Source organism: Paenibacillus sp. 23TSA30-6, assembly GCF_014858585.1.
In the GTDB taxonomy this organism is placed as follows: Bacteria; Bacillota; Bacilli; order Paenibacillales; family Paenibacillaceae; genus Paenibacillus.
The window spans coordinates 1-57,671 of the sequence record NZ_SLTL01000030.1 but is presented as its reverse complement, the minus strand read 5'-3'; the positions used below and the strand labels follow the sequence as shown (position 1 = coordinate 57,671).

The 57,671-nt window shown below is 47.4% G+C and carries 54 protein-coding genes, 1 other RNA gene, 1 pseudogene and 1 riboswitch (1 of these 57 running past the window's edge); of the genes and pseudogenes, 38 read left to right on the top strand and 18 right to left on the bottom strand.

All coding sequences use genetic code 11. The annotated features are described in order from the left end of the window. Positions 1-153, bottom strand: partial view of a tRNA adenosine(34) deaminase TadA gene (tadA, locus tag E0698_RS21855; protein WP_134911698.1) — the 5' end (the start) only. Its footprint begins 348 nt before the window's first position; the window shows 153 of its 501 coding nt (coding positions 1-153); it begins with the start codon at positions 151-153; the stop codon falls past the left edge of the window. Between the two features lie 328 nt (positions 154-481). On the opposite strand from tadA, the gene E0698_RS21850 reads away from it, so the two are divergent. Next, the gene (locus tag E0698_RS21850; protein ID WP_192512900.1) at positions 482-2,785 is read left to right on the top strand and encodes a PAS domain S-box protein; all 2,304 of its coding nucleotides are present in this window, start codon (positions 482-484) and stop codon (positions 2,783-2,785) included. A gap of 24 nt (positions 2,786-2,809) precedes the next feature. Continuing rightward, positions 2,810-3,511, top strand: coding sequence for a 23S rRNA pseudouridine(2604) synthase RluF (gene rluF, locus E0698_RS21845; RefSeq protein ID WP_014279090.1), 702 nt, complete (start codon positions 2,810-2,812; stop codon positions 3,509-3,511). A 134-nt stretch (positions 3,512-3,645) separates the two neighbouring features. Here the strand turns inward: rluF and E0698_RS21840 are convergent, their stop codons facing one another. Both E0698_RS21840 and motA read right to left on the bottom strand, forming a co-directional pair. Beyond that, complete coding sequence (locus tag E0698_RS21840) at positions 3,646-4,473, bottom strand: flagellar motor protein MotB (RefSeq protein ID WP_192512899.1); 828 nt, start codon at positions 4,471-4,473, stop codon at positions 3,646-3,648. Continuing rightward, positions 4,466-5,260, bottom strand: a complete 795-nt coding sequence (motA, locus tag E0698_RS21835) for a flagellar motor stator protein MotA (RefSeq protein ID WP_134911695.1) — start codon at positions 5,258-5,260, stop codon at positions 4,466-4,468. The genes E0698_RS21840 and motA overlap by 8 nt, the downstream gene beginning before the upstream one ends. 187 nt (positions 5,261-5,447) lie before the next feature. Between motA and E0698_RS21830 the strand changes: the two genes are divergently transcribed. Both E0698_RS21830 and E0698_RS21825 read left to right on the top strand, forming a co-directional pair. Continuing rightward, positions 5,448-5,741: a hypothetical protein gene (locus E0698_RS21830; protein WP_025683485.1), complete on the top strand. Its 294-nt coding sequence runs from the start codon at positions 5,448-5,450 to the stop codon at positions 5,739-5,741. Positions 5,742-5,860: 119 nt separating this feature from the next. Continuing rightward, positions 5,861-6,160 (top strand): 4a-hydroxytetrahydrobiopterin dehydratase, encoded by a 300-nt coding sequence (locus E0698_RS21825; RefSeq protein ID WP_007428083.1) that lies wholly within the window; start codon positions 5,861-5,863, stop codon positions 6,158-6,160. A 75-nt stretch (positions 6,161-6,235) separates the two neighbouring features. On the opposite strand, the gene E0698_RS21820 is transcribed toward E0698_RS21825, so the two are convergent. The 4 genes from E0698_RS21820 to E0698_RS21805 form a co-directional block, all read right to left on the bottom strand. After that, complete coding sequence (locus tag E0698_RS21820) at positions 6,236-6,742, bottom strand: GNAT family N-acetyltransferase (RefSeq protein ID WP_192512898.1); 507 nt, start codon at positions 6,740-6,742, stop codon at positions 6,236-6,238. Between the two features lie 305 nt (positions 6,743-7,047). Next, the gene (locus E0698_RS21815) at positions 7,048-7,548 is read right to left on the bottom strand and encodes a C40 family peptidase (protein WP_134911693.1); all 501 of its coding nucleotides are present in this window, start codon (positions 7,546-7,548) and stop codon (positions 7,048-7,050) included. A 5-nt stretch (positions 7,549-7,553) separates the two neighbouring features. Then, positions 7,554-7,691: riboswitch (cyclic di-AMP (ydaO/yuaA leader) on the bottom strand. A 285-nt stretch (positions 7,692-7,976) separates the two neighbouring features. Then, positions 7,977-8,804 (bottom strand): hypothetical protein, encoded by an 828-nt coding sequence (locus E0698_RS21810; RefSeq protein ID WP_192512897.1) that lies wholly within the window; start codon positions 8,802-8,804, stop codon positions 7,977-7,979. An 11-nt stretch (positions 8,805-8,815) separates the two neighbouring features. Beyond that, positions 8,816-10,828, bottom strand: a complete 2,013-nt coding sequence (locus E0698_RS21805) for a M1 family metallopeptidase (RefSeq protein WP_192512896.1) — start codon at positions 10,826-10,828, stop codon at positions 8,816-8,818. 124 nt (positions 10,829-10,952) lie between these two features. Between E0698_RS21805 and E0698_RS21800 the strand changes: the two genes are divergently transcribed. From E0698_RS21800 to E0698_RS21780, 5 genes and pseudogenes are all read left to right on the top strand, one after another. Next, on the top strand, positions 10,953-11,459 hold the full coding sequence (locus E0698_RS21800; RefSeq protein ID WP_192512895.1) for a YwhD family protein: 507 nt from the start codon (positions 10,953-10,955) through the stop codon (positions 11,457-11,459). A 454-nt stretch (positions 11,460-11,913) separates the two neighbouring features. Next, positions 11,914-12,420 carry a PTS sugar transporter subunit IIA gene (locus tag E0698_RS21795; protein ID WP_134911689.1) on the top strand — a complete coding sequence of 169 codons (507 nt, stop codon included), beginning with the start codon at positions 11,914-11,916 and terminating at the stop codon, positions 12,418-12,420. Between the two features lie 174 nt (positions 12,421-12,594). Continuing rightward, positions 12,595-13,140: a histidine phosphatase family protein gene (locus tag E0698_RS21790; protein ID WP_134911688.1), complete on the top strand. Its 546-nt coding sequence runs from the start codon at positions 12,595-12,597 to the stop codon at positions 13,138-13,140. 57 nt (positions 13,141-13,197) lie between these two features. Next, positions 13,198-13,473, top strand: a pseudogene (locus E0698_RS21785) (YunG family protein). An 83-nt stretch (positions 13,474-13,556) separates the two neighbouring features. After that, positions 13,557-14,135, top strand: coding sequence for a hypothetical protein (locus tag E0698_RS21780; RefSeq protein ID WP_337916438.1), 579 nt, complete (start codon positions 13,557-13,559; stop codon positions 14,133-14,135). Between the two features lie 161 nt (positions 14,136-14,296). Here E0698_RS21780 and E0698_RS27725 read toward each other — a convergent pair whose 3' ends face one another. Further along, on the bottom strand, positions 14,297-14,371 hold the full coding sequence (locus E0698_RS27725; RefSeq protein WP_443146918.1) for a putative holin-like toxin: 75 nt from the start codon (positions 14,369-14,371) through the stop codon (positions 14,297-14,299). Between the two features lie 81 nt (positions 14,372-14,452). Further along, the gene (locus E0698_RS21775) at positions 14,453-14,860 is read right to left on the bottom strand and encodes a VOC family protein (RefSeq protein ID WP_134911687.1); all 408 of its coding nucleotides are present in this window, start codon (positions 14,858-14,860) and stop codon (positions 14,453-14,455) included. 123 nt (positions 14,861-14,983) lie between these two features. Here E0698_RS21775 and E0698_RS21770 point away from each other — a divergent pair, with 123 nt between their 5' ends. Together E0698_RS21770 and E0698_RS21765 are read left to right on the top strand one after the other, a co-directional pair. Beyond that, complete coding sequence (locus tag E0698_RS21770) at positions 14,984-16,033, top strand: hypothetical protein (RefSeq protein ID WP_192512894.1); 1,050 nt, start codon at positions 14,984-14,986, stop codon at positions 16,031-16,033. A gap of 134 nt (positions 16,034-16,167) precedes the next feature. Next, complete coding sequence (locus tag E0698_RS21765) at positions 16,168-16,614, top strand: transporter (protein WP_134911686.1); 447 nt, start codon at positions 16,168-16,170, stop codon at positions 16,612-16,614. Between the two features lie 80 nt (positions 16,615-16,694). On the opposite strand, the gene E0698_RS21760 is transcribed toward E0698_RS21765, so the two are convergent. After that, complete coding sequence (locus E0698_RS21760; protein WP_192512893.1) at positions 16,695-18,752, bottom strand: transglycosylase domain-containing protein; 2,058 nt, start codon at positions 18,750-18,752, stop codon at positions 16,695-16,697. Positions 18,753-19,015: 263 nt separating this feature from the next. On the opposite strand from E0698_RS21760, the gene speE reads away from it, so the two are divergent. Both speE and E0698_RS21750 read left to right on the top strand, forming a co-directional pair. After that, positions 19,016-19,843: a polyamine aminopropyltransferase gene (gene speE / locus E0698_RS21755; RefSeq protein ID WP_134914520.1), complete on the top strand. Its 828-nt coding sequence runs from the start codon at positions 19,016-19,018 to the stop codon at positions 19,841-19,843. 272 nt (positions 19,844-20,115) lie between these two features. Further along, a complete protein-coding gene (locus E0698_RS21750; protein WP_192512892.1) occupies positions 20,116-21,408 on the top strand; it encodes an MFS transporter in 1,293 nt (430 codons plus the stop codon). Positions 21,409-21,553: 145 nt separating this feature from the next. Here E0698_RS21750 and E0698_RS21745 read toward each other — a convergent pair whose 3' ends face one another. Next, positions 21,554-22,000, bottom strand: coding sequence for an AbrB/MazE/SpoVT family DNA-binding domain-containing protein (locus tag E0698_RS21745; protein ID WP_192512891.1), 447 nt, complete (start codon positions 21,998-22,000; stop codon positions 21,554-21,556). Continuing rightward, entirely contained in the window at positions 21,997-22,473 is a 477-nt protein-coding gene (locus E0698_RS21740) for an AbrB/MazE/SpoVT family DNA-binding domain-containing protein (RefSeq protein ID WP_192512890.1), read from the bottom strand. The genes E0698_RS21745 and E0698_RS21740 overlap by 4 nt, the downstream gene beginning before the upstream one ends. A gap of 177 nt (positions 22,474-22,650) precedes the next feature. Between E0698_RS21740 and E0698_RS21735 the strand changes: the two genes are divergently transcribed. The 4 genes from E0698_RS21735 to E0698_RS21720 all read left to right on the top strand — a co-directional run bounded on the left by E0698_RS21735 (position 22,651) and on the right by E0698_RS21720 (position 27,136). Then, positions 22,651-24,084, top strand: a complete 1,434-nt coding sequence (locus E0698_RS21735; RefSeq protein ID WP_192512889.1) for a helix-turn-helix domain-containing protein — start codon at positions 22,651-22,653, stop codon at positions 24,082-24,084. Positions 24,085-24,277: 193 nt separating this feature from the next. After that, the gene (locus tag E0698_RS21730; RefSeq protein WP_192512888.1) at positions 24,278-24,466 is read left to right on the top strand and encodes an aspartyl-phosphate phosphatase Spo0E family protein; all 189 of its coding nucleotides are present in this window, start codon (positions 24,278-24,280) and stop codon (positions 24,464-24,466) included. Between the two features lie 1,311 nt (positions 24,467-25,777). After that, the gene (locus E0698_RS21725) at positions 25,778-26,230 is read left to right on the top strand and encodes a hypothetical protein (protein WP_134911679.1); all 453 of its coding nucleotides are present in this window, start codon (positions 25,778-25,780) and stop codon (positions 26,228-26,230) included. A gap of 708 nt (positions 26,231-26,938) precedes the next feature. Then, positions 26,939-27,136, top strand: a complete 198-nt coding sequence (locus E0698_RS21720; RefSeq protein ID WP_134911678.1) for a hypothetical protein — start codon at positions 26,939-26,941, stop codon at positions 27,134-27,136. 171 nt (positions 27,137-27,307) lie between these two features. Here E0698_RS21720 and E0698_RS21715 read toward each other — a convergent pair whose 3' ends face one another. The 3 genes from E0698_RS21715 to E0698_RS21705 all read right to left on the bottom strand — a co-directional run bounded on the left by E0698_RS21715 (position 27,308) and on the right by E0698_RS21705 (position 31,920). Further along, positions 27,308-28,309 carry a type II toxin-antitoxin system PemK/MazF family toxin gene (locus E0698_RS21715; protein ID WP_192512887.1) on the bottom strand — a complete coding sequence of 334 codons (1,002 nt, stop codon included), beginning with the start codon at positions 28,307-28,309 and terminating at the stop codon, positions 27,308-27,310. A 129-nt stretch (positions 28,310-28,438) separates the two neighbouring features. Then, on the bottom strand, positions 28,439-30,178 hold the full coding sequence (locus tag E0698_RS21710; RefSeq protein ID WP_192512886.1) for an ABC transporter ATP-binding protein: 1,740 nt from the start codon (positions 30,176-30,178) through the stop codon (positions 28,439-28,441). Continuing rightward, on the bottom strand, positions 30,178-31,920 hold the full coding sequence (locus tag E0698_RS21705; RefSeq protein ID WP_192512885.1) for an ABC transporter ATP-binding protein: 1,743 nt from the start codon (positions 31,918-31,920) through the stop codon (positions 30,178-30,180). The genes E0698_RS21710 and E0698_RS21705 overlap by 1 nt, the downstream gene beginning before the upstream one ends. Before the next feature lie 150 nt (positions 31,921-32,070). Between E0698_RS21705 and E0698_RS21700 the strand changes: the two genes are divergently transcribed. The 3 genes from E0698_RS21700 (at position 32,071) to argS (ending at position 35,172) form a co-directional block, all read left to right on the top strand. Beyond that, a complete protein-coding gene (locus tag E0698_RS21700; protein ID WP_192512884.1) occupies positions 32,071-32,961 on the top strand; it encodes a LysR family transcriptional regulator in 891 nt (296 codons plus the stop codon). A 94-nt stretch (positions 32,962-33,055) separates the two neighbouring features. Further along, complete coding sequence (locus tag E0698_RS21695) at positions 33,056-33,496, top strand: DUF1934 domain-containing protein (protein ID WP_134911674.1); 441 nt, start codon at positions 33,056-33,058, stop codon at positions 33,494-33,496. Continuing rightward, a complete protein-coding gene (gene argS / locus E0698_RS21690; protein ID WP_192512883.1) occupies positions 33,493-35,172 on the top strand; it encodes an arginine--tRNA ligase in 1,680 nt (559 codons plus the stop codon). Before E0698_RS21695 ends, argS begins: the two co-directional genes overlap by 4 nt. Before the next feature lie 84 nt (positions 35,173-35,256). On the opposite strand, the gene E0698_RS21685 is transcribed toward argS, so the two are convergent. Both E0698_RS21685 and E0698_RS21680 read right to left on the bottom strand, forming a co-directional pair. Continuing rightward, positions 35,257-36,117, bottom strand: a complete 861-nt coding sequence (locus E0698_RS21685; protein ID WP_192512882.1) for a hypothetical protein — start codon at positions 36,115-36,117, stop codon at positions 35,257-35,259. 127 nt (positions 36,118-36,244) lie between these two features. Continuing rightward, positions 36,245-37,138: a LysR substrate-binding domain-containing protein gene (locus tag E0698_RS21680; protein ID WP_192512881.1), complete on the bottom strand. Its 894-nt coding sequence runs from the start codon at positions 37,136-37,138 to the stop codon at positions 36,245-36,247. A 201-nt stretch (positions 37,139-37,339) separates the two neighbouring features. Here E0698_RS21680 and E0698_RS21675 point away from each other — a divergent pair, with 201 nt between their 5' ends. From E0698_RS21675 to E0698_RS21660, 4 genes are read left to right on the top strand one after another with little or no spacing between them, the layout of a single operon-like run. Beyond that, entirely contained in the window at positions 37,340-38,344 is a 1,005-nt protein-coding gene (locus E0698_RS21675) for an ABC transporter ATP-binding protein (protein WP_192512880.1), read from the top strand. Between the two features lie 21 nt (positions 38,345-38,365). Next, positions 38,366-39,436, top strand: a complete 1,071-nt coding sequence (locus E0698_RS21670; RefSeq protein WP_044646869.1) for an ABC transporter substrate-binding protein — start codon at positions 38,366-38,368, stop codon at positions 39,434-39,436. Positions 39,437-39,440: 4 nt separating this feature from the next. Further along, positions 39,441-41,111: an ABC transporter permease gene (locus E0698_RS21665; protein WP_192512879.1), complete on the top strand. Its 1,671-nt coding sequence runs from the start codon at positions 39,441-39,443 to the stop codon at positions 41,109-41,111. Continuing rightward, positions 41,108-42,448, top strand: a complete 1,341-nt coding sequence (locus E0698_RS21660) for an MBL fold metallo-hydrolase (protein WP_192512905.1) — start codon at positions 41,108-41,110, stop codon at positions 42,446-42,448. Before E0698_RS21665 ends, E0698_RS21660 begins: the two co-directional genes overlap by 4 nt. Positions 42,449-42,469: 21 nt before the next feature. Here E0698_RS21660 and E0698_RS21655 read toward each other — a convergent pair whose 3' ends face one another. After that, a complete protein-coding gene (locus tag E0698_RS21655) occupies positions 42,470-43,630 on the bottom strand; it encodes a S8 family peptidase (protein WP_192512878.1) in 1,161 nt (386 codons plus the stop codon). A gap of 405 nt (positions 43,631-44,035) precedes the next feature. Here E0698_RS21655 and rpoE point away from each other — a divergent pair, with 405 nt between their 5' ends. The 14 genes from rpoE to E0698_RS21585 all read left to right on the top strand — a co-directional run bounded on the left by rpoE (position 44,036) and on the right by E0698_RS21585 (position 57,176). Continuing rightward, entirely contained in the window at positions 44,036-44,584 is a 549-nt protein-coding gene (gene rpoE / locus E0698_RS21650) for a DNA-directed RNA polymerase subunit delta (protein ID WP_192512877.1), read from the top strand. 402 nt (positions 44,585-44,986) lie between these two features. Further along, positions 44,987-46,588, top strand: coding sequence for a CTP synthase (locus E0698_RS21645; protein WP_134911664.1), 1,602 nt, complete (start codon positions 44,987-44,989; stop codon positions 46,586-46,588). Between the two features lie 213 nt (positions 46,589-46,801). Then, positions 46,802-47,188: a response regulator gene (locus E0698_RS21640; RefSeq protein WP_192512876.1), complete on the top strand. Its 387-nt coding sequence runs from the start codon at positions 46,802-46,804 to the stop codon at positions 47,186-47,188. 229 nt (positions 47,189-47,417) lie between these two features. Beyond that, a complete protein-coding gene (gene fba, locus E0698_RS21635; protein WP_044646876.1) occupies positions 47,418-48,272 on the top strand; it encodes a class II fructose-1,6-bisphosphate aldolase in 855 nt (284 codons plus the stop codon). Between the two features lie 208 nt (positions 48,273-48,480). After that, on the top strand, positions 48,481-49,734 hold the full coding sequence (locus tag E0698_RS21630; RefSeq protein WP_044646877.1) for a UDP-N-acetylglucosamine 1-carboxyvinyltransferase: 1,254 nt from the start codon (positions 48,481-48,483) through the stop codon (positions 49,732-49,734). Between the two features lie 257 nt (positions 49,735-49,991). Then, positions 49,992-51,326, top strand: coding sequence for a transcription termination factor Rho (rho, locus tag E0698_RS21625; protein WP_134911662.1), 1,335 nt, complete (start codon positions 49,992-49,994; stop codon positions 51,324-51,326). Positions 51,327-51,481: 155 nt separating this feature from the next. Then, positions 51,482-52,753 (top strand): radical SAM protein, encoded by a 1,272-nt coding sequence (locus tag E0698_RS21620; protein WP_192512875.1) that lies wholly within the window; start codon positions 51,482-51,484, stop codon positions 52,751-52,753. 157 nt (positions 52,754-52,910) lie between these two features. Beyond that, entirely contained in the window at positions 52,911-53,108 is a 198-nt protein-coding gene (gene rpmE, locus E0698_RS21615; protein ID WP_134911660.1) for a 50S ribosomal protein L31, read from the top strand. 107 nt (positions 53,109-53,215) lie between these two features. After that, positions 53,216-53,482: signal recognition particle sRNA large type (ffs, locus tag E0698_RS21610), an RNA gene on the top strand. A gap of 159 nt (positions 53,483-53,641) precedes the next feature. Then, the gene (gene dnaX / locus E0698_RS21605; protein WP_149096334.1) at positions 53,642-55,396 is read left to right on the top strand and encodes a DNA polymerase III subunit gamma/tau; all 1,755 of its coding nucleotides are present in this window, start codon (positions 53,642-53,644) and stop codon (positions 55,394-55,396) included. A gap of 45 nt (positions 55,397-55,441) precedes the next feature. Beyond that, positions 55,442-55,753, top strand: coding sequence for a YbaB/EbfC family nucleoid-associated protein (locus E0698_RS21600; protein WP_013308226.1), 312 nt, complete (start codon positions 55,442-55,444; stop codon positions 55,751-55,753). Between the two features lie 26 nt (positions 55,754-55,779). Then, complete coding sequence (gene recR, locus E0698_RS21595) at positions 55,780-56,379, top strand: recombination mediator RecR (RefSeq protein WP_025683200.1); 600 nt, start codon at positions 55,780-55,782, stop codon at positions 56,377-56,379. A 213-nt stretch (positions 56,380-56,592) separates the two neighbouring features. Further along, entirely contained in the window at positions 56,593-56,904 is a 312-nt protein-coding gene (locus E0698_RS21590) for a DUF2508 family protein (protein ID WP_025683201.1), read from the top strand. After that, positions 56,901-57,176, top strand: a complete 276-nt coding sequence (locus tag E0698_RS21585) for a pro-sigmaK processing inhibitor BofA family protein (RefSeq protein WP_192512874.1) — start codon at positions 56,901-56,903, stop codon at positions 57,174-57,176. The genes E0698_RS21590 and E0698_RS21585 overlap by 4 nt, the downstream gene beginning before the upstream one ends. Positions 57,177-57,671: the final 495 nt, after the last annotated feature.

The window sequence follows — 57,671 nt, the reverse complement described above, 5'->3', positions numbered from 1 at the left end:
GTCAGCGTCCGTCTCGCGCAAGTTGTAGCCGCGTCCTATGATTTCATTATCTTTTACGATGACAGCTCCGATGGGCACTTCACCCAACGCTTCTGCCTTATACGCTTCTTGAATAGCTTCTTTCATCCAATAAGCGTGATCTATTGTGGTCACTGGTAAAAATGCCCCTTTCAAATGCGAATTATCCAACGAACAAATATTCCGTTGTTAACATGATGTGAATAATTTTGTGGATAACACGACACTTATCCACAGGTTTATCCACAGTTTATAATAAAAGCTGTGTATTTGTGGACGACTTGTGGATGATTATCTTATTATATTGTAGGCAAACGTTCGCATATTGACAACTGTATACAAGCTGTGTGTATTTATGTTTATCCGGGAAATGTAAATGCTGGTATCACAGGCGCTATTACGGTATCATTGAATTAGCAATTGCCAGTAATCGCCAGCATACGGCAAGAGGTGAGAAATCAGTGTGTCGATAAAAATCAAAATTACGATCATTTTGTCGGGGTCCGTTCTGTTTATCCTTTTGTTAAATATTGCACTCAACTATTACATGACCCACGAAAATTTAAGAAGTGACAGCGAAACGAAAATGGTTCTGACGGCCAAGATTATTGGAGGAGCCATTGAACAAACTCAACAAAGCTGGGTGGCCGTCGACAAGCAGCTTGGATATAAGTTGTGGCTATCTGCCACGCTGGCTGCCAGCCAGCTTGATCCTGATATCGATCATGTTACGCAGGAACAACTCGAACAGATGACCAAGCGCAGCGGGGATATTGATATTTCCCTGATGGTGCGTGATGGGAAGGGGTACAAAGTTGCCAAATCGTCCAATCCGAAAGAGATCTTGTCTGGCGATCCATTGACAGGCTATTGGAAAAATGCAGTTAATCAATTATATGAGCATGGACAGGCTGGAATGGTGCATGGTCAAAATCTGGATCATTTTTGGACTGGAGCATTTGACTATACAGGCTCAGATGCCACCCATATTAACAAATGGGGATTTTATTATGACCAAAAGCGTAACTATATGATCCGAATCTCCTTTCAGGACAGTGAAGTGCAAAATTTTATACCGATCCTCAACCCCGATGAAATCGTAAAGCAAACCCAACAAGTGGATTACCGCATCATGGAGATAACGGGAATTAACCCTACAACCTTCGGTGGCTCTACGATGGACAACCATGGAAACGACCGAAAATATTATTACATGTACAACAAACCTATCCGATTCGGCACTTATCAACTAGCGAGGATACAGGAGGATCGTTTGGCTGTTTCCAAGGCCATGTTCTCCGGGGAGAGTATTGTACAAGACTGCTATATTAAAGGCGAACGGGTCCTCGTCAGTTACATACCATTTTATCCGGCTAACCGTGACGCCTATGTCATTCGTATTGTTATGAATTATGATACGATCTCTTCCGTTATTTATAAGCAATTAATCAGTCTGATTGCCATCTCTATTGTCTTACTGGAGGTTGTGATCATTGGCAGCTATGTGCTGGCAAGTTTGTTTGTCCGCCCAATTCAGTCGATATTGGGAAAAGTGAACGAGATGGCTGACGGCCATTTTGACACACGACTACAGATTAAGGGTGGTCATGAGCTTGCTCAGCTTGGTGAACGCATCAATGCGATGGCTTACAATCTCGGGATGTATACACGGAGACTCGAACAGATGTATGAGGAGAACCGTTCTGTAAAAGAACATCTGGAGTCTGTCATTAATCAGACCGCTGATGCGATTCATGTGACCGATCAGGATGAGCGTATCATCCGGGTCAATCATGCTTTTGAAGCCCTGTACGGCTGGACCAAAAAAGAATTGGTCGGACGTAAACTCCAGTTCGTACCGCCACAGCAAGAGGAAGAGTACGAATTTCAGAAGGAAAGATTGCTTCAAGGAGAGAGTATGGTATCTATTGAGTCCATTCGAATGCGCAAGGATGGAAGTACGGTAGAGATTAGTATGAGCATGTCGCCCATTCTGGATGAAGAAGGCGAGATACTGGGATTCATCAGCGTCTCCCGTGACATTACAGGCCGCAACCGGATGGAGGAATTGCTGCGCAGATCGGAGAAACTGACGACGGTAGGACAACTGGCGGCAGGAGTTGCGCACGAAATTCGCAATCCGCTGACCACGCTACGCGGATTCCTCCAGTTACAGCAGCAAAATAAAGTGCTGAATCTGAAGCATAATGATATTATGTTGTCCGAGCTGGATCGTATTAATCTGATCGTCAGCGAATTTTTAATATTGGCAAAGCCGCAGGCGGTACATTTTCAGAAAAAAGATGTGCGTTATATTGTAAGTGACGTCATTTCCTTGCTTGATAGTCAGGCGCATCTGCTAGGCATTGTGTTCAATCTACAGGTAACGGAGGAGCCTGCCCTCGTATACGCCGAAGAAAACCAGTTAAAACAGGTATTCATTAATTTGCTTAAAAATAGTATGGAGGCCATGAGCAAGGGTGGTACGATAACGATTCATTTGTTCTTGGAGGGAGAAAGCGTTAAAATCTTCATACGGGACCAAGGGACGGGTATTCCGGCAGAAATGCTGTCCAAGCTGGGGGAACCTTTTTTCACAAACAAGGAAACAGGTACAGGACTCGGACTTATGGTCAGCCAGCGTATTATACAGAGTCATAAAGGCACACTGGATATTGATAGCATAGAGGGAGAGGGAACGACAGCCCTTGTGCAGCTTCCAACTGCCGAGCCTGAGCCATTGGATGGGCAGCAGAAGGAAGCGTGACAGTAGAAATGGAGGGTACACAGGTTGCGCATTAACAAGTTTATCAGCGAAACCGGTTTTTGCTCGCGCCGGGAGGCGGACAAGCTGGTAGAGAGCGGCCGCGTGACGATTAACGGCGAGGTGGCGGTGCTGGGCAGTCAGGCGGAGGAGGGCGACGACGTCCGTGTGAACGGCAAGCCACTCCGTGAAAAGTCCGGTCACGTATATATTGCATTGAACAAGCCGGTGGGGATTACAAGCACGACAGAAAGCCACATTCGAGGGAATGTCGTCGACTTTGTGGGGCATCCGCAACGGATTTTTCCCATCGGACGTCTGGATAAAGATTCGGAAGGTCTCATTTTACTTACGAATGACGGAGACATTGTGAATAAGATTTTACGGGCGGAAGGCAAGCATGAGAAGGAGTATATCGTAACGGTGGATCGACCCGTCACACCATCTTTCGTGCAGGGGATGTCCACAGGTGTAAAAATACTCGGTCAGCGGACGCTCCCCTGCGAAGTGACGCGTGTATCTGAGTACGTATTCCGCATCATCTTGACGGAAGGGAAAAACCGTCAGATCCGGCGCATGTGTGCTGCCTTTGGCTATGAAGTGAAGAAGCTGCAACGTCTACGGATTATGAATATTCGTTTGGGGTCGCTTCAGAGAGGCGCCTGGCGTGACCTGACAGAGACGGAGAAGCAGGAACTAGGTGAGATGCTGAATTATACACTCAGCTAAGCCTGAGGGCTTCTCATGGCTGATAGATGGTACGGCAATGGATAGGACAAGAGGCAGAGTGGAATAGCACAATGAAAAGGCACCAGCTGCATAAAAAATGCGGCGGTGCCTTTGTCTATATAACATATGCATAATCAACCTTCATTCGAGCTTGAGGTAGGACTGATAACTTGTGTGCCGTTCTGATATTTACGTAGTACGGAAATTTCGACACGGCGGTTTTTGGAGCGTCCTTGACCATCCTGATTGCTTGCTAGTGGACGATACTCACCATAACCGATGGATACAAATTTGGTTGGATCAAGCTGCGGATTGAGCAGCAAAATGCGCAAGAAATTCAGAGATCGTTTGGCACTCAAATCAAAGTTGGACGGAAACTGACTATTGGAAATCGGCACATTATCTGTATGGCCTGATACGATGACATCATAGCCAGGAAATTGCTGGAGCATGCTGGAGATGGACTTGGCCAGCTTTCGTGCTTCCGGTTTTACCTCAGCCTGACCCGATGAAAACAAGGCGTTATCGCTAATGGTGATCATGAGCTGGGATTGGTTCAGCTTCGTATTGAGCAGCGGAGTCAGACCATTATTTTCAATATACTGATCCATCTGCTTTTTGAGCTTTTTCAAATCCTCTTCTTCCCGCTGGGCGAGTTGCTTTTGCAGTTCAGCCGTAGAAGTGGCTTTAGACTTTATAGGTTGTGTTACCTGTTCTTTATTTTTGCCCATATCTGCGGATTGTGACGATGGATTGGCAGCAGAGTGCTCCAGAATCCCTGAGCCTCCGTTAAAGGCTGAACTCATGGATTGGGCCATTTCCTCGAATTTTTTGGCGTCGAGCGAACTCATCCCGAATAAGACGATGAAAAGAGCTAGCAGAAGGGTCATCAAGTCGGAATATGGCAACAGCCAGCTTTCGTCGGCATGCTCCTCGTGCGGTTCATGTCTTTTTTTACTCACCGGAATCCCCATCCTTCTCGGCCAGGGTAGCCCGTTCGGTCGGAGTCAGGAATATCGTCAGCTTCTGGCTGATCGCAATGGTGGATATACCTGATTGAATCGAGAGCAGGCCTTCGACCATCATTAATTTAAGCTCTACTTCTTTTTTGGATAACCGTTTCAGCTTATTGGACATTGGATGCCACAGGACGTAACCTGTAAAAATACCGAGCAACGTCGCAATAAAGGCAGCCGCAATGGCATGAGACAGCTTTTCCATGTCACTAAGGTCGGCTAGAGCGGCAATCAGACCTACGACGGCACCGAGTACCCCGAGCGTCGGAGCGTACATACCAGCCTGAGAGAAAATCAGCGCACCTGAGCGGTGTCGATCTTCAGTAGCATTAATGTCCTCCATCAGAACGTCACGTACGAATTCCTGATCATTACCATCAATAATCATACGCATACCGCCACGCATAAAGAGATCGTCGATCTCCTCTACCTTGGATTCCAGCGCTAACAGGCCTTCGCGACGGGTAATGGATGCCCATTCGGTAAACGTGCCGATGAGCTCTTTACGGTCCAAAAGCTTTTGTTCCGTGAAAATAACCTTGAACAGTTTTGGAATCCGTTTAATTTCTGCCATCGGGAAGGCCATAAAAATACTTGCTGCCGTTCCGACAAAAATAATCATGTAAGCAGCGGGATTGTTGACCAAGTTGATCACTGGCGCGCCTTTGAGAATCATCCCGACGACCAATGACATAATCCCGAGTACAAGTCCGATAATGGTTGAAATTTGCATGATACACCTCATCCATGAGAATAGATTTTGAATCCTTTCATGCCGCCGGGGTCGTCCTTGCCCCAGGCACGTCATTACAAGACGGATTATAGTATTTATCGACAAAACTCTCTTTTTTGTTAAGTACGAATTTCCGGTATAATAAGGTGATTATCTAATGAATGGTGGAAGAATTGGAGGAAATGGCATGGGAGTGAAGCACGGACGGGAGTATGAACAAATTTTGAACGATTTGACAGAGGCTGTGGGACACATTCCGGATAGCTATGAATTTTTCGAAATGGAAGCAGAAGATTGGGACAGGCTGGACCCGGCAGGGCGTCAGGAAGTCAATGAAGCGCTGGCTGAAGACCTGTTTTATGCGCTGGGTACAGAGCCCGTTATCGCTGTGGGCAGCGGCGTTGTCATCTATGAACCGGAGCAGCACCGTATCTATGTGCTCATTGGGGATGAGGAGCTAACGTCGGTACCTTTGATTTGAACAGGTCCGTCTTATGGATTTATCAACGGGGCCGTGGTAATATGGACACCACTATATCGTAGTTTTGGTCGCATTCAAGCGGCTGAAAGGCTTCCGTATAAAAGGGGAGGAGTCGTAACATGCCTTTTACACAAGAAGAGATTGAAGCACATCTGGAGAAGCTGGAGGGCTGGGAACTGGAGGAAGGACGCTGGATTGTCCGCAAATATAATTTTTCCAGTTTTATGAAAGGGATTGCATTCGTGGATGAAGTTGCTGCTATATCGGAAGCATTTAATCATCATCCATTCATTACGATTGATTATAAGACCGTGACCCTGCGCTTAACCTCCTGGGATGACGGTGGCATTATGGCCGTAGATATTAAGGAAGCCCAACAATATAATGAAGCTTTTGAGAAAATGCGTAGCAGTCATTGAGCTGATCATGGTCTGCCATATGATAAAAGCGCCTTCGATATACAACAATGCCGTTGTATGCCGAAGGCGCTTTTATCATTGAACATGAGGCTGGGGGTCAGGATGATATACCATACAATGAAACGGCTTTTTGCCATCGGGAGTCTGACGTTCATAGGTATCCGTAATCTCAAATCCGGCTGCCTTGTAAGCCCGAATGGCGCGCCCATTCCAGGTCAGTACCTCCAGATCAATTTCATTCTCCGGGTTGCGTCGTCTGGCTTCCTCGGCAATGGCACGGACAAAATCGGCGCCTCTGCCATGTCCACATAATTGGGGGTGCATTCCCAGACCCAGCCGGGTCACTCCAATCATCGGGAAATATTGAGCAAATCCGGTTAGCGTGTTCTCGTCATCCAGTACAGCAACATATTGCTCTTGGCGAAGCGTGGGGCTTCCAAATTCGACTTCAAGTGCCTTCATTTGTTCCCAAGGTAGCCAGCCGTATATGTTGTAGGGTGGATCATAGCGCCACTCACATATCGCAGCCGCCTGCTGTTCGTCCATCGGTACGATCCGGTAGTTAGATATTGAGGCCGGCATGTCTCCCCATCCTCCTTTTACAAGTACTTAAACCATTAACAACAGATTGTAGACAAGTTGCAGGGGATTGGCAAGCGGTGTTTATTTCATACCCAAGTCGGGTATACATTCAATAAGAAAGCTTTACTGCTCATATGCTCCCCCAGCTGTGACGGTAAAACCGACGATGTTCGCAAAATCTGAAACCTTTTGAGGTGTCAGTTCGTCAGTAACGATAACGTTTCTGATGTTGTGGACATAAAAAACCGCAATTCGATTCCGGCCAGAATCAAATTGCGGCTCAGGGTTAGTTTGCTGTTCGTTAGTTATTCTACGTTGTCGTCATCAGGAGTTTCAGAAGCTACAGCGTGGTAAGCGTCTGTGCTCATAATTCTTTTTGCACCGACATAGCGGTTAGCGTAATAGTTTTCGTCCAGTGAGCTAACAACTACACCACGTGAAGATGAGGAGTGGGCAAATTTCCCTTCACCTACGAAGATACCTACATGGGAAATGCCTCTTCCTGTGGTGTTGAAGAACACCAGGTCACCAGGTCTCATTTCGTCGCGGGATACGGAAGATCCCATTTTGAATTGTGATCCGGATTGATGGGGCAGATTAATTCCTAGTTTGTGATATACATACATTGTGAAGCCGGAGCAATCGAACCCGTCGAGTGTAGTGCCTCCGCTTCTGTAGTTCGTTCCTTTGGCATCTTGGATGACCTGGTCCATCTTAGAGTCTGCAAATGCACTTCCTCCACCGAATGTAAAAGATGTAAAGGCAATGGCGAGACCCATGGCTGCGATCGTTAGCTTCTTCTTCAAAAAAAATATACCCCTTCCAATGCCTGCGAGGTTAGCTTAAGGATTCGGTAGAAGGTTCCCCTATGACCACTCTGTTGCGAGATCAATTCACCCAAACTGGTTCCCCCGCTTCCCAGGTGCCAGGAATTAGGCTTAACTTAAGATGTGCACCTTGGAGAGCAATATTCACGATAACGATGTTTTTAAGGTAAAGGTTACAATAAAGATTACAAAGTTGTTACTATCAGTTCACTGCGATTATTGTAACAAAGTCGGCTGGCTTTGGCAAATGTTTCATCGCAAAAAGTTACAAAAAAATCTGCTCCCTTTATCGCGGGAACAGATTTTGTTAAGAGTATTCAGTTATGTGCCGTTTGCCTGGATATGAATGGAGATGGATAGTTGTCTTTGGACAGCCAGAAATTGTTCGGGAGGAACGGAGTGAAGGTTCAACCTCTGCCGGAGATATCGGTATGCCATAGTCGGTACTGTGAACTGATGTGCCATAGCCTGACCAGACTGGTAACAAAATGATACGTTTGCTGGAGAATGAGTGCCAGCATACCAGTCCAAATCATCGCCATGGTGCCGAATAGACCAAGGACGAGCAGTACACCTGCACCGAGCAGAAGCGAAATACCGATAGCCGGGAGGATTTGGCGAAAGAAGGCAAGCAGCGACGATTGTATGGCGTGACCACCTACGGTGCCTAGCTGCATGTACAGGATGCACTGGCGGATGAACCAGCCATAAGCAATCCAACCGATGGCATAGGGCAGCACATGCAGGAGATAGGCGGGAGATTGCAGCGCCCCTGCCACGATAGGGTAGAGCTTAGGCACCACCCAGAAAGCAGGGAGCAGCAGGAGTCCAAGCTCGATGACGTAATAGATCAGCGATGACAAGCCATGACGTTTCATTCCGCGGAAAAAGGACAGACTCTGTGGCTCGGTCGCATGGGTGTGCAGACTTTGGTATATTCCCGCCCGGATGAAGGGGGTAATCAGTGTACGCAGCACCGTTGCCCCCAGTAGTATCCACAGATACATATGAACCTCTTGGTTGTCCGTCAGGGCAATCTGGCTCTCCATCCAAAACAACGTCTGTCCCAGTTCATTTTGACCCTGATCGGGGTAGCGCAGCAGCAGGGGAGTAACGGCGGATTGTACCAGCCGATAGAGAAAAACGCCCCATAGCAGTCGATACAGAAACAAAATGATGACAATATAAAATTGTATGCGCACAAGCGCCCAGCCTTCTTTTATAACAGTACGCATCTATAGACACCTCACCATGACAGACTTCCAAGCAGTGTCTCCAGCAGCTTGGTTACACTTATGCTCCAACGGGTCTGGGTTTTTTCGTTCAGTTCGGCCTTCAGGTTGTTGTTGATATGCTTGTTCTCCAGCGCAATCGTGTACAGCGGATCAACAATCACATGGGAGACCGGAGATGCGCTTTTTAGTCGATAGGTGGTGCTTTTGCCCGTTCCGTCCCATGCCTTAAATATCGTTGTGCCGTCCTTGAAGGTAAATTGAACAGGGACCTTGGGATAATCCGCCCCTTTTTTGCTGAGTGTAATGGTTGCTTCGTATCCATTGGCCAGCTTGCGGTTCGTAATGCGATCCACTGAAAAATCCGCCATCTGGCCGTCGTATACATATTGTTCAAAATAGTGGCTCCACGAACGTCCGGTGACTCTTTCGACGATACGCTGAAAATTCTGCGAGGATGGATGCTTGAATCGGTAGGTCTGGACGTAGGTACGCATAATGCGATCCATTTTTTTCGCGCCGACCTGTCGTTCAATGCCACGCAGCACCAGTTTGCCCCGAGAATAGGCATTTTGTGCATATTTAGCAGCCGAGCCGTACTTCCAAGACTCACGGTTTAACGGCTGAGGGGATGATACCTGTCCAGACTGTAACGGCAAGTTAGGGACGAGCCCATATTCCTGCTCCATGAGTCGTTCCTCTGCATAAGAGGTAAAGCCTTCATCCAGCCATGGTTCCTCGAATTCGTTGTTTGCCACCATTCCATAGAAATATTGATGCCCAATCTCATGAACGACCGTCCGCTCCAGACTATAGCCGGGATTCGGATTATCCGCCGCTGCAGCCGTAATGAGTGTGGGATACTCCATGCCGCCCGCGCCGCTGCCTGCTTTGGGTGGTACAACGATGGACAGGGTCGAGTATGGATAAGGCCCGTACCACTTGCTGTAATAGGAAAGAGCGGCCTTGGCTGCGCTCATATAGCGTCCCTTGAGCTCCTTGTGCGATGGGTCGAGATACAGCTTGATTTTGACACCCGGCACCTCAGCAGAGGAAAATGGTTCTTCTGCGGCTACAAAATTCGGTGAAGCGGCCCATGCAAAGTCGTGCACGTCATCGGCATAGAATTGATATATTTTTTGTCCATTTTGCCGGACTGCTCCACGGGTGGGAAATCCGGTTGCAGCCACGATGTGTGTTTCAGGCACTCGAATCCGCACACTGTAAATTCCGAAATCTGCGTAAAACTCGGAGTTTCCATGATACTGATGCAGATTCCAGCCTTCCTCGGCGCGTCCGCGCTGTCCTGCGGTTTCGTAGACGCTGAGTTTGGGAAACCACTGACCTGCCATGACAAAATCATCTGTTGCGCCCATACGTGCGAAGATGGCGGGTAGCTTTACCTCAAACTTCATATATAATGTAATGCTTTCACCGCCTCGGACCGGCTTGGGGAGACGTACCTTCATGAGCGAGCGGTCGTTCACGTTACCGTCATCCGGCTGTACGTATTGAGTCCTGTGCATGAGGGATAAACCGTCTTCCGTTTTAAGTTCAGTTAGTGTCATGGAGCCAAAGCCGTTCTTGGGCATGGTGTCGCCGCGCAGCTTGCCCCCGGATTCCTTCATGAAGGTGGTTTCCATGGAAGAGAAGGCATTGGGGTACAGATGCAGGTACAGATCGTTCACGGTTTTGGTGCCCGGATGCTTCCATGTAAGCGTCTCGGTGCCCCGCAAAACCTGTCCTTCTTCCAGAGACACGTCAATGTGGTATTCCACCACACGCTTGCTAAGAATCTCCGAAGCAGGCTGTGGAGGACTTTTGGGTACGTCAGGCAGGATATTTGCCCCCAGGGGCTTGCCCATGTTTGGCGCAAGCGCAGACTTCGACTGGGAATCGTACATCGGTTTGCCCAAGGATTGCGAATTCGACTCGGATTGAGGCTGCCAGGCAAACCATAACGTCCCTGCGAGGAGACCGAGGGCTAGTGTAGACAATAAAACGATTTTGGTGCGTGCTGGGGTCATACAATGGATACCTCCCGTTGACAAGCATCTACAGCATGTATATGTTTGCTTTCGGGAGATTATTAGTTAAAATATTTATAGTGTAGAATGAGTGTCAAGACGGAAAATGGAGGCTTAGTGACGCATGAGTGAAAATCAACCGGACGGCAAAAAACAGATTGCACTGAACATTGTCAGTGGCAAGAGTAAACATAAGGGCTTCGGCGCAGGTTCAATCGACCTGAACAGCATGTCCCCGGTCATTATTGACCGCGGCGAGGCAAAAATTGATGTCGGTGCCATGCATGCCAAAAGTAAAGTAGAACGCGGGATTAAGTTTTCTACCAATAAAGAGGATGTACCGAACGGACGCCAGGTATGGCTGGTATGGGTAGCCGTGGACCGCACACCCGAAGGGCGTGTGTACGGTGGAGCGACTGCCTGTGAGATGCTGATTGACGACGAAGCCAAACGCGGCTGGAAAATCCTCGCCGATCACGTCAACCGAATGGACTACGCGCTCAAGCGCCGTTTTATGCTGGATGATCTCGGCAGCGAGGATAAAGCAGCGCTCAAAAGCCTGCTGATCTCGCATAACGAGGAATGGTGGGACGCTTCGCCTGAGGAATTGAAGCAGGTGCTGGAAGGGTAATAACTTTGGTTAGAGGCAGTTTTTCCATATTGGGGGGGAACTGCCTGCACAACGCACCTTTATTCCTTTGGATATTATCTATTGTGATCATACCTCTTCTGCCTATGAGTTGGTACAACTATGCATTGAAGCAAAGACAAGGTGAAGATTTTATTAAACGGTTAAAAGACGGCTTCTGAATGGATCAGGAGTCGTCTTTTTGTGCCTAGCAGCTTCTTCTATTTACATATTTCAGATATGCGTTAATAGTAGAAGAAAGCTGAAGCATATGTGTGGTTATTTGATTGATAGCGCCTTGACATCATAGAAAGGCATTCACTATAATTCAAATAGAAATCGGTTCCAAAACCCGGTTTTTATTTATTTCTTTTATGGAACCGGTTCCCAAAAGGGTGTAGTTAAGTCTTATTCACTGTTTATGAATGTAATCTGTAAATAAGGTGGCGTTAGTAGAATGTTTAAATGGTTGAAAAAGAAAGCAACTCCACGTGTTGAAGAATTCGACATCGCAGCGCCAATTAAAGGACAAATTGTTTCCCTTGCAGAGGTTCCAGATCCTGCGTTTTCTACGAAGGCAATGGGGGACGGTATCGCTATTCATCCGTCTGAAGGAAAGGTTACGGCTCCTTTTACGGGCAAAGTGGTTCATGTGATGGAGAAAAGTAAGCACGCCCTGATACTTGAGCATGAATGCGGTGTACAAGTTTTGGTACATGTCGGGATTAATACGGTTTCTCTCAAAGGACAGGGCTTTAACCCCTATGTCCAAACAGGAGACAACGTTAAAGCAGGGCAATTATTGATGGAATTTGATATGGATTCTATCCAACAGGCCGAATTATCTCTAATTACTCCGGTCATCGTTCCAGACGGGCAAGAGATGATCAGCCATGTGGAAATATTGCAAGATTCGTCTGTTTCTCCAGATGCACCTGTGTTAAGAGTCCATTTGAAAGGCTAGTCAGCACATTTAAGTACCTGTTATGCAGGATTATCGGATGAATTCACAGGGTCTAACAGTAGAATGTTTGGGATAGGGCTAACCGGGGGTTTTGGTTGGTCTTTTCTTTTTTATATGAGAAGATTATGTTTATAGCGATCTAGTTTGAGCAGGGCGAAAGGATGTAGATACTATATGAAAAAGATATACTTCGTCAGGCATGCCAAAGCAACCGGACAAGAGCCTGATGCCCGACTGACCGAAGAAGGTGTCAGACAGGCTGAGCAGTTGTCGTCTTTTATGGGAAATGCAGGTGTAGAATATATCGTATCTAGCCCGTGGGAACGAGCTTTGAGAACCATTCAGCCTTTGGCTGAACAGAAAAAGTTGCAGGTATATACGGACCTACGTCTTCAGGAACGGGTGCTTAGCAGTGAACATTTGGATAATTGGATGGACGTGCTGAAACAGACCTATCTGGACGAAGACTTGAAGCTGGAGGGGGGCGAATCATCCCGTGAAGCAGCAGATCGAGGAATACAGCTTGTGCAGGAGCTTATAGAACGGACGGAAAAAACAATAATCATTGTAACTCATGGGGCTTTGCTGTCACTTCTCATTCGACATTACGATTCGCAGTTTGGGTTTGAGGAGTGGAAAAAACTTTCGAATCCCGACGTGTATTTGCTAGAAATAAAAGAAGCAGAAGCCAAGATTCGCAGAGTGTGGACTACGTGTTGAAATGAGTGAAGTCAATTCACCATAAATGCAGAATGGAATCGAAAGGGGAGGCGCATGTTGAACGCAAACCGTTTTTTAGAATTAGAAAAGGCGCTGCTTCAAGCTTGGTCTTTGGAGTCTAGCTCTAAATGGACAGCAAATAACCCTGCGGCGGGACAATGTGGTGTCACAGCGCTCGTTGTGCAGGACAGGTTTGGTGGCGATATTTTGAAGACATGGCTGGATAGTGGCTAGCACTATTCCAACCGGGAGGAGGCTTTTTCGGACACCAATGCAGAGCAGCATGCAGCCTTAAGTCGGAGACTAGGGGAATTTCTAAACGAAAAAGAATGAGCGAATTTTGGGCACCTTCTGTAGCCTGATTTATATTTAAGATGTTTCCGTAGCTAAATAGGCTTTGGGAGTAAGGAGAGAGTGTGATTAACAAATATATAGCAGTTGCGGTTATCGTTCTTGCGATTGTTTGTGGCTTGGTACTGAATACTTCTAAACGAAACCCAATAACATTGGATCAACAGGAAGCAACCCCAAAAAGTAAAAAGTATTCAGGTGATAAGTATGTAACGAAATTTATTTATAAAAAAGTTAATGATCCAAAGGATTCATTGATGACATCCAATATTCTTCATGCTACATCGCTGGAAGAGGAGACTGTTGCTCAGTTTAGAGGAGCGCTAATTACTTTATTCGGAAAACCTCAAAGGACATCAAAAAATTTTGAAGATGCATATGAGTACATAATTAAGGCAACAAATCCGGATGGACAAAGCTGGATATTGACTGCATACGAGGGACCGGGAGGCCCAGCTATAGGAGGGGACACCAAGAAAGAGTCTGTAGAAGAAGTTGCTCAGGATTTGCTGAATCTTATTGAAGCGACAAAGCCCGCGGATTTCGAAGATGTGGGCTATTATGAGGATACTGGATCTACCATTCGTTATGGATGTAAGGATCAAGTCTGTTTTTATCACGAAAGCACACAGGGTAATAAGTGAAATTTTTGAAAAAGGATGCATTTACGTCATAAAATGAGCTATATTGAGGTGAGAATAGTAAAGGAGCCGTGCGGGAACACGACACCAGTGTACAAACAACTGTTTAAAGAGCAGTCGGCAGTAGGGTCGAATGGTAGACTGATACCTTGATTGGGAGCGGTCTATTTCTTTTTCATGTAGGTAAGCAATGTCAGAATGAACATGCCAAACATGATCATCAAGGTAAAGGTCAGCATGTGATCATGAATACACTTCAACAATAAATAACCCGACTGAGATCAGAGTTATCTTAGTCGGGTTATTTTGCAATCGGGATATTAGGACATCGTAGGTTGCCCTTTTGCCAAATTTAATTGCCATGAAACCCCGTACTTATCTTGAACCCAGCCAAATAGCTGGCTTACGGGCGAGGCTTCGAGCGACATTAGAACTTGCCCCTCCTGCGATAGCTGATCAAACACGCGATGAATTTCTTCTTCCGAGTCACAGGTGACGAACAGCGATAGAGCCGGAGTAAAAGGGTGCTTGTCCTGATGGTTCTGGTCAATAGCCATGAAGGTTTGACCTTTTAGAGCGAATACAGCATGTAACACGCTTCCATCCTCTTGATAGAATACACTGACGATGTTGGATGGCTCAAAAACGGAGGTATAAAATTGCATGGCTTCTTCTGCTTGACCGGAGAACATGAAAAATGTTGTAATTTTTGGACTGGAATCTTGCATGAGGTCAACTCCTTGGACTGGATGTTAGATGTTAACATCTTCTCTCTTTTTTAATGGAAATATTCAGCGATATAAGAAGTGCTCCATGAAGACTTACATACTCTCGGAAGGGGGAAAAACAGAATGATGGAAACGACAGCAAGGCTTATTCGAATGTTCGAATCAGGTGAGAAGCTGGACGCCAGTGTGATTTCCGCTTACATAGATGTGATTGCACAATACGGGGCAACGGCGGATGCTTGGGGATTGTATAAGCTTTTTAAAGATGCTCCTTATCATTATATTAGAGGACTGCTGCTTCAGCCGATCATGAGGTGTGGGGATACGGCATTGGCGCAGGATATGTACGAACGTTACGTTCGAAATCAGACATCCTCAGAACATATACCCGATGGTGTGCTGCATGTGTTGGGTTATTTGGGTTTTGCGGAGGCTACGGCTGACCTCGTCGCTTTAGTGAACGGGCAATGTGGGCCCACATCTGTGGATGCCTGTATGGGACTGGTGCATCTTCCATGCGATTCGTATCGTGAAGGGCTGGTGGCTCAATTAGAAGAAGCAATGGATCAGAGCTTGTTTAATGAATTTTTGCCGCTACTAAGCTTCAAATGCGCTAATGTGGACATGGTTCCGCGATTGGTGCATTGGGGAGAAAAGCAAGCTTCCGTAGACTGTAATGCGGGGATTATCGCGGGAATTGCATTGTTTGGTAAGGGACAGAAGGAGACGATTCAATCTATTTTGTGGAATCCGCAATGGGAGGCTCACGGGACGGCTACGGGTAGCTGTGTGTGGTCTTATTTTGCTATGCAGCATGTAGGATTAACCTTTAGGGAGCTTATTCGGGATATCAAAAGCTACGATGCATCTATAGAAGGTGTGCAGGCATTGGAATACTGTTTGGATGTGTTGTGCGTAATGTTGGAATTAAAGCTGAGTTATACGGCACGGCCCATCCGCTTTGCCCGCAGTAACGAGGAGTCATTTGGCGAACTGTATAGAGATTTGTTCAGTTGGTCCACAGAACATCAGGATGACTCTATTGTGGGCTGGATTACGGATCACTTCGGATATGAACATCCACTACTGGATCAGTATAACGAGTTGAGAAAACGATTTGAGATTAAAATGTGGCATGAAATCGAGCTGGAGCATGTTCGTACAGGGAGTTAATCGGGTCAGGATGTAAGAATTATGGATGTAAAGGGACGAAATAGATAAATGCAGTGGCGGTATGGGATTCGCCCAGTCCACGGGCTGATGTCTCGCATAGGATACCTCAGCCTAGAACACAAGGAGTGAACCGCATGTCTTTAATGCCACAGGGTCCTTTCGGACCGCAAACGGGGTTTCCGGGTCCATCCATGCCGCCAGGAACAGGCCCTTCGAGTCCACAATTTCCTGGTACACCACAGGGGCCTTTTGGCCCCTCAACAGGGCAAGGGTCGTTTTCGCCGCCGCCGGGATCATTCGGTCCGCAAGGAGGACCACAAGGCGTTCAGGCGCCCACTGCCCCACCACCGCAATTTACACCACCGAAGCCGCTGGTCTCCGCCTATGCTATTGATCCCGGAGCCATTTCCGGCTGTTTGTTCCGCAACACGTTTATATGGCTGACGAGTGGAGAGCGCTTCTGGCTATATCCGGTCTTTGTAGGCAGAACATCAGTGGCGGGGTTCCGGTGGAACGGCCGTTTTTGGACATATTTTGGGATAGACACCAACCGCATTGAGTCGTTTAGCTGCTATTGGTAAGCATAATTTGGCGGTTGATGTAAAAAGAAAGCAAAAAGACTGAGGGAGCGCTGATAGCGTGCCTTCAGTCTTTTTTGTGGTTAATCCATCCACCATCGTTTGAAATTGCCCCACCATGACTTCTTCTCAGCCTGCTGCTCCGCCTGGTCATTCTGCGTTGCTTCCGGCGGGTTGTTCTGCCCCGACAGTGTTTCCTTCGGCTCTGTTCCGCTTACGAACACTTCCAGCCGCTTGTCGGGACTGTCCGGTGCAGCCAGCTTGCCGCTGGCCGGATCAATGTAGGCGCTGACGACGCCGTCAGGAATGGGAAAGATTTTGGGCGGCACATTCTCCAGTGCTTTCTCCGTATACTGTGCGAAAATCGGTGCCGCCCGCCGGGCATCCTGCGTGCTGATGGCCTTACCCTTGTCGTAGCCGACCCAGACGGCGGTGGACAGCTCGGGTGTGAAGCCGACCATCCACGCATCGGTGTTGGTCGTGCCGCTCTTGCCGGCAACCGGGCGCTTGATCAGCTTCGCGACCCGGTTGCCGGTGCCGCCTTCCTCGAACACGCCTTCCATGAGGCGTGTGAGGACGTAGGCGGAGGCGGGCTTCACCACCTGCTCGGGCGCGGCCTGCGGCGCTTCATAGAGCGACCGCCCGGCCGCATCGGTGACGCGCAGCACCGCCACCGGAGCGACCTTTTGCCCGCCGCTGCCAATGACCGAGAAGGCCGAGGCCATCTCGAACGGGCTGACGGGCGACACGCCCAGCGCCAGCGAAGGCACGGGTTTCAGCTCGCTCGTGATACCCATTTTGCGGGCAAGGTCCATGACCTTATCCGTTCCCACCTTCAAAATGGTGCTTACGGCATAAATATTATCGGACGCTGCAATCGCGCGTCGCAGATCAATTTCGCCCAAATATTTGTCTCCAAAATTTTTGGGCTTATAGGTTTTGCGGTTGCTGTCGTAGTGAAACAACGTCGGTCGGCTTTCAAACTTGGACGTACTCGTTAATTCACCGGAATCAAGTGCGCTCAGATACATAATCGGCTTGAAGGACGATCCGGGCTGCCGGGTCGTGGCGAGCGCATGGTTGTACTGGTTGGCGACATAGTTGGCTCCGCCGACCATCGCTTTGACGTGTCCGCTACGCGGGTCGATAGAGATCAGCGCCGTCTCCAGACCGTTGCTGCTCTTCATGCCTTCGCTTACTGCGGCCTCGGCTGCCTGCTGCATGTGCATGTCCAGCGTGGTATAAATACTCAGACCGCCATGCTCTAGCACGCCCTCGCTAATCCCAAGCTGATGAATCACGAGCTGGCGAACGTAGTCGCGGAACCAGGGCGCGGCTTCAACTGTCCGGCGCTGGCTCTCGGGCCGCAGGGCAAGCATTTCCCCATAGGCCTTGGTGGCTTCGGCCTGAGTGACCTTGCCTGTGAGCGCCATGGAATCAAGTACAACCTTTTGCCGATCCTTGGCGTTTTTCATATGATTATACGGCGAATAGTAGGTCGGTCCTTTCGGAATACCCGCCAGCAGTGCGCTTTCAGCCAGATCGAGATCCTTGGCGGATTTGCCAAAATACATCTGGGAAGCCGCCTCAATGCCGTAGGCACCGTGACCATAGTAGATTTCGTTCAAATACATTTGCAGCAGCTCGTCCTTGGTGTATTTCATTTCCAACTGCGCCGTGTAGATGGCTTCCTTGGCCTTGCGTGTCCAGGTTTTTTCATGGGACAGATACAGGTTACGTGCAAGCTGCTGTGTCAGCGTGCTGGCCCCTTGCGACATGTCCCAACGGGTCACATTGACGAGCACCGCCCGGCCCAGACCTTTGAAATCAAACCCGAAATGATCATAAAACTTCCGGTCTTCTACAGCCAGCGTAGCCGCAATCAGATCGGGTGAAATGTGATCCAGTTGGACAGGGATAGACTCCTTGCCTCCGGCAGAGAAGGTGGCAATGACTTTCCCCTGACTGTCGAGCAGCCGTGAATTCCGATCCGTATCCGCGAGTGGAAGACTGGTCGTATATAAATAGGCGAGCAGAATGCAGGCGGCGATGACCGTCAGAATGGTGAGTGACATCAGTCCCTGAAACCATCGAACCCAGAGCGGTTTGCGCTTGGGGGATTGCTTAGTTGTACCGGCCATCATGCCACCTCCTTCCTTGGTTGATGTTCTCAGTATTGTCAATCCGAAAGCGTCTATTCATCAGATGCGCGTACGTGTACATTTTATACGAGATCCAATCTAAAAAGGCTTTTGCAGGCTATCCGGGTATCGCTTATAATGCAAAAAAGTGTGAAAGTGCAGTGTGTTTGGTTACAATAAATATATCAAACCCGGCGATTATGTGTTGCAGATATCGTGTTTATTGTCGGACACATACTTTAATGAGAAAGAAGGTTGAAATGATGGATTTGTGGTTTACGGAGAAGCAAACTTCCTCTTTCGGCATTACGGCAAAAATCAAACAAACCTATGTCTCCGAGAAAACGGATTTTCAGGATCTGGCGATGATGGAGACGGAGGAATTCGGCAATATGCTCGTACTGGACGGCATGGTGATGACGACCGTGAAGGATGAGTTCGTTTATCATGAAATGGTAGCGCATCCGGCTCTGAACACACACCCGAATCCAAAGAAGGTTTTGGTGGTGGGCGGCGGCGATGGCGGCGTTATTCGTGAGGTCATCAAGCACCCTGAGGTCGAAAAGGCCGTGCTGGTTGAAATTGACGGTAAGGTGATCGAATATTCCAAACAATATTTGCCCGAAATTGCCGGAAAGCTGGACGAGCCTAATGTGGAAGTGCTGGTCAATGATGGCTACATGCATATTCTGGAGCACAAAAATGAATACGACGTCATTATGGTCGATTCCACGGAACCCGTTGGCCCGGCAGCACCGCTGTTCGAACGCGGTTTTTACCAAGGCATCTTTGAAGCGTTGAAGGAAGATGGCATTTTTGTGGCGCAAACAGATAACCCTTGGTTCAAAGCCGATCTGATTCAGAAGGTCAACAAAGATGTGAAGGAGATTTTCCCGATTGTACGTGTGTACGGGGCGAATATTCCGACCTATCCGAGCGGTCTGTGGACATTCACATTGGGCAGCAAAAAGTATGATCCGCTCGAAGTCGACGAGGCACAGATTCCCGAAATGGACACCCGATATTACAGTCCGCGTCTGCACAAAGCAGCGTTCGTGCTGCCTAAATTTGTGGAGGATTTGACGAAGTAGCCCTTGTTAGTAAGCGTCTAGGCATTCTTTGTAACCTGTTTTTGGGTGGAAAAGAGCGCTATAGGCGCTTTTTTGATATTTAATAAAAGGGGCAAATGAGCGTGAAAGCATACTGGACAGCGGATTTCCTTTTAAGATAAAAGAAGGAAATTTAAGGGTGTGTGTAGAATATACAAAAAACCAAACATTAGACAGAATTGAAATATCATCTAGGGGAGGTTTGGTTATGTAAACAAACCAATCGGCAATGTACGAAAGAGGGGGAAGTTGTTTTGATCAGACGTTCTTTTTATTATCTGTGGGGGTCTCAGACGATCTCCAACGTAGCAGATATCATCTACATGTTGAGTGTAGTGGTATTGGTGTTCAGCTCCAGTAATTCTTTAATGACGACCATTTTAATTCCGTTGTTCCGCTTGTCTGCGCAGGTGCTGAGTGGACTGGTGGCTCCCGTGGTTCTCAGTCGTTTCCGGCTAACGAGGGTGTTGCTGTTTTCCCAACTTGGGCAGTTTGTCATTTTTACATTACTCCTGCTTTACCTGTGGATCACACCTGAGCAGAGGTCGTTTCTGTTCATTTTTGTGATGGTGTTCGGCATGTCATTTTTGGATGGCTGGACCAACCCGGCACGTAATTCGCTTGTACCCCGATTGGCAACTGGCGAGGGGCTGATGCGTGCGAACGGCATGGTGGCGGTCAGTGATCAAGTGGTTAAATGTGCAGGCTGGGCGTTGAGCGGGATTATTGTGGCCTGGCTCGGTTCCCTGAATACGCTTGTGATCGCATCCTGTTGTTATTTGGTGGCTGTAACGGTTACGTCCTTCATTCGTGATCCGCTGGATCAAAAGCAATTAAGCCCCGAATCCTCAGAATCCTCGAACAATTCAACAGAAACCGCAAAGTCAAAAGAAAAAGGCTCTCACTGGAAGGAGCTTGGTGAAGGATGGCAAATCATTTGGCATAACCGCCGCATCCGGTCTCTGATGATCGTGGATAGTGTGGATACCATTGGAGGAACCTCCTGGCTGGGTGTATTTATTTTGGCGTATGTTACTCAGGTGCTGCATCAGGATGCAAGCTGGTGGGGCTTTATGAATGCTTCCTTTTTCTCCGGAACAATTCTGGGCGGGTTGCTTGTCGTCGGCTTGGTTAAGCGGCTGCAAAAGAACAGCTTCCTGTACATGCTCGGAGCGTTGCTTGTGTATGTGCTGATTACGATAGTGTTTGCACTCAATACGATCCCGGTCGCTGCGCTTGTTCTTTTTGCTGTATCCGGCTTACCGGTTCAAATGGCTGGCATCATTCGCCGCACCTTGCTGCAAACGAGTGCCCCGGCCGCTCAGCTTCCCAAAGTGATGGCGGGTATCGATGTGCTTACGAATCTCGCTTTCGGCCTGTCTTTGCTATTCCTGGGCTGGTATGCAGACCGCTTTGGTATGGTGCAGGTGTACCTGCTGGCTGCGGCCATGACGACCATTGCTGTCCTGATCGGCTGGTTCTATCGCCGAGATTTTCAGGAAAGTGAGCAAGTGGACCATCCAACCGCAACGGGCGCAGGGATTTGAAGCTAAGGCATTCGTGGGACGGGTCAACTGGTATTGATGGACTACATAATAGTTCTACTATTTTCTAGCTTAGGGTAAGAAAATAAGCCAAGCCCGTCATTTCCAAGGCTTGGCTTATGTTTTCGTTAACATGTTGGTGAGATCCCTACAATAACCTTTTGAGTTGAGATACACGGCCTTGTGACACGCCAAGCCATTTTGCATATTCATTCTGTGCTGCGTTCGGATATCTACGCAAAAGTTCTTTTAGGCTTTCGATCAGATTTTGTGATGACTGATAGCTTCTCTTTTCGGTATACGCATGTTCCTTAACAACAGGAATTGGTATTGGACTAACACCTATATTTGCCTTCAATTCGACTGTACAGTTCTTGCATAAAAGTGAACCCCTGAAATACGTTAGATTTTCAGTTGAGCTACACAGCTTGCAGGAAGCGCCAACATATTTTTGCATACCCAAGAAGCCTGTTTCATGATCGGCAAAAAATTCTATTGAATCACCAATATCCAAGTTCATGGTGGTACGGATTTCTTTTGGAATAACGATACGGTTTAATGAGTCCAATCGGCGCAGCATACCTGTATTTTTCATATAATATCCTCTCCTGATTCCTCTATGATCTGTTTGAGCTGGCTGACCCGGGCTTGTGATATACGTAACATATCGGCGTATTCTTGTTGTGTGGCGTTAGGGTGCTTTTCTAACAAATTCAAAAGCAACTGGGCCATGACCTCTTTTGGCTGTAGAGCCCGTCTATCTGTCTCCGTATCTTTCACAGGTTTCGGTGTGAGTGGTTTTTTAGCTTTGGATTTGAAAGCATTTTTGATCATATTTATACATTTATTGCATATGAGAGAGTCTTTAAAAGCGCTTAATCCTTCGGTTGATTGACAGAATTTACAGGACTGGCCGATGTATTTTTTTAAAATAATTATGCCCTTCTCTGTGTCTATAAAAAATTCAACGGTATCCAGAGGTTCAAAATCGCACGTATATAATATTTCTTTGGGGATGGTGAAGCGACCCAAATGGTCTAATATTCTCGTCATGGCAATGTATTTCATGTCAAAAATCTCCTATTAAAAAGATAAAAAGCAATAAAATAGAACTATTCTTTATTGTTCCAAATGGTGGTATTATTATGGAAAGGGAAATAAATCATTATATTATATGTTTTCCAACTATAGGATTTGTTGAAATGAGAATCATACTACAGTTCATGTTGAAAGGGTGGTTTATACATGGAAATCACACCTGGGATAAGAGCAGAATTAGAAAAATACCTGGAACAAAAAGGGTTGAGCAAGACCGCGTTTGGACATATCTCGGGATTGAATCCGGGCACCGTCAGTGGTATTGTGACGGGCAATAAGTCCATTTCCGTGAATCAATTGGATCTGATTACGCTAGGAATGGAGTTACCACCGGATCATTTTTATGAGCGTTATATTGAAGAGTACATTATAGATGAACCGCTGAACTGGCGAAAAATTAGCCCGTACTTGTACCGATGTGTGGAGCTTCATCGGCTGGATTGTTTAAAAAGAGTCGTCTATCTATTGCTAGACTATGCTACCTATCCACCTTTGCTCTATGGAGTAGCCGAAAATGTTTTCAAAGACGGGTATAATGAAGCCGCTGCTTTTCTGTATACAAAGGTGGCTGAGAGTGAGAAGCAGCAGCATTCAGAACGACTTGCGGTGTGCCAGTATCGCTTGTTTAAGCTCACGATTGGGAAAGACCAAGCGGTTAACCTTGAAGCCGCCGCTAAATTTGAATCGTTTATCACTCGTTTGGATGAAATCGATCAGCTTGATGCTTTGAAAGACTTGACGAACGTATACAGATCAATGGGCTATTGGGACAAGACATATACATTTGCTAAGGAAATGGGACGACTAGGGAAAATACAATATGACATGGTTCATAACTCTGGACGTAAGGAACAAGGGCTACGAAAGAAACTAAGTAGACCACTTTTTGTATATATAGCCTACGCTGATCTGCTGTGTGCGAATGCATGTGATGCCAAAGGGCATTATGATCAGGCATTAGAGCATCTCCGTGCACACACTGATTTAAGCTGGGTAAAGGAGCAGGATTCAGACACACTCCACTGGATGGGCTTATTTCAGCGGTGGGGAAAAATTAATACGTACGTGAACAGGCTTATGTCAGGAGATGTTAGCGTGCTGCCAGATTACGTAGAGTATATGGCGGGCGAGCAACAAATTTTTGCTGAACTCTTGAACGTTATAGAAACCGCCAATCGGTACGATATGGATGTGGATCATATCCTCCAGCGCTTTGAGACTCAAATTGCAGCCTATCAGGAACCATCGTCTGCTGACCTGTATACACAGCAGGTCTTACCGGAACAGTACGTGCGGTTTTGGTACAAGATGGCTAAGTACAGCCTAAATAAAGGTAGATATCCATATGGTTTAAAATGTTTAATAAATGCTTTTGAAAAAGCTGTTACAATAAACCATGCACTACTTATTTCCAATTGTTCAGGTTTGTTTGACCGTTTCAGGGTACATGCTGCTCCTGAAACACTGTCTCGGTACGAAAAAATATCTCAGGAGGTGTGGGAAAGAAATGATCAAAAAGATGGCTTTGTTCTTGACAGTAACTGGCTTTTTACTGGTATTTGCACTACCAGCCCAAGCTAATCATCAAGCTCATGGCACAGTCCAACTTCAGGACTACATCGGTGGGGCATAAGTCAAGGATCAATTCATTACCATTGACCAGCTTAAAATGCTGGTCTTTTTTTGTCCTTTTTACAGATTTTTGGTTGAAAAAAATAATGATTCGGATTTGCTCATTCCATCCTAAAATGAGATACATTAGGAGGGAATGTCAATGAATACGGATGAAACGTTACAACAACAAATGGAAAATGCCCGGCAGCAGCTTCATGATCTGTTTGAACAGTACGGTTTCGGACATGCGTGTGTTCTTGAGCAGTCTATGTTATTGGATGAACTTATTAATCAGTACAACTGTATGTTTCAGATCAAAAAAACTTACAAAAATGTCCAACTGATGTAACCAGATCATATCCCTTTCAGTTCGCGTATACATGGAATACAAATGAAGGAATCTCTATAAGGCATCAAACTATGATTAGAGCCACATAACCTACATTGTTCTTTGTCTATTTGAATTAGGATGATGCCTTGTTCTTGTAAAGAAAACTCCAAACCATCTTGTTTCTCAATGCCCAAATCTCTCCTTACGTCCATCGGTAACACGATTCTTCCGAAATAATCCAGCTTCCTCACCCATCCTGCTCTATGCAAAACTAATCCCTCCCATCACATAACGAATATGATTATATCACGATATCTATAAAATGACTTATTTGAAAGAAAAATACATTCTCATGTCATAAAATGTAATAAATTCGGTGTAGTGGCTGGTGTGGTTAATGATCGAATAGGTTATACATTTTTGTTCTCTGTATTATTATTAATTTTTTTATTTGGTATGATTCGTAAGAAAAATAGTAAGCACTGAACGGAAATTGACCGTTTTACTGGTCGTCGTTGGACTTTTTATGTTGTGAATTTTTATCGTGGAAAATCAAATAAGGGAAAACATCGAGGCATTCATGCCCTAGTGATCAGGTCGGTCAATTGCCGGCCTTTTTATTTGCTCAGGAAACTTTTCCTTGCTGGACGAAGGGGCGTGCCCCGCGCTTTAGGTACGAGTGGGGACTTAATAGCTTGCTTACGGCACGTTCTACACAATCAGCGGCAGTCTACTTTTTTTGAAAGACAACATTTTTCCCCTTACTTCGACATGGATAACTTGTTATTGTAATTATTGTAAATAAATATAAATAAAAGGAAAGTGGTATATGTCTATTATTTTTTCAAAAAAAGTGGTTTCTATTTCATTATCTTCCGTAATGATGTTAGGCTTCTCTGCTAGAGCTTTTGCGTCAACGGGGCCTGTTAATACGACAACACCGTCTGAACCCATCTTATTCGACAAATATCCAAGAAAACAACTCCGTTGAGACACAAGGTTTCAAAAGATGGTTTGCAGAAAAAGCAGTAAAGGGGATTGCTGCAGCCCTTAGAGCAGGAGCAAATAACACATATGTAAAAAAGCGATTGCTGAATACTTCGATGATGCAACAGCCAAAGTCTTCAAGAGGAATTTAGATAATATTGCTGATGTACTGGATGATGCAGTTAGAGCGGGCGATCTAGCCAGCGCATATATCAAGGATAAAATTTTTAAATTGATGTATAGTGTTACTGGTGACTATGGAATAGCAGAATCGATTGCGGATGGGGTGGTTACTCTAATTGATATCTTCCTTTAACAATTAACTATTCGGAGGTTACAATATTGAGTGACGAGATAAAACAATATCAGTCTGAAATTGAGGAACTTCAAGCTAAAGTATCATCTTTAGAACAAAGTTTGAAGAAGCTTGCTATTTTAGTCGAGCCAAATCCGAAATACCCCTATTGGCATAAGATTCTTTGTTTGGGCATTAATGAAGAACAAAGAATGAATCTTGAATACATTATGTCTTACCTCACAAGCAGGCTCCATCAGGATGAAGAATTTTTACAGCATGACGCTGAACAATCAAGCAGGTTTCCTCCTGAGTTGTTTCGTAAAGAAAAACCTTCTGCTGACGAAACAATAAATATTATTATAGCTAGTTGTGGGATCGGGTATGAAAAAATTGTTAAAGACATACTGATTTGCATGTATCAGCAGGGAATGTTCAAGCAAATTATCAGCTTTTTGTTTCCCGTTGAAACTTCTAATGTGCAAAAGGTTGAAGAGTAACTCTCTGGAGTTTTTGAAAATATAAGTCGCTGAGAGGCGACTTTTTGGTTTTTTAATACACTAATTGAAGGGATTGTTTCCTAGTTAGCAGGTCATCCCCTAGCCGTGTCACTACATGTATATCTCTCCTTTACTAAGTGTAATAAAAAAGATGACTCATAGGTATCTCAACCCGACGTCGTTTCAACGACGATTGAGATCGAAGGAGCCTATAAAATACTACAAGAGATCACCAATGGATCAATTATCATGAGGAAACTCTTTATTGGGCAAAAGCAAGTAATTATACGGTTACTAATCCAAAACGTATAATGCATCAACTACGCTAAAATACGATGATGTTACTTTTATGGTCGGTGTTTAGTACATGTATTCGGTAGCCACGCAAATTCCAGCAGATGCAAGCAGATTTAGCAGATTAGGGGTTTCGGCTGATTTAACTCTTAAAAAGTATAGAGCTGTTTAGTATGATGATTACACCGGACAAAGAATCAGTTCATGGGATTTTGTGGCTACCAATGTTCGTAATACCTACCTTGCGCCCGCTTATCAATAGTAAGTCTGTAACAACGTTTATGAAAAAGTATTAATCTTATTTAAGGAAGAACCTGTATAATATTGATAAAATCAACACAGAATACAAGTCGATGGAAAGCGTATATACATATAAGGGTAATAGAACTTATCTGGGGTAAGGGAGGAAAAAGAATGGTTCAGTATCAAGTAATTTCGGTTTGTGATCGTACGGGGTGCACATATAGTTCGGTCAGTGTTACCTTGGATGCGATATCAGCAGATGCAGCTTGGACAGCAGCCAATGTTTTAAATCGCACTTCAGATTTACGCTGTCCTATATGTGGTGAATCGCTTGGTTTTTTTCCGGATGAATTTGATAATTGTGAATAAGTAAAATGAAGAAAACCTTTACCCGAAGGCAAAGGTTTTCTTGAGGCCCACCGTGGGGCATAATCTGTGTGTTTCTACGGCCCACCATGGGGCATGAGTTTTTAATCCGAGTGTTACTTACATCAATATTATAAACTAAAACAGTAGAATAAGCAAGTATTATCAGTAATTTTAAGAACTTTTAAGTTCCGCCTCATTATCTTCTCCAAATGCTTGAATTGCATTTTGAATTTCTTCATACGCACTTTGACGAACTTTGTCACGCATCGTAATAATTTTTTTGCTAAGCGGGTCCATAATTGCAACTGCCTCTACCCAGCTTTTTAATAGTCCTATTCTGTTTGTTCCACTTGGCAACTTATATGGTTTCCGTTCAATAACATATACCTTTTCATCGTCATAAAGTTTATAAGTCAGCTTGTTTTTATAATTCTCAACCAACCTAATGGGCCGATTTAGATGAAAGTATTGAACTTCAGGATATTCTAATATCGGTAATGTATCCACAAAGCTATTATAAATAAATTCATTGTACAAGCTTCTTTCCTTTAATCCATAAATTCGAAAACCATCTTTAATTCGATTTTGCTGTTCTGGAGAAAGTTTTACAATTTCAAACTTGTCTGTAATTGGGTTTTTATGGCGCACATTTCGGATGCGCTTGCGACTAACGCTGGTAATCTGATTCATGAGGACTACTGTTTCACCTTGTAAAAATGAAACATGCCCAATATTAAATGACAGATCTGTGTCCAAAGTCTTTTCTGCTTTAAAACTCGTTGTCGGAATTATACTTACATTATCCCTCTTCCGTTGCTCATCCCAGACAATACCATAATGGAATTCATCCTGCTCGGAACCTATTCCAGTAAAATTGACGCATACTACCATAAATTGAGTTGTGATCGGTTTTAATACCCCTGAAGTTGGATCTTTAACGGTGTCTTTATTCGCGGAATCTATAAACCTCTTCACTCGGGACAACGTATCTTCCCTAGTCAAGTTTGGTACACCTGCGTCATCTTTAATATGCATTAGCTGAGCTGTTATTTGACGAACCTTTTGGTCATCCATAATATGTTTGTAGAGTGATAACAAGTGCTTCTTTTCGTATTCTGCTTTATTGAGTAAATCGAGTAAAAATTGTTCTATCAAATAATTCACTTCTTTCATTGTAATGTATCTAATTCTATCATAATTATCCTTTCCTTCGTTCCAATTAAACTGTAGTTTATACATAAAATCACAACCCAAAAAAGCCGATTGCATAAGAGCAATCGGCTTATCCCCTCACCTGATATGCTAGGCCGTAGTGAACTGGCTGTTATAGAGCGAGGCATAATGCCCCCCGCTTGCAAGCAGGCCCTCATGGGTTCCGCTTTCGACGACATCGCCGTTTTTCATATATAAAATAAGATCCGCTTCGCGGATGGTTGATAGTCGGTGGGCGATCACGAAGCTGGTGCGTCCGGCAATCATTTTCATAAATGCCTTCTGAATACGCGCTTCTGTCAAGGTGTCAATACTGCTGGTCGCTTCATCCAGAATGAGCATAGGTGGATCAACGAGAATCACCCGCGCGATGGTGAGCAACTGCTTTTGACCTTGCGACAGGCTGTCGCCTGAACCGCTGATGACCGTATCGTAGCCATGAGGCAGCCGCTTGATGAAGCTATGTGCATTGGCAGCCGTTGCAGCCGCAATAATTTCTTCTTCCGTCGCTTCCGGCTTTCCGTAAGCGATATTGTCCCGAATCGTACCGCTGAACAGCCATGTATCCTGAAGCACCATACCAAAGTTCGTCCGCAGACTGTCCCGGCTCATGTCATTGATATTCACCCCGTCGATGGATATCGATCCGCTATCTACATCATAGAACCGCATGAGCAGGTTAACGAGCGTGGTTTTACCAGCTCCGGTCTGCCCGACAATCGCAACACGGGTACCCGGCTTAACCTCCAGACTAAAGTCCGTAATGAGCGTACGGTCTGGGTTATAGGAGAATTTCACATGATCAAAAAGAATCGTGCCTTTGCTACGCCCAAGCTGTACGGCGCTCGATTTTTCCGGCTGCTCAGACGGTGAGTCCAAAATAGCGAATATGCGCTGGGCAGAAGCCGTAGCCGCTTGGAACTGAGTCAGTACACCTGTAATTTCATTAAAAGGCTTGGCAAACAGGTTCGTATAGATCAGAAAACTTGATAATCCCCCTACCGAAATCACACCCAAAATGATGGATATACAGCCGATCATCGCCGTGACCGAGAAGGTCATATTGTTCACCAGCCGAGTGGAGGGATTGGACAATGATCCGTAAAACTGTGATTTTACCCCGGCTTGATACAATTGTTCGTTTTTGGCGGAAAATTCCTCAAACGAACGGTTTTCATAGTGAAAGGCTGTGACCACCCGCTGTCCGCCGATCATTTCCTCTACATAACCATTCAGACTTCCTAAAATTTGGGCCTGTTCGCGGAACATGCGCTGGGATCGTGTGGTAATGAACCGTGCCACACCATACGTGACCGGGGCTGACACCAGCACGACCAGCGTCATCATTGGACTGATGTACAGCATGAGCACAATCGAGCCTATAATCGTAATCATCCCGGTAATCAAGGTAGAAAAGCCTTGTAGCAATCCATCCGACACAGCATCCATATCATTCACAAAACGGCTGATGCTGTCACCTTGCGGGTGATTGTCGTGGAAGCTTAACGGGAGGATATTAAAATGATCAAATAACTCTCGCCGCATATCATTGACCGTCTGATAAGCAATACGGTTCGTCAAATAGGTGAGCAGCCAGCTAAACAAACTGCCTACGGCATACACCATGCCTAATCCGGCAAGAATGTGCGCAATCCCTCTAAAATCCACCGCACCCTTATCCACCATGTGATCGATGGCCTGACCAATCATGTAGGGGCCGATCAGACTGGCAAGCACGCTGAGAATCGCGCTGATGATGACCCAAAACGTTGTTTTTTTATATTGACCTACATAGGTTAACAATCTTCTCCAGGTTTCCTTGGCGCTCATTAGTCTACCTCCTGCGTTGAGAGCTGGGAACGATTAATTTCCTGGTATACATCGGAGCTGCTCATCAACTGTTCATGTGTGCCGACACCGACAATCTGTCCTTCATCAAACACAATAATTTTATCGGCATGCTGTACGCTGCTCACCCGTTGCGAGACAAGCAGGACGGTCATGCTGCTGCTGTTTTCCCGTAACGATGTACGCAAGGCGGCATCGGTTGCAAAATCAAGTGCACTTGAGGAATCATCTAAAATAAGGATTTCCGGATTCCCTACAATAGCTCTGGCAATGGTGAGACGTTGCTTTTGACCTCCCGACAGATTAAGACCCCCACGGGCAATCGGAGCATCGTATTTTTCGGGCAGATTGGAAATGAACTCATCCGCTTGCGCAATTGCTGCAGCCCGGGCGACTTCCTCATCGGTGGCGTGTTCATGACCCCAGCGAATATTATCCGCTATGGTGCCGGTGAACAGCAGCGCCTTCTGTGGAACAATCCCGATTTTTTGCCGCAATGGCTCAAGCTTATATTGGCGAACGTCAATGCCATCGACCTGCACATGCCCCTCCACCGCATCATAGAACCGGGGAATGAGATTCACAAATGTTGATTTCCCCGAACCCGTTCCTCCGATGATGCCGACCGTTTCACCAGGGTAGATGTTTACGGTAACATCGTTAAGCGCCAATTGCCCCGTTTTATTGTATCCGAAGGAGACGTGGTCAAAAGCGATAGTCGGTACGGTGTCCTGTTCATTTGATTCAGACTGATTTTTAGTCGTAGTCACATCGGAAATCGAAGCTTGTGTATCCAGAACTTCCTGAATCCGTGCTGCCGAGGTTGCGGCCTTGGTGAACAGAATGATTAAATTGGTCACCACGATCAGAGCCAGCAAAATCTGCGTGATATAATTAATAAAAGCAATAATCTCCCCTTGCGTAAGAGATCCGTATTGAATATGAATGCCGCCGATCCACAGAATCGCAATAATGGCTCCGTTAACCACTAACAAGGTGGCCGGGCTGAGCAAAGCGGAAATACGCCCGACACGAATGGCGGTTTGGGTCAGGTCATCCGATGCTGTGTTGAACTTGACTCGTTCGGCTCCTCTTTTGGCAAAGGCCCGTATGACCCTTACCCCTGTAAGATTTTCGCTTAGCACAAGAGCGATGTTATCCAGCTTTTTCTGATACATTCGGTACAGCGGTGAAGCCTTCGTAATAACCAGATACAGGATCAAAGCCAGGATCGGCGTAGCTGCCAAAAGAACCAAAGCAAGGCGAAAGTCCAAGATCATCGACATGATAATAGCCCCAATACAAATAAAGGGGGCGCGAATGACCAGACGAATCAGCATCGCCACAGCCGTCTGGAGCTGATTCACATCGTTCGTGATCCGATTAATGAGTGAGGGCGTACCAAACTTATCGAGATCTGCATAAGAGAACGATGAAATGTGCTTAAACATCGTATTGCGCAGCGTGGTTCCGAATCCCTGAGAGGCCCGGGCTGCGTAAAACTGGCACACCATTGAGCTGCCAAAGCCCAGCACGGTCATAAGCAGCATCAATAGACCCATTTGCCAAACATAATGGGTATCTCCTTTGACCACGCCATGATTGATCATTAGAGCTACCATGGTAGGCAGCAACAATTCCAGAATCGCCTCAATCAGTTTAAACAGAGGCCCAAGAATGCTTTCCTTTTTATAGGGTTTCAAAAAAACAGCAAATTTCAGCAAATAAACCATCACCTAACCTGAATAATGTATAAAGCCCGTTGACCCAACCTGATAACTGAATATGATTATGGCATATCCCAAACCATATGAATAATATTTAATATATATTAGAGGTATATGTATTACATATATCAGTACCGGAGGTTCATGATGGAATTGAGACATCTTAAGTATTTTCTGGCGATTGCAGAGGCCGGACAAATCACAGCGGCAGCCAAAAAGCTGCAAATCGCACAGCCTCCCCTAAGTCAGCAGCTCATGCAGTTGGAGGAAGAGCTGGGGGTAAAGCTCGTGCATCGAGGTCCGCGAAGCATTCATCTGACAGAGGCCGGAATCATTTTGCAGAACAGGGCCAAGCAGATTTTGGAGCTGACCGATGCCACGACGAGGGAAATAAACGATTTTGCCAAGGGTATGAAGGGAACGCTCACGATTGGAACCGTCTCTTCTTCCGGCGCAGCCCTGATGAAAGACAGGCTTTCCGAATTTCACAAAACCTATGCGGGCGTAAAATTCGAAATCCATGAGGGAAATACGTTCATGATTCTCGATCTGTTGAACAAGGGCATTGTAGAGGTTGGTATCGTCAGAACGCCGTTTAACACCACCGGTCTGGGGTGCAGATATGCAGCCTCCGAGCCGATGGTCGCGGTGATGACAGAAGAGCATGACTGGAACCCTGACCAGAAGACGATTCCGCTGTCTGATTTGAAAGATAGACCCCTTATCGTATACCGCCGCTTTGAGCAACTGATACACAATACCTGCATGAAGCATGGCTTTGAGCCGGATGTCTTTTGCAAAAACGATGATGCCCGCACTACGCTTCATTGGGCCAATGAAGGATTGGGGATCGGTATGATTTCACGGTCCGCGCTCTCTCTGGGCAGTAATAACCAGTTAATCGTGAAGGAAATTATGTGTGAAGAATTGCATACTCGTGTGGCGGCTGTCTGGCTCAAGGATAGATACATGTCTTCTCTGGCTTCCCGATTTATCGAAAGATTTAGCCAGGCATCCGATGAAGTCACTCCGCGGTAGCTGTTTTTTTTGTGGATGAAAGCATCTTTTTGTAAAATCTCATTTGAATTGCAAACGGGAACTGGATATAGTAGTACAGTAGGATAGCGATAGAATGGAGTTTGAACACATGCCACACAATGCAAAGGTCCAAATCCGTCTTCATAGTCATCACGACGGAGAAGATGTGGTACAGGAACTTCCCGGAGAAGCGATCATGCGTGGGAAGCATCTATATATAAGGTACGATGAACCCCAAGAGGGACCTGAGGGCGGAACGACACGGAACACGGTCAAAATCGGACCGGATGAGCTTAAGCTGATTCGCCACGGTGAGGTGCAGTCGGAGCAGTCATTTGCGCTGGGACGAAGATTGCCGGGATTTTACCGATCGCCTTATTTAAGCCTGAACATGTCTGCGCATACGCAGAAGCTCGATATTCGAATGGACGGATTTACCGGACAGGTGAGCTGGACTTATGATCTGTACGTATTTGAGGATTTCTCGGGGCATTTTGCCATCAGTTTGCATATACAGGAGGAGCAACAATCATGACAAGCAATCCACTGGAACTCATTAATCAAAAGGTGACCTCTGCTATCGAGGCAGCGGTACTGGCTGCCGGTATCGTGAGCCGCGAAGAGCTGCCGACAATCACACTGGAGGTGCCGAAGGACAAGTCGCACGGTGATTTGGCTACAAACGCTGCGATGCAGCTTACCCGTATTGCGAAGAAAAACCCGCGTCAAATTGCAGAAGATTTGATCGCAAATATAGACTTGGCTGCCGCCTCGATTGAAAGCGCGGAAATTGCCGGACCGGGCTTTATTAACTTCCGCCTGAACAAGAGCTACCTCTATGCAGTTATTCAGCAAGTGCAGGAACAGGGAGCAGATTACGGACGTGTGCAGGAAGGTGCAGGCAAAAAGGTACAAATCGAGTTTGTCAGTGCGAACCCGACAGGTAGCCTTCACTTGGGCCATGCGCGCGGTGCGGCAGTAGGGGATGCCCTCTGCAACGTGCTTGATTTTGCCGGATACAAAGTAACTCGTGAATACTACATTAATGATGCGGGTAACCAGATTTACAACATGAGCCGCTCGATTGAGGCACGTTATTTGCAAGAGCTGGGACAGCCTGCTGAGATGCCGGAGGACGGTTATCACGGTGAGGACATCGTCGGGTTTGCCAAGGAGCTGGTGGCTGAGAAGGGCGATTCCCTGCTGTCTTTGACACCAGGCGACCGCGCAGCTTATTTCCGTGACTACGGTTTGGAAAAGGAACTGAACAAGATCAAGCGCGATCTGGAGCTGTTCCGTGTACCTTTTGACTCCTGGTTCAGCGAAACATCGCTGTATGAAAACGGTGAAGTGCTTAAAGCGCTGAATGAGCTGCGTGACCGTGAGGAGATTTACGAGAAGGACGGAGCCACATGGCTGAACACAACCAAGTACGGTGACGATAAGGACCGCGTCTTGATCAAAAATGACGGTACATACACGTACCTGACCCCGGATATCGCGTACCATCGCGACAAATACGCCCGTGGGTATGACACGATCATCAACATTTGGGGAGCGGATCACCACGGCTACATTCCACGGATGAAAGCAGCTATGGAAGCACTGGGTAACGACCCGGATAAGCTCAAAGTGCTGATTGCCCAAATGGTCAGCCTGTTCCAAAACGGGGAAAAGGTGAAAATGTCCAAGCGTACCGGCAAGGCCGTGACGATGGAAGACCTGATGGAAGAAGTGGGTGTGGACGCGATCCGCTACTTCTTCACGATGCGCAGCATGGATTCGCATCTGGATTTTGACATGGATTTGGCGATTTCCACTTCCAATGAAAATCCGGTATTCTACGTACAATATGCCCACGCTCGCGCGTGCAGCGTATACCGTCAAGCCGAGGAGCAAGGAATTGCCGTACTGCCGTTGGCAGAGGTTGATCTGTCCAAACTGACGGCTGAGCATGAATACGACCTGTTGCGTAAAATCGGCGAGCTGCCGGAGGAAGTATCGGTAGCGGCTGCGAGCTTTGCGCCACACCGTATGATTCGCTACGTCTACGAGCTGGCATCGCTGTTCCACAGCTACTATAAGGCAGAGCGTGTGATCACTGAGGATGCCGCTCAAACGCAGGCTCGTTTGGCGCTGTTTGGCGCGGTGCGCACCACCATTGCCAACGTGTTGAAGCTGGTAGGCGTGTCTGCACCGGAACGCATGTAAGCAAACCACTTTAACGATAAAAGGAACCGTCCGTACCATCCCCGGCAGGGTGGCACGTTCGGTTCCTTTTTTTGTTCGAGCAGCTTAGTAGCGTTCCAGCACCAAATTCGTTTTCAGGGAATCGGCAGGAACCAGCCATCCTTTGGATTGCAGCAGATGGATCAGCTTGGTACGATTGCTGGCGGCAACGCTGTAGTCCGAGGTTTTGAAGGAGATTTCGATGATGGTATCTGTACCTGATCCGTTTGCACTACGGATAGGCCAGACTTCAACGTCGGTATCCAATCCTTGAAAGCTGCCTCCATATTTGCTGACCTGTACAGGACCGCGTACTCTGGAGTCTGCCAGGGTTTGTTTGCCCCAGTTGCCGGTTTTCCAGTTTTGCAGCTTGCCCGGGAGATTGTCCAATAGTTGCTTTAACGCCTGATCCGGGGAAGGAAGAGTTAATCCTTTGGAAGCGTTCGTTTTTTTATCATTGGAAAAGCTCAGCGTCTGTTTGCTATAACCCCAATCCACCTCAGCATCGTAGTTATCGTCGGATGCGCTGAAGCCTTCTTTATTCGCTTGGGTGAGAGCCGCGTTGATATCTCCGTTCGTGACCGTGTACCGCTTCTTGTAGGTTAATTCATAATTCTTTTTATCCTCTTTTTTGCGAAATCTCACGTTCCAGCCCTCGTTGTTCAATTGCAGTTGATCCGTGTCAAAATATTCGACGCTCAATCGTTGCGCATCTTCGCTAATTTGAAACTCGTTGGCTACGCTGCTTTTCAAAGAGCCGTCCGCATTGAGGACCTGAGCTGTATCCAGCAGCAGCTTTACCTCATAGCTTGGTGTGGCATTGGCGGCAGCCTGTGCAGGCTCGGCACCTTTTAATCCCGTTACAAGCAGCACTGCACTCAGGGTTAGTACCGATAAAGCTTTGGTGATACGAAGACCAGTTTTCATCCAATCATCTCCTGTTCGTCCGAATGGGGGTACACGCTACACTTTACGGGTTTAATGTCAGTTGTATGTCAAGGCAAGCGGGTACTCCGGTTAAAAAATTACATAATTTCTATATGACAGGTAAGATTTATTCTTGGTTCCCTGACAAGTATTCAGCAAATTGGCGGATTAGCGCCGAGCGGTGACGGTCCTTATTGCTAACCATATAAATGTACCGCTCCACACGCTGGCCCGGAATGGGCCGTATGACCAGCATCCCGCGTTCGACCTCGGACTGCACAGCTATGCGGGAGACGAAGGAGACGTGCTCTCCCAGCATGACCGCCTGCTTGATCGCCTCCAGCGAATCCAGCTCCAAATAGGAGGGGAGGCGGCGTCCGCCACGCTCCAGCCATTTGTCAGTCATTTGGCGTGTGCTGGAATCCTTGCCGTGCAGCACGAAAGAGGAAGAAGCGATGCGCTCAGGTGTTAAATCGGTTTCGCTTGCGAGCGGGTGATCAGGTGCGCAGATCAGCACCAGTTCATCCTCCCCCAAGGATTCTGACACCAGCGTTGGCACTTGAAACGGCTCTGTTGAAATAACGCCAAGGTCAATTTCGTGACGGGCGAGCATGTCCTTGATCACCGGAGCTGTTTTCACGGACAAGGCAATATGAATTCCCGGATGTTCCCGGGCAAAACGGTGCAGCACCGCAGGAAGTACATAGGTAGCCGGTACATAACTGGCGCCGATTCGAATGCTCCCCCGCTGGAGTGTGTCGAACTCGCATACGACCCGCTCCGCCTCGGCGGCGAGCGCATTAATCTTGCCGGCATAGTGGAGCAGTGCGTGCCCGGCATCCGTCAGGATGATTTTGCCCATACGCGTGTCGAACAGCTTCACCCCCAAATCCCGCTCCAGATTTCTCATATGAAAGGTAATGGTCGGTTGTTTCAGGCCGAGAAGCTCGGCCACTGTGGTAATTTTATGGTGCTTGTCCAGCAACTCTACAATATGCAGCTTCAAAAGACTTAAATTCACTTGGAATGCCCCACTTTCAGGTTGATCGGAAACTCATGCCCGCTCCATGCGCGGCGGTATCAGTCCCCTCTATATAGATTAAATCTATGAGTGTTAACACAATTCATTGAAATAATTAATTTTGTTTTAACTTTCCAATAACACAGGCTGCGAATTCAAGCTTTACACTGGGGTCAGTCATAAGAACAGGCAGGTAATGCGATGAATCAGGATTTGTATATTCACGGGTTGAGTAAAACCTTCGGCCATATGACCGCATTGCACGAGACGAATCTGGTCGTACGGCGGGGACAATTCACGACACTGCTCGGTCCGTCCGGCTGCGGGAAAACAACGCTTCTGCGCATGATCGCAGGGCTGGAGACGCCGGATACCGGCACGATCACAATGGGAGAGGAAGTTCTTTTTTCGGCTGAACGCAAAAAGGATATTCCCGCGCATCTTCGTCATTTCGGCATGGTGTTTCAGGATTTCGCGCTGTGGCCGCATATGACGGTGTTTGAAAACGTGGCCTTCGGCCTGCGTGCGGGCAAGCATGGAAAAGGCCCCGGTTCTGGTAGCGTGCGAGGCAAGGAGCTGCGAATAGCGGTGCTGGAGGCGCTGGACAAGGTCAGACTGTCGGGGATGGAGGATCGGTATCCTCATCAGCTGTCCGGTGGTCAACAACAGCGGGTCGCTTTTGCCCGGGCGGTCGCCATCCGGCCGCGGCTTGTCTTGTTTGATGAGCCGCTCAGTGCGCTGGACGCGGTACTCCGCGAAGAGATGCGCATCGAAATGCTGTCGCTGGTGCGCGATCTGGGGCTGACTGCCCTGTACGTCACCCATGATCAGATCGAGGCCATGTCAATGTCCGATGAAGTGGTCGTCATGAGAAGCGGACATATTTTGCAGACCGGAACACCGGAGATAATCTACGGTCGCCCATCTCATCCAGAGGTGGCGAGGTTCATCGGCAAATCAAACTGGCTGGAGCCGGAACGGACGCTATTCCGTCCCGAGCATGTCCGCTGGGAACAGGATCAAGTAGACCAGTATTCTTTTACAGTGGAGATTCGTCATGTCAGTTATGTTGGAGACCGTTATGAAATCCGAATACGGGCAGAGAACGGCGAGCTATGGACTGCATATCATTCCACCCGCTTGCCTATCGGGGAACAAAAGCAAATTTGGGTATCACCGCAACACATCCACCAACTCAATTCATAGGGAAAAGGGGTATAACACAAGATGATGAACAAGCACGTTTTTCGTACAGGTTGGAAAAAGGGCGCGATGCTCGCATTAACATTGACCTTTGGACTGGCTGTCGCAGGCTGTGGAACGGCTACACCATCCAAGGATGGAGCGCAAGCCACCGGATCAGCAGGACAAGCCGGGGCGGCATCCACCGATCAGAAGCTGGTTGTCTACAGCGCAGGCCCTGACGGGCTGGCGAAAAAGCTGGTAGCGGGGTATGAGGCGCAAAGTGGAGTGAAGGTCGAGCTGTTCCAGGGAACGACGGGTAAAATTTTGGCCCGGATGGAAGCTGAGAAGGCGAATCCGGTAGCAGACGTGGTGGTACTGGCATCTCTTCCGTCCGTGCAAGGCTTGAAAAAAGACGGTCTCACGCTCCCTTACCCGGATGCTAAAAACGCGGACAAGCTGAATCCCGATTGGTCCGACAAAGAAGGCAACTACTTCAGCACCAGTGCTTCCGCATTAGGTATCGCGTACAACACGAAGCTGGTGAAGACACCGCCGACTTCATGGGCCGATCTCGCGAAGCCAGAGTACAAGGACCAAATTAACATTCCTGATCCGTCGCTGTCTGGTTCGGCGCTGGATTTTATGACAGGCTACCTGAGTGCCAATGGCGATGGGGGCTGGACGTTGTTCGAGCAGTACAAGGCTAACGGCGTAGCGATGGCTGGAGCCAATCAGGAAGCGCTGGACCCGGTCATTACCGGAGCCAAAAGCATGGTCGCTGCTGCGGTCGATTACATGACCTACAAGGCCAAAGCCAAAGGCGAGCCGATTGACATTGTTTATCCGAAGGAAGGAACGGTCATCAGCCCGCGCCCTGCGGCGATTCTCAAATCGACACAGCATGAGCAGAATGCCAAGGCATTCATTGACTATCTGCTGTCGGACGAGGCGCAGAAGCTGGTAGCGGACGCTTCCTTGCTTCCTGGCCGCACGGATGTCAAAGCAGATAAGCGCGCCAATCTGGATGAGATTCCGTTGCTGAAAACCAATTGGGAATGGATGGGCGAGCATGGTCCTGACGTGACAGAGAAGTTCACGCAAATGTTCAAGTAAGCGGATGGGGGTCTTATCCGTCAAACAGATCAGAGCGTGGTGTCTGACGCTCGCTCTGATCGCGCTTGCTTTACTGATCGTGCTGCCGTTACTACAAATTTTCATCCAAAGTGTGTATGTAGATGGAAGATTACAATGGTCTGCGCCTTTCCGGACGTTGGCTGCATCCCGATTTGCGGGTGTGCTGTTCGGCTCAATCTGGCTGGGCATCTGTGTTATTGCCGGAACAACGGTGCTTGCACTTCCGCTCGCGTGGATCATGTCCAACACGCGTCTCGCTAGCTGGCGCTGGTTGGACGTGGTGCTATTGATTCCGTTTATGACCCCGCCCTATATCGGGTCTATGGGCTGGATTTTGTTTATGCAAAAAAACGGGTATCTGGAGCAGTTGTTTCCGAGCCTGTATTTCTTGACCCCGTTCTTTTTCAGCTTTGGCGGCATGGTTATGATCATGAGTCTACATCTGTTTCCGTTCCTGTACCTGCTGCTGCGCGGTGCGCTGGTCAGGATTGGCGGCAGTCTCGAAGAGGCCGGAGCCGTTATGGGCGGCGGCTTTCTGTACAGGTTCCGCCGTATCATTTTACCACTGCTGCTGTCGGCTTACGGAATGGGCGCGCTGCTCATTTTCGTCAAAACGATTGCCGAGTTTGGAACCCCCGCCACCTTTGGACGACGTATCGGGTATGAAGTCATGACATCGGAAATTCACAAATACATTTCCAGTTGGCCGATTGATTTCGGCAAGGCGACATCAATGGCCTCGGTGCTTTTAACCGCCTGTCTGCTCGTGTGGTATGTGCAATCGGTAATCAACCGTAAGTATACATACAGGCTGGTAGGTGGTAAAGGTTCTCGTCCTTCCCGTCTTCGTGTATCTGGCTGGACTACGGGATTAAGTGTCACATTTATCCTATTGTTGCTAATGGCGTCCATTGGTATCCCTTATTTTTCAATTATCGCCGCTTCCACCATGAAGCTGCGGGGGATCGGCTTGGCTTGGGATAACTTTACGCTCGATTATTACAAGGAACTGCTGTCTTGGGGCTCAGAGAGCATGGAGGCGCTGCTGAACAGCGTATTTCTCTCTTTGGGTGCATCGACGATTGCCGTTGTGCTGGGCACATGGTTTGCGCTCGTTATTGGCGGCTCACGTACGAAGCTCCAGCGGACAGTGGATGCATTCAGCTTGCTTCCGAACACGGTTCCGGGGATTGTTATGGTAGTCGGCCTTATTTTATGGTGGAACTCGCCGTGGATGCCGATTCCATTGTATAACACGTACGGTATGGTCATTCTGACGTATGTTGTCTTGTTTGTTCCTTATACAGTCCAGTATGTCAAAAGCGCCTTTACGCAGGTAGACACCGCTCTTTTTCAGGCAGGACAGGTGTTTGGCGGTCGCCCGTCTTATATATTCCGCCGGATTGTGCTGCCGCTGATTTTACCGGGGATGCTGGCAGGCTGGATGATGACCTTTACCATTGCTTCGCGCGAACTGGTCGGCTCATTGCTGATTTTGCCGCCATCCGTCCAGACATCTGCAACCTACATATTTGCCCAGTTCGAACAGGGGCAGGTGTCGCTTGGTATGGCAATGGCGGTCATATCGGTCGGTTTGACCACACTGCTGCTGATCTTAATGGAAAGCTTAAACTCGCAAAGAAAGTGGAAATGATGATGACCAAGCTTCGAATTTGGGGCGGTGCGGGCGAACACGGCCGCTCCTGCTATGTTTTGGAAGGAAAGCAGCATCGCATCATGCTGGATTGTGGCGTGAAAAAGGAAGGAACCGGGCAGTATCCGGTTTTTCCGCCGCAGGAGGCGGAGAGGCTGACCGCTGTATTGCTGTCTCATGCACATGAGGATCATTCAATGGCGCTCCCCTTACTGTATAAGTATGGATACCGGGGAGAGGTTTGGACGACAAAGGCCACCGCCGAGCAGTTGGGTTCCTATTTTCGCTCCTGGCATACTTATGTAGAATCGAGAGGCGGCAAATTGCCATACGACGAACGGGATATCGAATCCATCGCTTACCGCTATCTGGAGGATGAGGCGCCGTCAGGGATATGGCAGGAGGCTTGTCCGGGTGTACGGATCATGTGGGGACGCAGTGGGCATTTGGCTGGCGCAGTGTGGTACATGGTAGATATGGAAGGAAAGCGGTTGTTCTTTTCGGGAGATTACAGCCGTGAATCCGAGCTGCTCGCTGCCGATGCACCGGAACCTAATCTAGCCGATATCTCCATTATGGATAATGCCTATGGCATGGATATAGATCCGCAGCCTGTGAAGCTGGAGCGGCTGCGGGCCGGGATGGGACAGATATTGTCTTCTGGTGGTCATGTGCTGCTTCCGGTACCCGCCTTTGGCCGGGGACAGGAGTTGATTGTGTGGGCCAGCGAGCAGTTCCCTGAACAAGCAATGATTGTAGAGCCGGACATATGGCAGGGATTGCAGCGCTTGAGCCGTTTGAAAGAATGGTTACGCATGGAAGTACCTGCGCGGATAGAACGTGTGCTGCACAGTGGCCGGATCTTTGTGCCTCGTGATGCTGCGGAGCGAGTGCAGCTGCTGGAACAGAATGCTGCGGCTATGATCGTAACCGGGGACGGCATGATGGATTCGCCACGGGCGCGCTGGTACTATCAGTATTTATCAGATCATCCGCCGAGTGCGGGAGATGGCGAAGGTAGCGGAAAAAGTAATCATAACGGAGTTATTTTAACGGGACATACTTCAAGCGGTTCTTTTGGTAAACATCTGCTGGAGTGTGCAGATCAGAATGACCGTTGTATAGTTCGGCATTTGATTTACAAGGTGCATCAGGGGATATCGGATGTGAGACTAATGTTGAAGGAGTTGCCTGGTAAACAGGTTGTGCTCGTTCATGCGCCCAAGCCGCAGACTGATCTTGTGCGTGACGAGCTGATGAGAGAAGGTTGGACCGAACACGAAAGCTCTGTAAAAGTCATTCACTCTTTGGAGCCGGGCGCAACGTTAAACGTTTAGATGATTCATTTACTCCATCCGTTATTTCGTACCCTCCTGCATTAGTCGGAAGGCATCGACTTCCCCAAGTTTCGTGGATATAGAGTTGCGCCCGATGCTTTTACGAAGGCGCAGCGGTGTAGCGGTACGCTTGAGCAGTGCTTTGATTTCTCTAGGCTCCATCTCCGGTCTCAGTGAAAGGAGCAGAGCAATGCTTCCGGTCACGTGGGAAGTAGCCATAGACGTACCGCTCATTTCGTGATGCTTGCCGTGTATCCATGAGGAAATGATCTTTTCACCCGGTGCGTACACGTCTACGAATTGTCCCCGGTTGCTGAAAGGCGCGATGCGTCTGTATTTATCGGTAGCTCCGACTGAAATGGTCTGGGAATAGCGTGCCGGGTAGTCAATACTCCGGCGTTTGCCCTCGTTTCCCGAGGAAGCTACGATCACGATACCGTTTTGATACGCTTTGTTCACCATATCAAGCAGCGCCTTGCTGCGTGATTTCATACCGAAGCTCATATTGATGATATCGATACGATTCAATACGCACCAATCGATGCCTAGAATAATATCGGAGACGTAGGCGGCTCCGTTATGGTCAAATGCTTTTACAGGATGAATCAGCGCCTGAGGTGCTACGCCAACCATACCCTCATCATAGTTGGATGCCGCGATGGTACCGGCAATATGAGTGCCGTGACCGTTATCGTCATAGGGCAGCATGGTCCGATTAAGCAAATTGATGCCTCTGGCGAGAGAATGCCGCAGATCAGGATGTTGAAAATCCGCTCCTGTGTCGATCACACCAATCCTGATTCGGTTTCCTGTAGAGGAAGGCCAAGCCTTGTGTGCGCGCACCTGTTTAACCCCCCACGGCATGGGCAGGTTTTTCTCCGCCTTCGGCATCTGGGCTGTTCCTCCATGTACCCTCATGCGAGTATCTTCTTCAACGGTAACACCGTTGTGATATTTGCCCAGCCTGTCTCCCCCTGGAAGCGGGGCGATCAGAGCGCGAATCAGTCGGGCCGGTTGTACTTGCCGCAATCCCGCAAGCTCGGGCTTCAGCTTCCTGAGATAGGACAGGCATTCCAGGTATTGGTGAGGCTTATCGAACGTAATGATCTGTTTGTGCCGTCCACTGCCGGACGGCTCCGAAATGCCCTCGTGCAAACGCTGCAAAAAACCCGGATAGTCCATTTGAGACAGTCCCCCTCCGATGAGCCATGCTGAGGTATTGTATGAGCAAGCATCAGCGGCGGCATGGGAAACCTGCCCCTTTTTTATGGAAATAGGCCTGCTCGTCGTGTCAAAGTGATCGTGGACACATACGATACATGGAGGGCAAAAGCTCTTGTGCAACAACTTTGGGGGACTTCTCCCGGAGCGGGTACAGTCGGAGACGGGGGGGACCCCGTCTTTTTAACGTGCGCCGCCTTGTTCAAGGCATACTACTGCAAATTGTACGGATACCCATGTTTAACTTGCAATTTGCTTCCAAATAGGTTTTACTTAGTTTTGATAATGGATATGTTAGTATTGCATGTATCGTGTATGCTCTGAAACATGTTCTTGTGAATTACGTGTGAGAGGAAGTGTCCCTAGGTGAGTACCCCACTCAACTTGAAGATTGACCCGGAGAAAGTCCACGAGACTCCAATGGTGGATTTGGCATTTATGGTATTGAAAGCGGCCAATACTCCATATTATTACCGTGACCTGATGAATGAAGTCGCCAAATTGCGTGGCATGTCCGACGAAGAAATTAATGACGTTATCGCTCAGCTATATACTGAAATCAACATTGACGGGCGTTTCGCCTGTGTCGGTACGAATCTGTGGGGCTTGAAACGTTGGTATCCAGTGGATAAATCCGAAGATACTCTGACAGGCGCCAAGCGTCCTCGTATCATTAATGACGAAGACGATGACGACGAAGAGGAATATCATGAGGAAGAAGAAATTTACAGCGCCGATGACGACTTCGATGCAGACAGTGAAGACGAGGATGGCGAAGAAGAGCTGTTCGACGGTGAAGATGATGATAGTGATGAAGACGTGGTTATAGACGATGAAGACCTCAGTGATGAGGAAGATACAGAAGATGAAAATGACGACGAGTCGACGGAAGACGCCGATGATTCGCTTCGTTAGAATCAGGCTGTAAGGGGAGATGTATTCTCCCCTTTTTCATGACCATTTTCTTGAAACTGCCTTCTGATTTGAAGCATTCAGATGGATTCCCTCCAATCTTGCTCAATGGGCAAATTAACACAGATAACTTCCTTGACAGCGGATTGGACACGGGGTAAACTATTGCTTGGGCTTATGATTGATTCACTTATATGTTTGCTTTTTGTATAAAAGTGCCCCGTACTACGGGAGTGCTTTTTTGTTTTTTTATAGGGAGTTTGCACTCATGAAAGAGGGCTAAGGGCGGCGGGCATGGAAAATGATTCCGCTGCCTTCTTCATGGATGATAATCCGTGTAAACGGGTTACGATAACATCATAATGTCGCCTGAATTTTGGACTTTATTTAGGAGGGTTTTAAACAGTGACAAAGTATATTTTTGTGACAGGCGGGGTTGTGTCTTCCTTGGGCAAAGGGATTACGGCAGCTTCACTGGGAAGGCTTCTGAAGAACAGGGGACTGAAGGTAACGATTCAAAAATTCGATCCTTACCTTAATGTCGATCCAGGGACGATGAGCCCTTACCAGCACGGTGAAGTGTTTGTAACGGATGACGGTGCGGAAACGGATCTCGACTTGGGACACTATGAGCGCTTTATTGATATTAATCTGTCCAAGAACAGCAATGTCACGACAGGCAAGGTATACTCCAGCGTAATCAGCAAAGAGCGTCGCGGGGAGTATTTGGGCGGTACGGTGCAGGTTATTCCTCATATTACGAACGAAATCAAGGAGCGCGTATATCGTGCAGGCCGTGAAGCGGGTTCGGACGTAATTATCACAGAAATCGGCGGTACCGTGGGCGATATTGAGAGCTTGCCATTTTTGGAAGCTATCCGTCAGCTCAAAAGTGAGGTTGGACGGGAGAATGTAATGTATATTCACGTAACCCTCATTCCTTATATTAAAGCTGCTGGTGAGGTTAAAACCAAACCAACTCAGCACAGTGTAAAAGAACTGCGCAGCATCGGCATTCAGCCGAATGTCATTGTTTGCCGTACAGAGCATGAACTTTCTTCCGATATGAAGGCCAAAATCGCGCTGTTCTGCGATATTGATGCTAACGCAGTAGTAGAATGCCGCGATGCGTCGACTTTATACGAGGTTCCATTGAACCTGCGTGAAGAAGGCTTGGACGAGATCGTAGTCAACCACCTCAAGCTGACAACACCTGCACCGGATATGACGGAGTGGGAAGGGCTTGTTGAACGGATTAGAAAGCTGGATAAAACGGTTGAAATCGCCATTGTTGGTAAATATGTTGCACTGCATGATGCTTATTTAAGTGTGGTCGAATCCCTTTCACACGCCGGATTTGATGCCAATGCGGATGTGAAAATCCGTTGGGTGAACGCAGAAGAAGTAACGGACGAGAACGTAGCGGACATGCTGGGCGGCATTGGCGGTATTCTCGTACCGGGCGGCTTCGGTGATCGCGGAATTGAAGGTAAAATCAGCACCATTCGTTATGCACGCGAACAGAAAATCCCGTTCTTCGGTATTTGTCTTGGCATGCAGGTATCTGTCATTGAGGTTGCCCGTTCTCTGGCTGGTCTCGAAGGAGCCAACAGCTCGGAAATCAATCCGGCTACGGATTACCCGGTCATCGACTTGCTGCCTGACCAAAAGGACATCGAAGATATGGGCGGCACGATGCGTCTCGGATTGTATCCGTGCAAACTGACGGAAGGTTCGCTGGCTTCGGCTTGCTACAACGATGAGCTGGTATATGAAAGACACCGTCATCGGTATGAATTCAATAACGAATATCGTGAAGTTATTGAAAAAGCAGGTCTTCGCATTTCCGGTACTTCACCGGACGGACGTTTGGTGGAAATTGTGGAACTGCCTGAGCATCCATGGTTCCTGGCGGTACAATTCCATCCGGAATTCACTTCCCGTCCGAACCGTCCACAGCCGTTGTTCCGTGAATTTGTTAAGGCGGCATTGCAGCTTCAAGGCTAATGCTACAGCCTGTTAGACCTCCTCTGGGAGGTCTTTTTTTATTCCACGCTTCCTGATTATGAAAGAATATTCCACAATTATGTATAAGAGAAGGATTTTCTTTTTGCAGGAGCGAATATAGTTTAGGGTATGGGACGGATATTGTACGTCATCGGACGCTGTTATGGCAATAGCTGCATGATCCTCGTTTTAAGATCTTAGGAGGTTAAAACATTGGAAAAGAAAAAAGTGTTAATCGTCGATGACCAGAATGGAATACGAATTTTGCTGATGGAAGTGTTCGGAAGTGAGGGTTACGAGACCTTTCAGGCAGCAAACGGAAAAATTGCACTTGAAATTGTTGAAAAGGAACCGCCTGATCTGGTTCTGCTCGATATGAAAATTCCGGGTATGGACGGACTTGAAATCTTGAAGCATCTAAAGACCATGAATCCCGATATCAAGGTTATTATGATGACAGCTTATGGAGAACTGGACATGATTAAAGAGGCGACGGAGCTGGGAGCACTCATGCACTTTACCAAGCCCTTTGATATTGATGAAATGCGAATCGCCGTAAACAAGCAACTCAGGAGTGACGAAGCGAATTACTTTGGTTGAAAACTCTGTTAACACAACAGGGTTTTTTGTTTGTGTTTATGGGAAATACTGAAAGTAAATCCTCTCCTTATACAATTCTATGAAAAAACGGCGTCCTGGGCGTGATTTTCGTATGTGTTGATGTGCAAAAGCTTGTTTAGTATTTAACATGGGTTGTGGTATAATAAGCCCGTATGTGATGTCGGCTAAAATATAGACAAACCCAAACACCCTTAGGAGGACTGTAACCATGCCATTGGTATCTATGACAGACATGTTGAACAAAGCGCTTGAAGGAAAATACGCGGTAGGTCAATACAACATTAATAACCTGGAGTGGACTCAAGCAATTCTGGGCGCTGCTGAAGAAGAAAAATCCCCGGTAATCCTGGGCGTATCTGAAGGTGCAGCACGCCACATGGGCGGTTTCTACACTGTTGTTAAAATGGTAGAAGGTCTTATTCATGACATGAAAATTACGGTTCCGGTTGCGATCCATTTGGATCACGGTTCCAGCTTTGAAAAATGTAAAGAAGCTATCGATGCTGGTTTCACATCTGTTATGATTGATGATTCCCACAGCCCGATCGACACGAACATTGCAACAACGAAAAAAGTTGTTGAATATGCACATTCCAAAGGCGTTTCCGTTGAAGCTGAAGTTGGAATGGTTGGCGGTCAAGAGGATGATGTTGTAGGTGACGTAATGTACGCGAAGCTTGACGACTGTCTGCGTATCGTTAACGAAACAGGTATCGACACATTGGCTCCTGCACTGGGTTCCGTTCACGGACCTTACAAAGGCGAGCCAAACCTCGGATTCAAAGAAATGGAAGAGATCTGCGCTGCAATCAAACTTCCACTCGTTCTGCATGGTGGTACTGGTATCCCAACGCATGATATCAAAAAAGCAATCTCGCTGGGAACTTCCAAAATCAATGTAAACACAGAGAACCAAATCGTGTTCGCGAAAGTGGTTCGTGAAGTGCTTGCTGAGAAACCGGATGCTTATGACCCACGTACATTTATCGCTCCAGGTCGTGAAGCGATTAAACAAACCGTTATCGGTAAAATCCGTGAGTTCGGTTCCAACAACCAAGCGTAAGAATAAGTTGATGTACCGTGCATCTGCATGGTTCAATGTATCTCTTGATTGTAATTGTAGTTCTGCACAGAAGATTTGAATCTGTTCAGTTGAATAGTTTGACTTGGAAAGCACACCGCTTAGCCGGTGTCTTTCCATTTTAACCACCAAAAAGTTGAAAGTTTATTATTTGACCGACTGCAAAACAAGTAGGGGGACCCTCAAGCTTATGGAAAAATTGATGATCACCGGTGGACGGCCGCTTCAAGGTACAGTTTCCATCAGCGGTGCCAAAAACAGTGCCATCGCCTTGATTCCCGCCGCCATTCTGGCAGAGTCGGAAGTCATTTTGGACAATTTGCCGCTGTTGAGTGATGTGGCGGTGTATTCCGAAATACTGGAGGAACTTGGTGCAACCGTTGCCTGGGAAGGCAGCCAGATGAGAATAGATCCATCCTCCATTAAATCCATTCCCATGCCGAATGGACCTGTTAAGAAATTACGAGCATCCTATTATATGATGGGAGCCATGCTAGGCAGATTCAAGGAAGCGATCATCGGTTTGCCAGGAGGGTGTAATTTTGAACCTCGGCCCATTGATCAGCATATCAAAGGTTTTGAAGCACTGGGTGCTACGGTTACGAACGAGCACGGTGCTATTCATTTGCATGCCAAAGAGCTGCGCGGTACCAAGATTTATTTGGATGTCAGCAGTGTAGGAGCTACGATTAACATTATGCTGGCGGCCGCACGTGCCAAAGGCGCCACAATTATCGAAAATGCGGCTAAAGAGCCTGAGATTATAGATGTAGCAACCTTGTTAAACTCCATGGGGGCCATTATTAAGGGGGCCGGAACGGAAACGATCCGGATTGAAGGTGTGTCCGAGCTGCATGGCTGCCGTCACTCCATCATACCTGACCGCATACAAGCGGGCACATATATGATTGCTGCTGCGGCTACTCGTGGTAATGTTTTGATTGACAACGTAATTCCCAAGCATATGGAGGCTCTGACTGCAAAAATGCAGGAAATGGGTATTGGTATAGAGGAATATGACGAAAGTATTCGTGTTCTGGGTTCATCTTCATATGAGCACGTTGATGTTAAAGCCTTAGTTTACCCCGGATTCGCCACGGACTTGCAATCTCCTATGACCAGTTTGCTTACTCAGGCGCAAGGGGTTAGTGTGCTGAGCGATTTTGTTTATAGCAATCGTTTTAAACACGTCCCTGAACTTGTACGAATGGGGGCTAAAATCCGCGTGGAAGGTCGTTCGGCTATTATTGAGGGTGGCAAGCTGAATGCGGCTAAAGTCAAAGCGGCCGATCTGCGTGCTGGTGCAGCGCTTGTCATTGCCGGACTTACAGTAAGTGAAGGCGTAACCGAGGTGTCAGGTGTCGAATACATCGACCGTGGTTATGACCATCTCGTCTCCAATCTGCGTCTTTTGGGCGCGGACGTATGGCGGCAGACAGAATAACAAACTTCGTACATTTTGGGACTCCCGGAACGGATGAACAATAGAATGGATAGGCTCTATGCAGCCGCTGCATGATACAAGATATAGGTCCATACCTAACAATCTTTTATCGGAAAACCGGAATAATTCGGTATAATCCAAGCAGACGGCTGCATAACTTTATTTGTTTTGGTTAAAATTATGTTAATGGTGTTTATGATGTCATTGTCTATCATTTAGTTTTGAATGGACTTAATAATTGAATAGGTGGTTATTATATGGATCTGCAAATTTCCGATCTGGAAGAAATGAAGCTGACCGATCTGTACAAGCTGGCCAAGCAATACCAGATCCCGTACTACGGAACGCTCAAGAAAAAAGAATTAGTTTTTGCCATCCTGCGTGCACAAGCCGAGAAGAGCGGATTGATGTTTATGCAGGGGGTTCTGGAAATACTTCCTGAAGGTTACGGCTTTCTGAGGCCGATTAATTATCTCCCGAGTACCGAAGATATTTACATCTCTGCTTCACAAATCCGCAAGTTTGACTTGAGAACGGGCGATCTAGTATCCGGTAAATGCCGGACTCCGAAAGAAAATGAACGATATTTTGGATTGCTTCAAGTTAACGCCGTCAATGGAAGAAGTCCTGAACAAGCTGCTGAGCGGCTACACTTTCCCGCACTGACTGCACTTTATCCACAAACCAAGTTAGTTCTTGAAACTACCCCCAATAATTTGTCTACGAGAATAATGGATATACTGGCCCCTGTCGGACTTGGACAGCGTGGACTCATTGTGGCACCTCCCAAAGCTGGTAAGACACTTCTCCTCAAAGAAATTGCCAATAGCATTTCTACCAACAATCCCGAGATTGAGCTGTTTGTCTTGCTGATTGATGAACGTCCGGAAGAAGTGACTGACATGCAGCGTTCTGTTAAAGGTGAAGTTGTTGCTTCCACTTTTGATGAACTGCCTGAGAACCATATCAAGGTAGTGGAATTGGTTCTAGAGCGTGCCCTTCGCCTCGTAGAGCATAAAAAAGACGTGGTTATCCTGCTGGATAGCATTACTCGTCTTGCACGTGCCTACAACTTGGTTATTCCAGCATCCGGTCGTACGCTTAGTGGGGGGATTGATCCAGGGGCCTTCCACCGTCCAAAACGCTTTTTTGGTGCGGCGCGGAATGTGGAAGAGGGCGGAAGTCTTACCATTTTGGCCACAGCGCTCATTGATACAGGATCGCGGATGGATGACATTATCTATGAAGAGTTTAAAAGTACAGGCAATATGGAGCTTCATTTGGACCGCAAGCTTGCGGAACGCCGCATATTCCCGGCTATTGATATTCGTCGCTCCGGTACCCGGCGTGAGGAAATGTTGTTAGGCAAGGAGGAATTGGATACCATTTGGGCCATTCGTAAAAATATGACGGAAAGCCACGATTTTGTGGAAGGTTTCCTAAAGAAATTGCGGAACAGCAGCAACAACGCAGAGTTTTTGGCCTCGTTTGATACAACGGCATCGTCCAGCGGATCACAAAGCAGCTCAAGCACTCCGCAACGGAGAACCACGCGTTCCACCGCAGCATCGGTTCCAGCTTCAACCAACTAAATCCAGCAATATAGCTACAGCTACCCTCAATAACAATGATCAGCCTATGGATAAACGTAATTTCCCGATAGGTATTTATCTGTTCCTCAAGCACGCACCCGTTACGGTTCGATTGGTTTCAGGCGTGCGCTTGGTGGAACGAAAGGAGCTCCACAATGTATTTGGTGTATGCCGACGAAAAAGGCAATGTATATGATCATGCTTCTTTGTATGGGCTTGCCCGCAGTGCAGACATGATTGTCGAAATCATGGAAGATGAGCTTATTCCGCTACCGGAAGGAGCTACGCTGGTAAGTCTGCCCAACACACGCCCGGTCGGTATGAACCCTGAATCCGGGGAAATGGTTTCCTTGCCAGGCGATATGCAGGCAGTGGGGGCCTTGTTGCCTCAAGGCTTTACACGCTTATGTCTGCCAGGGTATGTGAAGACAGATAAAGAGTATAAGCTCCCCCTGTTTGGCTATTCAGCCGTGGTCTGGAAGGATGGAGCCTTTTATGTAACGGCCGAGCGGAGTGATAATCCGTCCAAATGGAATCCGGAAAATTGTGACCGCCAAGAGGTAAAACAGGGTGTGCAAAGGATGACAGAGCAGTACCCGGAAAATCGGCTGTACCAGCATTTGTCCAACTGTGCCTTAGGCTATGAGTGTCTTACCTCCTCGAACACGTTCCTGAATCGCTGGGAGGGTGGAGTTCCGGTATCTTACTCTTGTAATGCCGGATGCTTTGGCTGCATCTCGGAACAGCCGGATGACAGCGGTTTTGTATCCCCTCAGACGAGAATGAACTTCCGCCCTCGTGTCGATGAGATTGTGGAAGTCATGCTGGAGCATTTGAAAACACCGGAGTCCATTATTAGCTTTGGCCAAGGGTGTGAAGGGGAGCCTTCTACTCAAGCCAAGTTGATTATTGATTCGATCAAAGAGGTCCGTTCCGTTACAGATATGGGATACATTAATATCAATACGAATGCAGGCTTGAACGATCATATCCGGGGTATTGTAGATGCCGGGCTTGATCTGATGCGGGTCAGCACGATTAGCGCACTGGACGACCACTACAATGCGTATTACAAGCCGCGTGGCTACACGTTAGCCAATGTGGAAAAATCACTTCGTTATGCTTCCGAGCAGGGTGTATATACGTCGATTAACTATTTGATTTTTCCGGGTGTGACAGACCGTGAGGAAGAAATCGAGGCGATGGTTGAGTTTGCCAAACGCACCAAGCTCAAGCTTATTCAGATGCGCAACCTGAATATTGATCCTGAAAGCTATCTGGAGCTGATTCCACCTGCCCAGGGAGAGATTCTTGGCATGAAGCAAATGCTTGAGATTTACCGGGAGGAACTGCCTGATGTTGTTATCGGGTCTTACACCCACGTACCGCCTCAAGGGCTGGCGCGTCCCAAATTTGCCAAGGCCTAAAACGGTCAATAGCGGGTTGAACTACACTTGTTTTACGCCATTTTGAGATACACAAAAGAGTTGTTGAAACGCTCATATCCAGGTGCTATAATGTGAACATGTGTTCATATAACTCTGGGCCGATAGGACGCTCAGGGCGGAAAGAGGTGAAAGTTCAATGCAACAAGCTATTCAACCGAAATTTAACGTAACTAATGTCACTTGTGCTTGCGGAAATACGTTCGAAACCGGTTCTGTGAAAGGTTCTCTGCGCGTGGAGATTTGCTCCGCTTGCCACCCATTCTTCACAGGGAAGCAGAAATTCCTTGATGCTGGCGGCCGTGTGGATCGTTTCAAGAAGAAATACGGTATCTAATCGATTACCGCAGGTTATAAAGTTATTAGAGCCTTCTGCTATTGCGGAGGGCTCTTTTTGTTGTGGATGTTTGCTTTTTGTGCGGCCTTGAGATATACTTATTTTCACCGTGCTAGATGGGGAGGTAGCGGTGCCCTGTAACTCGCAATCCGCTATAGCGAGGTTGAATTCCTGTTAGAGGTGTTGTTGATGTGAGGCTGGTCCCTGCGCACAATGTTGACGGTTGGGTCCTCCGCAATGAGTACTTGTGAACCTGGTCAGGTCCGGAAGGAAGCAGCCATAAGCGAGAACACTCTTGTGCCGGAGGGTGGCCTAGCCCGAGTTGTTGTTCAGGATTGCCGCTCGGATCACAACGATCAATAACAGGTGCACGGTTTATATTTAGAGAATTAGAACATCTTGGCAGTCATTGCGAAGATGTTTTTTTGTGTTTATAAATTGGAAGGTGTCCGGTTTAGATTCGGACGGGAGTATAGTATAATGAAGTGAACATTAATGTTCATGAAAGTGAATGGGAAAGAGGGTAACGCGCATTGGAACATATAGCGTTGTACCGTGCTTGGCGGCCTCAGTCGTTCAAGGACATGGTAGGACAACAGCATATTATCCAGACATTGCAGAATGCCATCCGCGAAAATCGCACGTCCCATGCCTACCTGTTCAGCGGTCCGCGAGGAACGGGTAAGACGAGTGCGGCCAAAATTTTGGCCAAGGCAATTAACTGTGAGCATGGGCCGGCGCCGGAGCCTTGCAACGAATGCGAAGCCTGTAAACGGATCACAGCCGGAGCGGTCATGGATGTACAGGAGATTGATGCAGCCTCCAACCGGGGCGTTGAAGAGATTCGTGATTTGCGCGATAAAGTCAAATATGCGCCGACGGAAGTACGGCACAAGGTTTATATCATCGATGAAGTGCACATGCTGACGACGGAAGCGTTCAATGCGTTGCTTAAGACGCTGGAAGAACCGCCGCCACACGTGATGTTCATATTGGCTACCACAGAACCGCACCGGATTCCGGCGACGATCATTTCGCGTTGTCAGCGTTTTGACTTTCGGCGGGTATCGCTAGAGGAGCAGACGGAGCGGCTTGACCTTATATGTCGACAGGAGAACATAGAGGCTGATTCGGACGCATTACAGTACATTGCGCGTCTGTCAGATGGCGGAATGCGGGATGCACTTAGCGTTCTGGATCAGATATCTTCGTTTACAGATGGTCGGGTTACTTATCAGCAGGTGCTGGATATGACGGGGGGTATTGCGTCTGAACAATTCGGTAAGCTTGCCTTGGCATTGCTGAAAGAAGATGTCGGCACAGTACTTCAAATGATTGAGAACTTTATGCAGGAAGGTAAAAGCGCAGATAAATGCATGGAAAATCTGCTGTACTATTTCAGAGATCTGCTTATGATTAAGATGGTACCGCAGGCAACTAAAATGACAGAGCGCGTGCTGGAGCCGGAGCAGTTCAAGGAAGTGGCAGAAGCTTTTACCAAGGAGCAGCTCTTTAGCATGATCGACACGCTTAATCGCTATCAGAGCGAGATGAAGTATGCCGTTCAGCCGCAAACCTTATTTGAGGTAGCTCTATTGAAGCTGTGCAGCATTCCTGTGGAAGCTGGAGCTGCTGCTCAGTCGACCGCGCAGCATTCCGGCGCTGCCACTGCCAATCAGGAGGATGTAGCTGTTTTGAAGCGTCAGCTTGCCGAGCTGGAGAAGAAGCTTGAACGTGCGTTGCAAGGCGGATTGGCTGCCGGGACAGGGCAGGATGCATCGTCGGGGAGCCGTCAGGCCCCCGGAGGGCGCGCTCCCGCTCCGCGGATTTCTGCGCCAGCCAAGCTCCCTTCCCAGTTGGATCGCTATATCGCCGAGAAGTCGGGAGAGGCATTTGCGGCTGCGGGGCGTAAGTGGAGCCAAATTTTGCAGGGAGTCAAAGAAGCGAAAGTCACAGTTCATGCATGGTTTATGGACGGCGAGCCTGTGTCTGTATTAGAGGATAGCGTGCTCGTGGCGTTTAAGAATAACATTCACCGTGAAACTACTGAAAAGCCTGCCAACAAGCAGGTCATTGAGAAGGTTCTGCACGAACAGTTGGGCCATCCCTATCGTCTGGTGACGATGATGCAAAAGGATTGGAATGCTGCGATTGAAGGAGTTCCCGACCAGCCTGCCGAAGAATTCCAACTGGAGCAGGAGCATGACGCGCCGGGAAAGTCCAAGGAGCCCTGGATTGATGAGGCTATTGAACTTTTCGGGGAAGATCTGGTAGTTATAAAGGATTAAAATCAAAGTGTCTGGATGTATACTTCATTAAAGGAGATGATTGAAATGAACAATATGAACCAAATGATGAAGCAAGTGAAAAAGATGCAGGAGCAAATGCTGAAAGCCCAAGAGGAGCTTGGCGGAAAAGTAATTGAAGGTACTTCCGGCGGCGGTGTTGTGACTGTAGAGGTAAACGGACATAAAAAAGTGCTTTCCATCACCATCAAACCGGAGGCTGTAGATCCCGATGATGTGGAAATGCTGCAAGATCTCGTGTTGACTGCGGTCAACGATGCTTTGTCCAAAGCAGATGAACTGGCTAATGATGATATGGGTAAATTTACAGGCGGCATGAAAATTCCAGGCTTGTTCTAGACTGTGCATAAAGGAGAAACACACTATTGTATTATCCGGAGCCGATTGCAAAGCTGATTGATGCATTTACGCGTCTGCCGGGAGTGGGGCCGAAGACGGCTGCCCGGTTGGCTTTTCACGTACTGAAAATGAAGGAAGACGATGTGATTGATTTTGCCAAAGCACTGGTCAATGTGAAACGCAATCTTCACTTTTGTTCCGTCTGCGGCAATATTACGGACACGGACCCTTGTCGGATCTGTCAGGATAAGACGAGGGATGCTTCCGTCATTTGTGTTGTTCAGGACTCCAAGGATCTGGTAGCTATGGAGCGCACCAAGGAGTTTAACGGCTTTTATCATGTGCTTCATGGGGCAATCTCTCCTATGGAGGGAATCGGTCCTGAGGATATCAAGCTCAAGGAATTATTGAACAGACTTAGTGATGAACGCATCAAAGAGCTGATTTTGGCTACGAATCCGAACATTGAAGGAGAAGCGACGGCCATGTACATTTCCAGGCTGGTGCGTCCTTTTGAAATCAAGGTTACTCGTATTGCCCACGGATTGCCAGTAGGCGGGGATTTGGAGTATGCCGATGAGGTAACGCTGTCCAAAGCGCTGGAAGGCCGCAGAGAGCTGAACTAATAAGTACATGTATATGTTATAGATATTTTTAGTGTCGATAAATCGAATGGATTGTCTCGACACAATGGGGAGCCGTTATGGCTCCTTTTTATTTTGTGATGATAGGGCTGGTATGGGCAGTTCTTGTTCTAAGTTTGTCCTCTGTTAAATAAGTATGAATAAGGTAGTCTTACAGACTGTGCACATAATTCAGCTTGTGAGGAGGATGAATGGATGTGGGAACGGGTGAAGCAAAATTTTCGTCGACAAGAGCACGGCAAATCGGAAGCAGAGTATCGTCAGGAGTTGTTTGCCCAGATTCGGGCTTCGCACGCAGAATGGTTAAGAGCGCATCGGTTATTTCATGAAGCTACAGGCGAGGACGAAATCGACTATGCCATTTTTGTTCTGGAAGCTGCGGAGCGTAAATATCAGATACATTTAAAATGTGCCAAACAGCAAGGGTTACATCGTTTCCACCTGCCCGCAGACGAACCGGGGTATGCCAATGACGCAGACCGTGTTCATAAACGGAGGGCCGAATGAGAAGTGCTGTCTGGCTTGTTCTGATTGCCTGTGTTGTGGTGCTGTCATATCTTATCCTCAAAAAACGCCTGGGTATCGGCTGGCTTACTGTGTTTGGAGCACATATGGCTCTGGCGGCAATTGCGCTGTATGTCATTAATTATTCGGGGTGGGTCACGCAGGTGTATATCCCGATTAATCCGGTGACGATGGGAGTTGTAACGGCTTTGGGAGTGCCAGGAATTGCGCTTTTACTGGGATTGAAAATGATATTGTTTGGACAGGCTATGTGAGTGTGTATAGAGTTTAATCAAGGAAAAGGATTGATTGTATGTGACTTTTCGCGTAAGGGCAAAGCGAAATATGCTTTTGTTTTAAAATATAGTTGACGACCAATTCAATTATATGATACATTAATTCTCGGCCCTTAAAGCCCGGGAATTTTTTTGTGAGAACAACGCTGAAATGAAATTGAAAAATAATTTTAAAAAAGTGTTGACTTAAATCCCGAATGTATGTTATATTAATCAAGTCGCCGCTGAGATGCGGTGGTGAAACAAAGCAAGAAAATATGAAGGTTTGATCTTTGAAAACTGAACAACGAGTGAGTGAACCGCGAAGGTTTCGGACATGCTGCAAGGCTGAACGGAGCTGGAGCAAAAAGAGATATTTTTATCTCGTCAGTTTCAAAATGAGCACATCGCTCTTTCTATATACCAACTTCGGTTGGTCTTTAATGGAGAGTTTGATCCTGGCTCAGGACGAACGCTGGCGGCGTGCCTAATACA

Bases quoted from the DNA above. Each gene is read 5' to 3' on its own strand.
- motA (WP_134911695.1), bottom strand. From the start codon at position 5,260: ATGCAAATTTCAACCATTATCGGACTTGTACTCGGGATTATGTCATTG.
- E0698_RS21830 (WP_025683485.1), top strand. From the start codon at position 5,448: ATGGGAGTGAAGCACGGACGGGAGTATGAACAAATTTTGAACGATTTG.
- E0698_RS21825 (WP_007428083.1), top strand. From the start codon at position 5,861: ATGCCTTTTACACAAGAAGAGATTGAAGCACATCTGGAGAAGCTGGAG.
- E0698_RS21820 (WP_192512898.1), bottom strand. From the start codon at position 6,742: ATGCCGGCCTCAATATCTAACTACCGGATCGTACCGATGGACGAACAG.
- E0698_RS21810 (WP_192512897.1), bottom strand. From the start codon at position 8,804: ATGCGTACTGTTATAAAAGAAGGCTGGGCGCTTGTGCGCATACAATTT.
- E0698_RS21805 (WP_192512896.1), bottom strand. From the start codon at position 10,828: ATGACCCCAGCACGCACCAAAATCGTTTTATTGTCTACACTAGCCCTC.
- E0698_RS21800 (WP_192512895.1), top strand. From the start codon at position 10,953: ATGAGTGAAAATCAACCGGACGGCAAAAAACAGATTGCACTGAACATT.
- E0698_RS21795 (WP_134911689.1), top strand. From the start codon at position 11,914: ATGTTTAAATGGTTGAAAAAGAAAGCAACTCCACGTGTTGAAGAATTC.
- E0698_RS21790 (WP_134911688.1), top strand. From the start codon at position 12,595: ATGAAAAAGATATACTTCGTCAGGCATGCCAAAGCAACCGGACAAGAG.
- E0698_RS21775 (WP_134911687.1), bottom strand. From the start codon at position 14,860: ATGCAAGATTCCAGTCCAAAAATTACAACATTTTTCATGTTCTCCGGT.
- E0698_RS21770 (WP_192512894.1), top strand. From the start codon at position 14,984: ATGATGGAAACGACAGCAAGGCTTATTCGAATGTTCGAATCAGGTGAG.
- E0698_RS21765 (WP_134911686.1), top strand. From the start codon at position 16,168: ATGTCTTTAATGCCACAGGGTCCTTTCGGACCGCAAACGGGGTTTCCG.
- E0698_RS21760 (WP_192512893.1), bottom strand. From the start codon at position 18,752: ATGGCCGGTACAACTAAGCAATCCCCCAAGCGCAAACCGCTCTGGGTT.
- speE (WP_134914520.1), top strand. From the start codon at position 19,016: ATGGATTTGTGGTTTACGGAGAAGCAAACTTCCTCTTTCGGCATTACG.
- E0698_RS21745 (WP_192512891.1), bottom strand. From the start codon at position 22,000: ATGAAAAATACAGGTATGCTGCGCCGATTGGACTCATTAAACCGTATC.
- E0698_RS21740 (WP_192512890.1), bottom strand. From the start codon at position 22,473: ATGAAATACATTGCCATGACGAGAATATTAGACCATTTGGGTCGCTTC.
- E0698_RS21735 (WP_192512889.1), top strand. From the start codon at position 22,651: ATGGAAATCACACCTGGGATAAGAGCAGAATTAGAAAAATACCTGGAA.
- E0698_RS21730 (WP_192512888.1), top strand. From the start codon at position 24,278: ATGAATACGGATGAAACGTTACAACAACAAATGGAAAATGCCCGGCAG.
- E0698_RS21720 (WP_134911678.1), top strand. From the start codon at position 26,939: ATGGTTCAGTATCAAGTAATTTCGGTTTGTGATCGTACGGGGTGCACA.
- E0698_RS21715 (WP_192512887.1), bottom strand. From the start codon at position 28,309: ATGAAAGAAGTGAATTATTTGATAGAACAATTTTTACTCGATTTACTC.
- E0698_RS21710 (WP_192512886.1), bottom strand. From the start codon at position 30,178: ATGAGCGCCAAGGAAACCTGGAGAAGATTGTTAACCTATGTAGGTCAA.
- E0698_RS21700 (WP_192512884.1), top strand. From the start codon at position 32,071: ATGGAATTGAGACATCTTAAGTATTTTCTGGCGATTGCAGAGGCCGGA.
- E0698_RS21695 (WP_134911674.1), top strand. From the start codon at position 33,056: ATGGAGTTTGAACACATGCCACACAATGCAAAGGTCCAAATCCGTCTT.
- argS (WP_192512883.1), top strand. From the start codon at position 33,493: ATGACAAGCAATCCACTGGAACTCATTAATCAAAAGGTGACCTCTGCT.
- E0698_RS21685 (WP_192512882.1), bottom strand. From the start codon at position 36,117: ATGAAAACTGGTCTTCGTATCACCAAAGCTTTATCGGTACTAACCCTG.
- E0698_RS21675 (WP_192512880.1), top strand. From the start codon at position 37,340: ATGAATCAGGATTTGTATATTCACGGGTTGAGTAAAACCTTCGGCCAT.
- E0698_RS21670 (WP_044646869.1), top strand. From the start codon at position 38,366: ATGATGAACAAGCACGTTTTTCGTACAGGTTGGAAAAAGGGCGCGATG.
- E0698_RS21665 (WP_192512879.1), top strand. From the start codon at position 39,441: ATGGGGGTCTTATCCGTCAAACAGATCAGAGCGTGGTGTCTGACGCTC.
- E0698_RS21660 (WP_192512905.1), top strand. From the start codon at position 41,108: ATGATGATGACCAAGCTTCGAATTTGGGGCGGTGCGGGCGAACACGGC.
- E0698_RS21655 (WP_192512878.1), bottom strand. From the start codon at position 43,630: ATGGACTATCCGGGTTTTTTGCAGCGTTTGCACGAGGGCATTTCGGAG.
- fba (WP_044646876.1), top strand. From the start codon at position 47,418: ATGCCATTGGTATCTATGACAGACATGTTGAACAAAGCGCTTGAAGGA.
- E0698_RS21630 (WP_044646877.1), top strand. From the start codon at position 48,481: ATGGAAAAATTGATGATCACCGGTGGACGGCCGCTTCAAGGTACAGTT.
- rho (WP_134911662.1), top strand. From the start codon at position 49,992: ATGGATCTGCAAATTTCCGATCTGGAAGAAATGAAGCTGACCGATCTG.
- E0698_RS21620 (WP_192512875.1), top strand. From the start codon at position 51,482: ATGTATTTGGTGTATGCCGACGAAAAAGGCAATGTATATGATCATGCT.
- rpmE (WP_134911660.1), top strand. From the start codon at position 52,911: ATGCAACAAGCTATTCAACCGAAATTTAACGTAACTAATGTCACTTGT.
- E0698_RS21600 (WP_013308226.1), top strand. From the start codon at position 55,442: ATGAACAATATGAACCAAATGATGAAGCAAGTGAAAAAGATGCAGGAG.
- E0698_RS21590 (WP_025683201.1), top strand. From the start codon at position 56,593: ATGTGGGAACGGGTGAAGCAAAATTTTCGTCGACAAGAGCACGGCAAA.
- E0698_RS21585 (WP_192512874.1), top strand. From the start codon at position 56,901: ATGAGAAGTGCTGTCTGGCTTGTTCTGATTGCCTGTGTTGTGGTGCTG.